Raw genomic sequence first — 57,191 nt, forward strand, 5'->3', positions numbered from 1 at the left:
GGTCGATATCCTCGGTTGTAGTAATGCAGGCCTCGAGGGCGCTGCGAGCACTTCGCCTAATGGCGTCGCGACGCTGCGCAGTATCGACTTCCAATATTTCAATGTTGTGACAAGCAACAAATGAGAGCGGGAGGCATGTCTCCATGCCTCCCGCTCTCATTATCCGAGTCACCCTAAATACGGCAGTTTTCGCCAGAAGGTCTAGCCCATGGCGTTTTCCACCGAGGCTGCCAAGGCTTCGGCCACCCGATTCACTTGATCGGAATCCTGGCCTTCCACCATCACCCGCAACAAGGGCTCGGTGCCCGAGGGGCGCAGCAGCACGCGGCCGGTGTCGCCGAGGGAGTTCTCCGCTTCGACTCGGGCCGCTTCGATGCTTGCATCCGCACGCCAATCAAAACCGGAGGGCATGCGCACGTTGATCAGCCGCTGCGGATAAAACACCAGGTCCGCGCACGCCTCAGCCAAACTCACGCCCGACTGACGTAGGGCGGACAGCACCTGCAGGGCCGAGACGATGCCATCCCCGGTGGTATGGCAATCAAGGCAGATGATGTGACCAGAGCTTTCACCACCAAGCTTCCAGCCACGCTCCTGCAACAACTCAAGCACGTAACGGTCACCAACCTTGGCGCGGTCGAACGGAACGCCAAGGCGCCCGATGGCATGCTCCAGGCCAAGGTTGCTCATCTGTGTCCCCACCACCCCCTCAAGCCGCCCCAAGCGGTGGCGTGCGGCCGCGATCACGTACAGCAGACGGTCGCCGTCATACAACACGCCTTTGGCGTCACACATGATGACCCGGTCAGCGTCACCATCGAGCGCAATGCCGAGATCGGCCGTATGCGCCAATACGGCACGCTGGAGGTGCTCCGGGCGGGTCGCGCCGACGGCATCATTGATGTTGATGCCATCCGGCTCGACGCCGACCGCAATTACCTCTGCGCCCAGTTCGTGAAAAACCTTCGGGGCGATGCCGTAGGCCGCACCGTGGGCGCAATCGAGCACGATGCGCAGCCCGCGCAGATCCAGTTCGTTCGGGAAGGTGCTCTTGCAGAACTCGATGTAGCGCCCGGCCGCATCATCGATGCGACGGGCTTTGCCGAGACGAGAGGAATCCAGACACCCCATCGGCTCATCGACGCAGGCCTCGATCTCGAGCTCGATGGCGTCGGGCAGCTTCGTGCCCCCGGCCGAGAAAAACTTGATGCCGTTGTCGAAGTAAGGGTTGTGAGATGCGGAAATCACCACGCCCGCCTGCAAGCGCAAGGCACGCGTCAGATACGCTACCGCGGGCGTGGGCAGCGGCCCGGCCAGCATCACATCGACGCCCGCGGCGGCAAAGCCGGCCTCAAGCGAGGCTTCGAGCATGTAGCCGGAGATTCGCGTGTCCTTGCCGATCAATACCGCGGGGCGCTCACCGGCGGGAAAGTGGTCACGACGTATCAGCGACAACCCCGCTGCGTAGCCGAGTCGCATCACGAAGTCCGGGGTGATCGGCGCCGTGCCGACCAGACCGCGAACGCCATCCGTACCGAAATACTTGCGCGCCATGCCTTTCCTGCCTGAATCAGTGAGCACTCATTATGACGCGGCCGTGCCCTGTGTGCACCCGGCAAGTGCCGACCACACCGCCAGGGCGTCACGCGTGGCAGCCACGTCGTGCGTGCGCACGATGCGGGCGCCCCGCTCCACCGCCAACAGCGCGGCGGCCAAGCCTGCTGGCATGCGCTCGTCCACCGGGCGCCCGGTGATCGTACCGAGCATGCTCTTGCGTGACATCCCGACCAGAACATGCAGGCCTTCGACGCGGAAGCGCTCCAGATTTCGCAACAGCTCGACATTCTGCTCCAGCGTCTTGCCGAAACCGAAGCCCGGATCAAGCACCACTCTCTGCCCCCCCACCCCTGCAGCGCGCAGCACGCTCGTGCGTTCTCCCAGAAATGCCAGCACGTCTCCGACCACATCGTCGTAGTGCGGAGCCCGCTGCATGGTGCGTGGCTCGCCCTGCATGTGCATCACACACAAAGCCGCATCGGAACCGGCAACCGCCTCCACGGCCCCGTCGGAGCGGAAAGCGTTGATGTCGTTGATCATCGCGGCTCCCGCAGCAATCGCTGCACGCATCACCACCGGCTTGACCGTATCGACCGAAACCGGCACGCCCCAGCCAGCGAGGCGCTCAACTAAAGGCATCACCCGATCCAGCTCCTCCTGCTCGGACACGGGGGCTGCCCCTGGGCGGGAAGACTCTCCGCCGATGTCGAGCAGATCGGCACCGGCCGCCACCGCGGCTTCAGCGCTGGCGAGCGCCGCATCAACGTTGCGCGCCAATCCGTCGCCAGAGAAAGAATCCGGCGTCACGTTGACGATCGCCATGATGCGGGGCCGCGACAGATCCAGGGTGAAACGCCCACACTGCAGGGCGTCGATCGAAGAGTTCACGTTCATCGAGTGTTGCTCAATTCAGGGATACAACAAAAAAAGACCGGCCAGGCCGGTCTTTTTCCTCTTATGAGAGCCGATCAGACAGGCTCTGCTGCAGCGTCCGGTGCATCACCCGGGGTATTGTCACTGGGGCGCGGCATTGACGATGCCGGTTGCTTCGGAGGACGCGGCGGACGGCCTTCCATGATGTCGTTGATCTGGTCGGCATCAATGGTTTCCCACTCCAGCAGCGTCTGCGTCATCACCTCGATCTTGTCACGGTTCTCTTCGATCAGGCGACGCGCCAGCGCGTACTGCTCGTCGATGATGCGCCGGATCTCGGTATCCACTTCCTGCATGGTGGACTCGGACACGTTACGATGCTGTGTCACCTGCCGGCCGAGGAAAATCTCGCCCTCTTCTTCGCCATACACCATCGGGCCGAGCTTGTCGGACATGCCCCACTGAGTGACCATGCGACGCGCGATATCGGTTGCGCGGGCAAAGTCATTCGAAGCACCGGTGGTCATCTGGTTCATGAAAATCTCCTCGCAGATGCGACCACCGAACAGCACGGCGATCATCTGCAGCAGACGCTCGCGATCCTGACTGTAACGATCACTCTCCGGCAACTGCATCGTCACACCCAGCGCACGACCGCGCGGAATGATGGTGACCTTGTGCACCGGATCGGTCTTGTCGAGCAGCTTCGCAACAACGGCGTGGCCGGACTCGTGATACGCGGTGTTCTTGCGCTCCTCCTCGGGCATTACCACCGAGCGACGCTCGGCCCCCATCATGATCTTGTCCTTGGCGCGCTCGAAGTCCTCCATGTCAACCAGACGCTTGCTGCCACGCGCGGCAAACAGAGCAGCCTCGTTCACCAGGTTGGCCAGATCCGCACCCGAGAAGCCCGGCGTGCCGCGTGCCAACACCTGCGGATCGACGTCCGGCGAAATGGGCACCTTGCGCATGTGCACTTTCAGGATCTGGTCGCGACCACGGATATCCGGCAACGGCACCACCACCTGACGGTCGAAACGGCCCGGGCGCAGCAGCGCGGGGTCGAGCACATCCGGACGGTTGGTTGCGGCAATCACGATCACGCCGGTCTGGCCTTCGAAACCGTCCATTTCGACCAGCAGCTGGTTCAGCGTCTGTTCGCGTTCGTCGTTGCCTCCGCCCATGCCGGCACCACGCTGGCGACCGACGGCGTCGATTTCATCGATGAAGATGATGCACGGAGCGTGCTTCTTGGCGTTCTCGAACATGTCACGCACACGTGCCGCACCGACACCGACGAACATTTCGACGAAATCAGAACCCGAGATCGAGAAGAACGGCACCTTGGCTTCCCCGGCAATCGCCTTGGCGAGCAACGTCTTGCCGGTACCCGGCGAGCCGACCATCAGCACGCCTTTCGGAATGCGGCCACCGAGCTTCTGGAACTTGGACGGATCGCGCAGGAAGTCGACCAGCTCAGCAACGTCTTCCTTGGCCTCGTCGCAACCGGCCACGTCGGCGAAGGTGATGGAGTTGGCCGACTCGTCGAGCATCTTGGCCTTGGACTTGCCGAAAGAGAACGCGCCACCGCGCCCGCCGCCCTGCATCTGACGCATGAAGAAAATCCACACGCCGATCAGCAACAGCATCGGGAACCACGACACGAAGATGCTCATCAGGAAGGACTGGTCTTCGTCCGGCTTGGCCGCCGTGATGGCGACGTTTGCACGCATCAGGTCGGACACCATCCAGATGTCCTGCACGCCCGGCGTGTAGACGGTGACGTTGCGACCATCAATGGTGGTCGCCTTGACGACGCGCCCGTCGATGCTGGCCTTGGCGATGCGGCCCGCGCGAGCTTCTTCCATGAACTGGGAGTACTCGAGGGTGGTGCTGGGCGTCGCCTGGCGTGCGTTGAACTGGTTGAACACCGTCATCAATACGATGCCGATGACCATCCAGACCGCAAGATTCTTGAACATGTTATTCAACGTCGTTTCCTTGAAGGCCCTGTGAAGGCGGCGAGATAATGACCCATTCTAGGGCCGATCGTTCCCGTGCGTAAACAAATCGGCCCGATGGTCAGGGGCAATCGGACGCCACACGGCAACTGAGCCGAAGACGCTTGAAGTGCGCAGCAAGAGTCTTCAACATGCGGGCGATTTCTTCCCATTTCAAGCCCCATGACAACAAATCGTCCGCTCGAAGGTGTTCGCGTGCTCGAACTCGGCACGCTGATCGCCGGCCCCTTCTGCACCCGCATCCTCGCCGAGTTCGGCGCGGAAGTCATCAAGGTCGAATCACCGGACGGCGGAGACCCGCTGCGCACATGGCGCAAGCTGCATGAGGGCACCTCGTTGTGGTGGTACGTGCAGGCACGCAACAAAAAGTCCGTTACCGCCAATCTCAAGCACCCGGAGGGTAAGGACTTCGTGCGCAAGTTGGCCGAGCGCGCCGATATCGTGGTGGAGAATTTCCGCCCCGGCGTGATCGAGAAGTTCGGCCTCGACTACGCTTCACTTTCGGCCACCAACCCCGGTCTGGTGATGGTGCGTCTTTCGGGCTTCGGTCAGACCGGCCCTTACCGCGAGCAGCCCGGCTTCGGCGCGGTTGGAGAGAGCATGGGTGGCCTGCGTTACATCACCGGCTTCGAAGACCGCCCACCCGTGCGCACCGGCATCTCCATCGGCGATTCCATCGCTGCGCTGTGGGCCGCCATCGGCGCCTTGATGGCGCTGCGCCACCGTGAAGTGAACGGCGGTACTGGTCAGGTGGTGGATGTCGCGCTGTACGAAGCGGTGTTCGCGATGATGGAGTCGATGGTGCCGGAGTTCGACGTGTTCGGCTTCGTGCGCGAACGTACCGGCAACATCATGCCGGGCATCACACCGTCGGCCATTCACACCACCTCCGACGGCAAGCACATACAGATCGGCGCCAACGGCGATGCGATTTTCCGCCGCTTCATGCTGGCAATCGGACGCGAAGACCTCGCGAATGACCCTCAACTCGCCGACAACGCCGGCCGCGACGCGCGGCGCGATGAACTCTACGCCGTCATCGACGCATGGTGCTCCACCCATGACGCGGAGACGGCGATGGCCATACTCAACCGCGCCGAAGTCCCCGCCACCACCGTGTATTCCGCCGCCGATATGTTCTCCGACCCGCAATTTCTCGCGCGCGAGATGCTGCAGTCGGCCAAGTTGCCGAACGGGCGCGAGTTCAAGGTGCCAGGCATCGTGCCGAAGCTATCGGACACGCCGGGCGGCATGGACTGGATCGGGCCGGAGTTGGGGGCGCACACCGACGAAGTGCTGCGCGAACTGGGTTACGCCGCGAACGACATCGAACGGCTTCGGCGCGAACAGGCCGTTTAAGCCGTTAAAAGCGGTGAAGAAGGCTCTGCATGCCAGGGTAGTCCGCGCGCGCCAGATCGAATTTGCGTGAATGGGCCGTCCAGCCGCGGCCACTTTGCAGCGCGTCGATAACCCCCGCAGCATCGGTGATCCAACTTCCACCCAGGCGCGTCACGCCCTGGGCGAACAAGGGGTCGGGCAAACCACTGGCGCCTGGCCCGATCAACACGAACTCGCTCGCCGCCTTGCAGGCGGCGCGCACTGACTCAAGCGTGTCGTTGAGCAAGACCGTGCTGGTGCACAGCACCTGCTGGCGATCAGCAAGATCGCTCGCATCAAGCGTGACTCGCCAGCCACCCCGCTCGCCCGGCTGCTCCGGCGGCAGTTCAAGAACCGTCAGATCCGCTCCTGCCGCCACGATGCGTTCGACCAGCGGCACGAACATGCCCACCATGCCGACCTTCGCTCCCGGTCCGAGCTGCAGCCCGCCAATCGAATCCGCGCTGTCGGGCGGAACGAAACCGACACGGTCAAAGAACCAACGTGTAAGGGCATTTGCCGTTGCGAAACCCAAAATGCGCTGCACCTGATCGGACGTCGCGCAGCCGGTAATCACCTGGAGCGCATCGGCACCGGCGAACCGCGACAGATCCATGCAGGCGAGTCGCTCCCGGCTATCTCCGAGATCAAGGTAGGCCAAACCGACACTTCCGTCCGCCAGTTCCACGGCGCAAAAAGCCGACTGCTTGCCGCCCCTCTCACCTGGCTGCGGCAAGTGCACCGCCCTCAGCGCGGGCAATGCCCCGCGCGCAGCCAACTCGGCGAATGCCACACGCAGATCGGCGCCGAGGCTCACGACACGCGCACCCCGGCAACTTGGCGAATGGCGGCACCCAGAGCCGCCAGCGATTGGGCGCCCGAAACCGCGAGACTGCGGTTGAGGATGAAGAACGGCACGCCCTCCACGCCTTGACTAGCCAGTTGCCCCGCCATGCGACGGACGGCTTCAGCATCTTCCGGGCTGTTGAGGTACTCAACGATCACTTCACGACGCTCACCCGCGGCGGCCGCAATGTCGGCCAGCACCTCGACATCGCCGATGTCCTTGCCTTGCTGGAAATACGCCTCGAAAAGCCCACTGACCAACGCCTGCACGCGCTCAGGGCGGGCTCCGCGACTTTGCGCGCGGTAGATCAGCCGATGCGCACGCAAGGTATTGGGACGCAGCTGGATGTCCTCGAAGGCGAACTTCAAACCGTCCGGTGTGGCCGCGTCACGCAGCTTGGCGAACAAGGCGTCCACCGCGCGGGCACTGCCGAACTTCTTCTCCAGAAACGGCCGATAGGGCTCGCCTTTGGCCGGAGTGTCGCCATTGAGAAAGTACGGCAGCCAGTGAATACGCACCGCGTGTTCGGGGTAGGCCTCGGAAAACTGCGCGACGGCGCGCATCAGACGGTCTTTGCCGATGAAGCACCACGGACAGACGAAATCCGAGACGACGTTGATATCGATTTGCATGCAATCCGCTCCGCTACTGAATGAGGCCGCGCAGGTCAGCGCCCGCCGAGAAAGCCCAGACCGAGCAGAAAGACCTCGGAGCTGCGGTCGCGAGATGCCTTGGGCTTGCGCACCTGCAGCGACTTGAAGCGCCCCTGTGCGGCTTCACGGAATTCCATGAAGCCTTGCCCCTGAAAGACCTTGACCAGAAACGAGCCACCCGGCTTCAGGTGGCCCTCGCAGAAATCCAGCGCCAGCTCCGCGAGATTGATCACGCGGGCCTGATCGACGAGCTCGATGCCCGACATGTTCGGCGCCATGTCCGACAGCACGACATCCACGGCCTGACCGTCTAGCCGGGTTTCGAGCTCGGCCAGCACCGCGTCTTCCTGGAAATCGCCCTGCAGGAAATCCACACCGGCAATCGGCTCGATCTCGAGCAGATCCAGCGCGAACACCTTGCCTTTAGTGCCGACCTTCTTCACAACTGCCTGACACCAAGAACCCGGCGCCGCGCCCAAATCCACCACCACTGCGCCGGGCTTGAGCAGCTTGTCGCGCTCATCGACCTCGAGCAGTTTGTAGGCTGCGCGCGAACGATAGCCTTCGGCCTTGGCGCGCTGCACCCAGGCGTCGTTTACGTGTTCCATCATCCAGGCTTTGCTGGTCCGGGTACGCTTCATCGGAGTAGAATGCTGCCCTTAACTGTCTGAGAAAAAAGATGATCGAGCTTACCCCGGCGAAGCGCCGCGAATTTCGTGCCGCAGCGCACCACCTGAACCCCGTCGTGACCATTGCAGGCAACGGCCTCATCCCCTCCGTGATGGAGGAAATCGACCGTTCGTTGCAGGCTCACGAACTGATCAAGGTGAAAGTCCAGGGTGCCGAACGTGAAGCTCGTGACGTGCTCATGCAGGAACTGTGTGCTCATCTCGACGCGGCGCCGATCCAGCATATCGGCAACATTCTGATCGTCTGGCGCCCGCGCCGTGAAGATACCAGCGTGAAAGCGGTCGAAAGCAAAGCCGAGCTGCGCGGCAACAAGCGTCCGTCGGTTGCCAAATCCGCTCGCGCATTTGCCGCCAACGCCCGCCGCACTGCGCTGATGCAAGCCGCTGCCGAGAAGAAACGCCTCGCCACCCGCCGCAGCCCGCGCAAGCCGGGCTGAGCGTCAGTCGAACAGTCGCCTCACCCTCACCACCAGCACTACCGCCAGCACGCTCGACAGCGCATACAACGCGCTGGAGATGCCATGCCACATCGCAAAGCGCTCACGCAGGCTGGCATCAGCCAGCATGCTGTTACGCAGTTCGGCGATGTGCGGCTGGATGCCGAGCGCCCCGACCGCGACGATCACCAGCATCGCCACCACCAGCCACACCACGCCGTGGCGGGCAGCCGCCCGGCCATGGCGCACCAAGGCAAACAACAAAACGTACGCACCAGCCACTACGGCGATCCAGTGCACGCTGGCAAACAAGTTGCCCGCGATGCTGCCGGCCAGAGCTCGTTCAGGAATCCACTGAAACAGCGTCGGCGCCACCAGGAAGCCTACCGTCCACAAGGCGCCGGCCCACAAGGTCACCAGTATCAGCAACAAGGCTTCGGCCTGCCGTGCCAGCAGGCCGCGCGCAGTGGCAGTCAAGCCATCAGATGTAGCGGACGTCGATGATTTCATACGAACGAACACCGCCCGGCGCCTGAACGTCGGCCACATCACCGGCGTACTTGCCGATCAGCGCACGCGCGATGGGCGAACTGACGGAGATCTTTCCGGCCTTCACGTCGGCTTCGTCATCGCCGACGATCTGGTACGTCACTTCGTCGCCGGCGTCGAGGTCTTCAAGATCAACCGTGGCGCCGAACACACAGCGGCCGTCGGCGTCGAGCGTAGCCGGGTCGATGATCTGAGCGGTCGAAAGCTTGGCTTCGAGCTCCTTGATGCGCCCTTCGACAAAGCCCTGACGCTCTTTCGCAGCATCGTACTCGGCGTTCTCCGACAGATCGCCGTGCGAGCGCGCTTCGGCAATCGCCGCAATGACGCTCGGGCGTTCAACGGTCTTCATGCGGTGCAACTCGTCGCGCAGCAACTCCGCGCCACGCACGGTAAGAGGCGTCTTGTTCATCAGGCGCCCCCCAGCTCGGCGTGCAGCTCTTGCAGGCTGTATACCTCCAGATCGGCGTTGTCGCGCATGCCGATGGAAGCCGCACGAGCACCTTCGATCGTGGTGTACACGGTGACCTTGGCGGCCAGCGCGCTGGTACGGATCGAACGCGAATCGACGATGGCCTGACGGCGCTCTTCCACCGTGTTGATGACCAAGCTGATCTCGTTGTTCTTGATCAAATCGACGATGTGCGGACGACCTTCGGTGACCTTGTTGATGGTCTTCACCGGCAGACCGGCCTCAGTCAGCGCCCCGGCCGTACCGCGCGTGGCGATCAGGCCAAAACCCAAACCGTGCAGCGTACGTGCCACTTCGATGGCGGCCGGACGGTCGGTCGGCTTGACGCTGATGAAAGCCGTACCCTGCTCCGGCAAGCGAATGCCTGCGCCAAGCTGCGACTTCACGAAGGCTTCGGCAAAAGTGCGGCCAACGCCCATGACTTCGCCGGTGGACTTCATTTCAGGGCCCAGAATGGTATCGACGCCCGGGAACTTCACGAAGGGGAACACCGCTTCTTTCACCGAGTAGTACGCCGGCACCACTTCGCCAGTCACACCTTGGCTGGCCAGGCTCTGCCCAGCCATGCAACGCGCTGCGATCTTGGCCAGCGGCAGGCTGCAGGCCTTGGAGACGAAAGGCACGGTGCGCGAGGCACGCGGGTTCACTTCGAGGACATACACCTTGGCGTCATCGCCTTCGCCCTGAATCGCGAACTGCACGTTCATCAGGCCGACTACGTTGAGGGCCTTGGCCATGGCTTCGGTCTGCCGGCGCAGCTCGTCCTGCAGCTCGGCCGACAGCGTGTAGGGAGGCAACGAGCACGCCGAATCGCCCGAGTGCACGCCGGCCTGTTCGATGTGTTCCATGATGCCGCCGATCATCACCTGCTCGCCGTCGGACAGCGCATCGACGTCCACCTCGGTGGCGTCATTAAGGAAGCGGTCGAGCAGCACCGGGGACTCATTCGAGACCTTCACGGCTTCGCGCATGTAACGCTCGAGGTCGCGCTGCTCATGCACGATTTCCATGGCGCGGCCGCCCAGCACGTAGCTCGGGCGCACCACCAGCGGATACCCGATTTCGGCGGCCAGACGCACGGCATCTTCCGGCGTGCGCGCAGTGCGGTTGGGCGGCTGACGCAGGCCGAGATCTTGCAGCAGTTGCTGGAAGCGCTCGCGGTCTTCGGCGGCATCGATCATGTCCGGGCTGGTTCCGATGATGGGGACGCCATTGGCCTCCATCGAGCGCGCGCGTTTGAGCGGGGTCTGGCCGCCGAACTGCACGATCACGCCTTCGGGCTTTTCGATATGCACGATCTCGAGGATGTCTTCGAGCGTGATCGGTTCGAAGTACAGACGATCGGAAGTGTCGTAGTCGGTCGATACGGTTTCCGGGTTGCAGTTGACCATGATGGTCTCGTACCCGTCTTCACGCAGCGCCAATGCGGCATGCACGCAGCAGTAATCGAACTCGATGCCTTGGCCGATACGGTTCGGGCCACCGCCCAGCACCATGATCTTGCGCTTGCCGGTCGGCCGCGCCTCGCATTCGTCCTCGTAGGTCGAATACATGTAGGCGGTCGAAGTGGCGAACTCGGCTGCGCAGGTGTCGACACGTTTGTACACCGGGCGAACGCCCAGCGCGTGACGGTGCAGACGCACGGCGGTTTCATCCGAGCCGAGCAGCTTGGCCAGGCGGCGGTCGGAGAAGCCTTTGCGCTTGAGTGCGCGCAGATCGTCGGCAACGAAGGCCTTCAGCGAACGGCCGGCAAGGGTCTTCTCGGTCAGCACGATGTCTTCGATCTGCGCGAGGAACCACGGATCGATCTTGGTCAGATTGAACACCTGCTCCAGCGTGTAGCCTTCACGAAAGGCCTGACCGACATACCAGATACGTTGTGGGCCGGGGTACACCAACTCGTGTTCGAGGTCTTCGCGGTCGGTTTCGACTTCGTCGAGGCCATACACGCCCACTTCCAGGCCACGCAGCGCTTTCTGGAAGGATTCCTGGAAGCTGCGGCCCATGGCCATGACTTCGCCAACCGATTTCATTTGCGTGGTCAGGCGATCGTTGGCGAGCGGGAATTTCTCGAAGGCGAAACGCGGAATTTTGGTGACCACGTAGTCGATGGACGGCTCGAACGAGGCCGGCGTGGCACCGCCCGTGATGTCGTTCTTGAGCTCGTCCAGCGTGTAGCCCACCGCCAGCTTGGCCGCCACCTTGGCGATCGGGAAGCCGGTGGCCTTGGAGGCCAGCGCGGAAGAACGTGACACGCGCGGGTTCATCTCGATGACGATCATGCGGCCGTCGACCGGATTGATCGCGAACTGCACGTTGGAACCACCGGTATCCACGCCGATCTCGCGCAGCACGGCGATCGAGGCGTTACGCAGTATCTGGTACTCCTTGTCGGTCAGCGTCTGCGCCGGCGCCACGGTGATCGAATCACCGGTGTGCACGCCCATCGGGTCGAGGTTTTCGATGGAGCACACGATGATGCAGTTGTCGGCGCGGTCGCGCACGACTTCCATCTCGTACTCTTTCCAGCCGATCAGCGACTCTTCGATGAGCAGTTCGTTGGTCGGGCTCGCCTCAAGACCGCGTTTGCAGATCTCTTCGAACTCTTCCATGTTGTAGGCGATGCCGCCACCCGTACCGCCCAGCGTGAAGCTGGGGCGGATGATGACCGGGAAGCCGATGCCACCCTGCACCTGCAGGGCTTCTTCCATGCTGTGGGCGATGCCGGAGCGTGCGGAGCCAAGACCGATCTTGGTCATCGCGTCCTTGAACTTGAGACGGTCTTCGGCCTTGTCGATGGCCTCGCGCGAGGCACCGATCAGTTCGCAGCCATATTTCTCGAGCACGCCATGCTTGGCGAGATCCAGCGCGCAGTTCAGTGCCGTCTGACCGCCCATGGTCGGCAACACCGCGCTCGGGCGCTCTTTGGCGATGATGCGCTCGACCACCTGCCAGGTGATCGGCTCGATGTAGGTGACGTCGGCCGTACCCGGATCTGTCATGATCGTGGCCGGGTTGGAGTTCACCAGAATGACCCGGTAGCCTTCCTCGCGCAGCGCCTTGCAGGCCTGTGCGCCGGAGTAGTCGAACTCGCATGCCTGGCCGATCACGATGGGGCCGGCACCGATGATGAGAATGCTTTGAATGTCTGTGCGCTTGGGCATCAGGAACCTCGGTATTACGATTGAACGGTGGCAGCCGAAGCTGCCACCCGATTACTTGCTGGCTTCGATCAACTTCACGAAGCGGTCGAACAGATAGGACACGTCGTGCGGGCCGGGGCTCGCCTCGGGGTGCCCCTGGAACGAAAAGGCCGGCACGTCGGTGCGCGCGATGCCCTGGTTCGATCCATCGAACAACGATGCGTGGGTGACTTTGAGGTTTGACGGCATGGTTGCCGGATCCACCGCAAAGCCGTGGTTCTGGCTGGTGATCAGCACCTGACCGGTTTCCAGATCCTTCACCGGGTGGTTGGCACCGTGGTGGCCGAACTTCATCTTCAGCGTCTTGGCGCCGGAAGCCAGCGCCAGCAACTGGTGGCCCAGGCAGATGCCGAAGGTCGGCACCTTGGCTTCGAGGATCTCGCGAATCGCCGCAATGGCGTAGTCGCACGGTTCCGGGTCACCCGGGCCGTTGGACAAGAACACGCCATCCGGATTCATCGCCAGCACCTCGGCCGCAGGCGTTTGGGCCGGCACGACGGTGAGGCGGCAGCCACGGCTGACCAGCATGCGCAGGATGTTGCGCTTGACGCCATAGTCGTAGGCCACGACGTGGAAGCGCGGGTTCGCAGGCTGGGTGTATCCCTCGCCCAGCACCCACTCACCCTCCGTCCATTCAACGGTTTCGGTGGCGGACACGACCTTGGCCAGATCCATGCCGGAAAGGCCGGGGAAGCCACGCGCCGCTGCCAGGGCAGCGTCGACATCCGGCGTCTGACCTGCTTCGGCGGTGACGATGCACCCGCCCTGAGCGCCTTTCTCGCGCAACACGCGAGTGAGCTTGCGGGTATCGATATCGGCGATCGCGACGACGTTCTCGGCCTTGAGGTAGGCATCGAGGGTCTGCTCGGAGCGGAAATTCGAGGTCAGGAGCGGCAGATCGCGGATGACCAGACCGGCAGCGTGCACGCGGTTTGCCTCCACGTCTTCCGAGTTGACGCCGGTATTGCCGATATGCGGATAGGTCAGCGTGACGATCTGACGGCAATAGCTGGGATCGGTCAGGATTTCCTGATAACCCGACATCGAGGTGTTGAACACCACCTCGCCAACCGTGGTGCCAACGGCACCGATCCCCTTGCCATGAAAGACCGTACCGTCGGCGAGGGCCAGTACAGCGGACGGAAACACAGCCACGAAAAACTCCTGATTCAGGCGATGACAGGAAGCGGCGGACGCCACCCCCATACGTGAAAAAAACGGGACAAGCCTCTCAGGCCGATCCCGCTGTCGAATTCGCCGAATTATAGCGTTTGCGCCCTATCCGCGCAAACGCCAAAGGCCGCTTTTACCGCCTGCCTCAGCGCAGCCCAAGCACGTCTTGCATGTCAAAAAGGCCGCGCTCGTGTGCCGCAAGGAAATGCGCGGCCCGCAGAGAGCCCAGCGCGTAGGGCATGCGGCTGCCGGATTTGTGCGTGATTTCAATGCGCTCGCCGATGCCGGCGAACAGCACGGTGTGATCGCCCACCACATCGCCACCGCGGATTGTCGAGAAACCGATGGTCTCGGCCTCGCGCTCGCCCGTCACGCCTTCACGGCCGTAGATGGCGCACTCGTCCAGATCACGCCCCAGCTCGCGCGCCACGATCTCGCCCATGCGCAGCGCCGTACCGGAAGGGGCATCGATCTTATGGCGATGATGCGCTTCGATAACTTCGATGTCGTAGCCGGAATCGAGAATTTTGGCGGCCACCTCAAGCAAGCGGAACACCGCATTGACACCCACCGCCATGTTGGGGGCAAATACCACCGGCACATGCTCTCCCGCCTCAGCGATCACGCGCTTGCCGTCTGCCGAGAAGCCGGTCGTGCCGATCACCATGGCCTTGCCGAGCTCGCGCGCCAGCGCCAGGTGCTCGAGGGTGCCCTCAGGGCGGGTGAAATCGATGACGCAGTCAGCCAGCGCAATGGCAGCGCGAGCGTCGTCAGTGATCTTCACGCCGGAACTCACACCCAGAAAATCGCCGGCATCGCGGCCGATGAACGCGGAATCATTTCGATCAAAAGCCGCCACCAGAGACGCCTGCGGATCATTGAGCGTAGCCTCGACCAACATGCGGCCCATGCGACCGGACGCGCCGGCAATGGCGATTCGGCGTTGAGTCATGCAATAAACCTCGGGAAAAACAAAAAGGGGCGAACCGGATCAGCGACGGCCTTCGGGGGCCGGCACCTCGACGAGGCGCGTGCGCGGTTGCCGAGTCTCGCCCTGCGAGCCATCTTCGGCCAGAACGTCACCCTCGACACTGTCAAGACGGCCGTCGACAAAGAACAAGCTCAAGGTGCGGGTCTTGGGCTCTTCCCAACCTTCCGTGAAGCGATAGACGTAATCCCAGCGGTTCTCGCGGAACATGTCGACCACCAGCGGCGTGCCCATGACGAAACGCACCTGTTCGCGCGTCATGCCCTGGCGCAGTTGCGAAACCATTTCCTGATCAACGTAATTACCCTGGCGCACGTCAATGCGGTAAGGGCTGCAGCCGGTCAGCAACAAAGCGCCGGAAAGAAACAGCACGGGGATGGTAATCGAGCGCATGAATCGCCTATTAAAGAGTCGAGGACGCGATGGCGCGCCGTTCTCATCGGAAGGCAAAAAATATATCATAGGCCGCAAGCCCGCGCTGAATCGCCACACGCCTTCAGCCCGCATACGCACATAACAGGGCTCGCCCCAGAGAGGCATACCAATGTCAGACAATTCCCAGAACCTCAAGAGCATCGGTCTGAAGGCCACCTACCCTCGCCTGCGCATTCTTGATCTGTTCCAGAACACCGAAACCCGCCACCTCACCGCCGAAGACGTCTATCGCCTGCTGATTTCAGATGGCATGGATATCGGCTTGGCAACGGTATATCGCGTGCTGACCCAGTTTGAGCAAGCCGGCTTGCTGGAGCGACACTATTTCGAAGCAGGCAAAGCCGTGTTCGAAATGCACGAAGACGGCCATCACGACCACATGGTCTGCGTGCAATGCGGCAAGGTGGAAGAATTTTTCGACGCCGAGATCGAGAACCGTCAGAACATTGTGGCCAAGAAACACAATTTCCGAATCAAGGATCACGCGCTGTATCTGTATGGCACCTGCGCAGACTGCACGGAAAAAAGCACCTGATGTGATTCGGGCTCAGTTGCACCTGAGCCCGCACCCCTTAAGCCCAGCATTCATCGTGGGCCTGCATTAAGAGAACCTATCAAGCACGTGCGCCCAGCATCTCCGACGCATGCTGAAGAGTGGTCTCGGTAATGTTCAGCCCGCCCAGCATGCGGGCAATTTCCTCAACCCGCCCCGAGCGGTCGAGCGGCGTAACGACACTCAGCACCTCTCCATCGCGCTGGCCCTTGGCAATGTTCCACTGCCAATCGGCGCATGCCGCGACCTGCGGCAAATGCGTGACGCACAGCACCTGGCGATCCTGCCCCAGACGTTGCAGCAATTGACCAACGCGCTCGGCTACGGCGCCGCCGATACCGACGTCGACCTCGTCAAAGATCAGCGTAGGCGTGGCTGCATCACGGCTCGTCATGACCTGTATGGCCAAACCGATTCGTGACAGTTCGCCCCCCGACGCCACCTTGGCCAACGGCCGACGCGGCTGACTCGGGTTGGCGGCAACCCGGAACTCCACGTCTTCCAGACCGTGCGAACCGCCCTGCTCCCGAGGCAGCAGCGCCACTTCAAAGCTGCCGCCGGCCATGGCCATCGACTGCATGGCTTCGGTGACCTCTTTGGACAGACGCTCGGCCGCGGGCTTGCGCAGCGCCGCCAACTTATTGGCCGCTACCTCCCACTTGCTGCGCGCCTGCGCTTCGGCCGCAGCAAGGCGCCCCGGATCGGCACGCTCCTCCAGCTCAAGCAGTTCGGCACGCCAGGCCGCCAGCGATTCAGGCAAGGCTTCGGGCGACACGCGATGCTTGCGCGCGATGTCGGTGATGGCCGCGATGCGTGCTTCGACTTCCTGTAGCCGTGCGGGGTCCAGATCAAGGCGCTCCTGATAGCGGCGCAAGCCATGGGCGGCCTCATCGACCTGAATCAAGGCACTGGCGATCAAGCCGCGCACCTCATCAAGCTCGGGATCAAGCGCGGACATGCTCTCGACACGAGCCGCGACATGACCGAGCATGCCGGCCACGGAGACCTCTCCGTCGGCAATCGCGCCCAATGCCTCGGCGCTGCCGTCGATCAGACTGGCTGCGTGGCCCAGGCGCCGCTGCTCGGCGTCGAGTTCGGCCCACTCTTCGGCGCGAAAACCGAGTTGATCGAGCTCTTCGATCTGCCATACAAGCAATTCGCGCTGTCGCTGAGTGGCCGCTGCGTCGGAATCGGCCGCCTCGCGCTGACGCGCGATGCGTTGCCACGCACGATGCAACTCCGCCACCTCGGCCGCCACGGGCGCAGCGCCGGCATGCGCATCAAGCAGCGCGCGCTGGGCATCGCCGCGCAACAGCGCATGGTGGGCATGCTGGCCGTGAATGTCCGCCAGCCACTCGCCCGCCTCGCGCAATTGGGTGAGCGTGACCGGCACGCCATTGATCCAGGCGCGCGAGCGCCCACCGGAGTCGACAACCCTGCGCAGCAACACCAGATCATCGTCTGCAGGCAGATCGCTCTCCGCCAGCCACGCCACCAGCGGGCTACCTTCAGGCAGATCGAACTCGGCGGCGATATCAGCCCTGTCCTGCCCGCCGCGCACGGTACTGGCGTCGCCACGGTCTCCGAGCGCGAGACCCAAAGCATCAAGCAGAATCGATTTTCCCGCGCCGGTCTCGCCGGTGAGCGTGCCGAAGCCGGCTTCGAACTCGAGCTCAAGCCGGTCGACGATGACGAAATCACGAATGATGAGGCGTCTTAGCATTGGGCAACCTAAGGTTTGCTCGGGGCTGCGCTCCAGTGGAGCTTTTCGCGCAGCATCGCAAAATAGCTGTAGCTCTCCGGATGCCACAGCCTGATGGTGCCCGGAGCGCGTGTAATCGAAAGACGATCGCCGGGACGGGCGTCGAAACGCTCATGCCCGTCGAAGAAGATGCCCGCATCGTACGGACCGAGCAGTTCGATGTCGATGCGACAGGTATCGGGCAAGGTCACCGGGCGCGCCGTCAACGCGTGGGGGGCCAGCGGTACCAGTGCGATGCAGTGCACCGTCGGGTGCAGAATCGGGCCGTTGGCCGACAAGGAATAGGCGGTCGAACCGGTCGGCGTCGAAACGATCATGCCGTCCGAACGCTGCGTGTAGACGTACTCGCCATCCACGCTGACATTGAATTCAACCAAGCGCCCGGAGTCACTCTTGTTCAGCACCACGTCGTTGAACGCGCGGTGGTGGACCATCGCCGTGCCGCCGCGCGTGACGGTGGCGTCGAGCATGAAGCGCTGCTCTTCCTTGTAACGCCCGTCAAGGATATCGGCCAAGTGCGTGACCACTTCATCACGGCTGATGTCGGTGAGAAAGCCGAGGCGCCCACGGTTTACGCCGACCAGCGGCACGCCGCTGTCGCCCAGCGTGCGTGCGGCATGCAGCATCGTGCCATCGCCCCCCAACACCACCACCAAATCACAGCATGCCGCAATGCTCGCGTAATTGCGCACTTCGCACCCCGGACAGAGTCTGGGGATCGAAGCTGCTGTACCCTCTTCCACACAGACTTCCAGCCCGCGCGACGACAGAAAGGCAGCCACTTCGAGAACCGCGTCCTCGATTCCGGGGTCTTGATATTTGCCAACGAGGGCAACGCAACGCAAGGCATTTTTCATGCGCGGATTAAACCACAATCAAACAACCGCCGTTCACGGCTCTGGACGGCCTCGACAGCCCTCCCTACGCTCCTGAATAATGCAGCCTGACCGACACGACAGCGCACCATGACACAGCCCACGCTCGACGCCCGAGCCCAGATCCTGCTGAAGACCCTGATCGAACGCTACATTGAAGAAGGTCAGCCGGTCGGATCGCGTACGCTCTCGAAGCACTCGGGGCTGGAGCTGTCTCCGGCCACCGTGCGTAACGTCATGAGCGATCTGGAAGAAATGGGCTTCATCACCAGCCCGCATACGTCCGCCGGGCGCATGCCCACGTCGCGCGGCTATCGCTTCTTCGTCGATTCACTGCTGACCGTCCAGCCGATGGAGCGCTCGCGCATCATGCAGTTGCGCGGGCAACTGCTGCCCGACCAGCCGCAGCGCCTGATCAGCTCGGCCTCGCACTTGCTGTCTAGCCTGACGCACTTCGCCGGCGTCGTGGTCAGCCCGCGCCACGAAACAGTGCGTATCCGGCAGATCGAGTTCGTGCGCATTTCCGACGCGCGCATCCTGCTCATCATCGTCACCACTGCAGGCGACGTGCAGAACCGCATCCTGCATACCAAGCGCGCCTACACGCCCTCCGAACTCACCGAAGCGGGCAACTACCTGACCGCGCATTACGGCGGGCACGCGTTCGAAGAAATGCGCTCGCGCCTGCAAGGCGAGCTGCAGCAGCTGCGCAGCGACATTTCGGAACTGATGAGCGCCACCGTCGAAGCCAGCGGAGACCTCGCCGGCTCGACCGAAAGCTATGTGCTGTCCGGCGAGACCAACCTGCTTGATGTCGAGGACCTGTCTTCGAACATGTCGCGCATTCGCGAGCTCTTCAAGCTCTTCGAGCGCAAGACCGGCTTGATCCAACTGCTCGAGATGTCGAACCGCGCCGAAGGCGTGCAGATCTTCATCGGCAACGAATCCGGCATGGAAGAGCTCGACGGCTGCAGCGTCATCACCGCCGGCTACGAAGTCGATGGCAAGGTCGTCGGCTCGGTCGGCGTCATCGGCCCCACGCGCATGGCCTACGACCGCGTCATCCCCATCGTCGACATCACGGCTCGCCTGCTTTCCAACGCGCTGTCCCAAAGCAACGACTGACATCCCGGCTGCCGCCGCCTCTCACGCATCGCAAGGATTCCTTTCATGGGCCGCTACTGGACCGAACCTGCCTACACCCACGGTGCGGCACCCAAGACCGGCGTACTCATCGCCAACTTGGGCACCCCGGAAGCACCCACCGCACCGGCGCTGCGCAAGTACCTCAAGCAATTCCTGTCCGATCCGCGCGTGGTCGAAATTCCGCGCCTCGTGTGGTGGCCCATCCTCAACGGCATCATCCTCACTGTGCGCCCCAAGAAGTCGGCCGCCAAATACGCCACGGTATGGACCGACGAAGGCTCACCGCTCAAGTTCCACACCGAAAAGCTGGCCAAGCTGTTGGCTGGCCAGTTGCTGCATAACGGCAACGGGCAGGTCATGGTGGACTGGGCCATGCGCTACGGCGAGCCGTCGATTCCAAACGCTCTCAATCGCCTGCGCGAAAAGGGCTGTACGCGCATCGTCGTGCTGCCGCTGTATCCGCAGTACGCCGCCAGCACCACCGCCAGCGTGATGGATGAAGTGGCGCGCTGCATCACGCATTGGCGCAACCAGCCGGAACTGCGCTTCGTGCGCAACTTTCATGACCACTCCGGCTATATCGCCGCTCTGGCGGCCAGCGTGCGCGACCACTGGCGCACGCACGGCGAGCCCGACAAACTGGTGATGAGCTTTCACGGCATTCCGCGCCGCTCACTCGACCTGGGCGACCCCTACCATTGCGAGTGCCACAAGACGGCGCGCCTGCTCGCCGAAGCCCTGCAGCTACCGCACGAACGTTGGCAAATCACCTTCCAGTCGCGCTTCGGCAAGGCTGAGTGGTTGCAACCCTACACCGAGCCCACGCTGCAAAAACTCGCGCGCGAGGGCGTGAAACGTGCCGACGTGATCTGCCCCGGCTTCGTGGCCGACTGCCTTGAAACGCTGGAGGAGATCGCCATGGAATGTCGCGAGGCATTCATGGAGGCCGGCGGCAGCGAATTCCACTACATACCGTGCCTGAACGAACGCCCCGACTGGGTGGCGGCGCTCGGCAACGTCGCAGAAACGCATCTCGGCAATTGGCTGACCATCGCGCCGCCCAGCGCACAAGAGCAGGAACAGGCCGCCTTGCGGGCCAAGGAGCTCGGCGCCTCGCGCTGAGGCGCGCTCAAGTTTTCCGGCGCCCGGCCGTTAATACCTCTGTCACGGGGCAGTGTGTCCGCAGAGGTGATCATGAAGATCGAAAGCGCCAAGCTCGAAATGCAGTCTTCGCACGTTCTGCACGAACGTACGTCTGCGTCGCTCACCATCATGCGCGGCGGCCAGCCTCCACGCGCCGCCTCAGAGACAAGCGCCGGGGTGGCAGATACTGCGCCGCCGCCGCGTGCAGGCGAAGAGCAGGAGCTGGATGATCCGCGCCTCACCCTTCTGCGCACGCTGGTCGAGAAACTCTTCGGCCAAAGCGTTCGCATCATGCGCATGTCGGACATCCTGCCCGCCGAGGATGGCGGCACGTACGCGCCGCCGCCCGCCGCATCCAGCAACGGCAACGGCAACGGCTTTGCGGCATCCCTTGTCAGCGAACGCGTTGAGTATGAAGCGGTGTCCTTCTCGGCCGCCGGCAGCGTGCGCACGGCCGATGGGCGCGTGATCAAGTTCGAGGTTGCTTTCGAGATGGAGCGCAGCTTCAGCGAGCGCCTCTCCATCGACATCAACGGCGGTGCCAGCCGAATGCTCAAAGACCCGCTGATGCTCGACTTCGCCGGCACCGGGGCAACCTTGTCGGACGTGCGCTTTGCCTTCGATCTCGACGCCGACGGCACCCTCGACGAAGTCCCCTTGCCCATTGGTGGGCGTGGCTTTCTGGCGTTCGATCGCAACGACAACGGGCGCATCGACGATGGCAGCGAACTGTTCGGCGCCCTCACCGGCAACGGCTTTGCCGAACTGGCGGCACTCGATGCCGACGGCAACGGCTGGATAGACGAGGCCGACCCTGCCTTCGCCAAGCTGCGCCTGTGGCAACCCGACGCCAACGGCGCCGGAAAACTCGTCACTCTTGCCGAAGCCGGCGTGGGCGCCTTGTCACTGGCCAGCATCAAGACGCCATTTGCCTTGCGCAATGCCGCCAATGAAACCTTGGGGTTGATGCGCCAGAGCGGCATCTATCTGAACGAAAACGGCAGCGTCGGCACCATCAGCCAGGTAGACCTCACAGTCTGAGCGCCTGCCGGCGCTCGCAATGCTCAGTCATCGACCAGTTGCAAGTCGGTGCTGCCCATGGCAGTGCGGTCGACGCGCGCAGCTTCCGTTCCGAGCTTGGCCGCAATCGCCCGCATGCCGTCCGCGCACCTGCGCGCCACCACCGAGGCGATGCGGTTGCGAAAGGCAGCCTGCAATTCCTCGGACGCCAAGGCGAGCGCTGCCGGGCTCACCTCAAGGTAGCTCGTGTCGCGCAGGGTGATCGCGGTATAGAGCTGGCGGCTCACCGGCGCATCCATCCACGCCATCTCGCCGAACACCTCACCCTTTCCCAGATTGTAGATGCGCTTGCCGTCGATGGACAGCTCGATCTCACCATCGACCAGCACCCCGAAGCGTTCGTCCTCGACACCTTCGCGAAAAATCGCCGAGTTGGGTGGAACAATGCGCCAAGACGATATGCGCAGCGCCTCCCACACCTCGATATCTTCGAACTCGCTCAGAAATGCCAATCGGCGCAACGCGGTGAAACGCCGCATGTCCATGCCGCGGTGGTTTTCATCGACGATGCGATAGCGGATGCCGGAAAGATCCTGCGCAAACTCGGCGCCGTTCCGGTAGCGCGAGAACAGATCTTTCTCCAGCGCCTTGAATGCCACCTTGTCCACGGCTTCGGGCAGCTCGGGATTGAGGCCGGAAGGCTTCGGCGGGTCGGCGTTGAGTATCTTGTAGACGAGCTGGGCGTGGTTGCCCGCACGAAATGGCAAGCGCCCGGTGAGCAGGTGAAAGAGCACCACTCCGAGGGAATACAGGTCAGTCTTCTGGTTCAGCGGGTAGTTCTTGATCTGCTCCGGGCTCATGTAAGCCGGCGAGCCCACGCCCAGGATGAAGGTCGAATCACTGTCCGACTTTTTGTGAAGGTTCAGCGCCAGCCCGAAGTCGGTGATCTTCACGTTGTCGTCGTCGTCGACCAGGATGTTGTCCGGCTTGATGTCGCGATGCACCACCCCGTGGCGAAACGCGTGGTCCAGGGCCATGCAGCACTTGAAGACGATGCTCATCACCCGATGCAGCGGCAGCAGGTTGTCGAACGCACAGTAACGGCTCAGGGGCTTGCCGTCGAAGTACTCCATCACCACATGCGCTTCATCCTCTTCGAAGACGACCTCGTGGATGCGGATGATGTTGGAATGCTGCAGCCGCTTGGCGACGCTGGCCTCGGCCGCCATCAATTTGCGCAGGCGCCGGATGCGCCGCGACTGCCCTTCCCCCTCGGCGCGAAAACGCACGTGCTTGATCGCCACCCCCTCCGGGTGGTCGGCACTGACGGCGCGATACACCGTCGCGGTCGCGCCTTTGCCGACCTGCTCGATGATGTCGAACCGCCCGATACGAAGAGGAATATCGCTCATGAAATCGCCACACTTGCGCCAGCGGCGCCGAAGGTCCGATTAGCATACACCGCCCGCGCGCATGGGCTTTCCCACGCGGCAACCATGAAGGGCATAAATTTTGCCTCGCCCGGCCTTGAAAACCCGAAGCGACGCCCCCAGTTGCGCCCCAGTCGACGAACAAGGGAGTTGCAACAATGCAGGATCACAACCAGAACCCGACGGACAGCAATCTTGAAGATGGCGCCCCCGCCACCGCAGAAGGCATGGAAACGAGCGGTGCAGACAGCGCGCCCAGCCTTGAAGAAGCACTGCGTGCCGCCGAGCAGAAAGCCTCCGAGCACCACGATGCCTGGTTGCGCGCCAAGGCCGAAGGCGAGAACATCCGCCGCCGCGCGCAGGAAGACATCAGCAAGGCGTCGAAGTTTGCGGCCGAGAAATTCGCCTCGGCCATGCTGCCGGTGCGTGACAGCCTCGAGGCTGCGCTGGCCACCGAAAACCAGACGCTCGAGAAGCTGCGCGAAGGCGTGGAGCTCACCCTGAAGCAGCTCAACTCCGCCTTTGAAGGCGCCGCCATCAGCGAAGAGAACCCGCTCGGCACCAAGTTCGACCCGAACAAGCATCAGGCCATCGGCGCGGTCGAATCCGATGCAGAGCCGAACACCGTGGTGATGGTGCTGCAGAAAGGCTACACGCTGCACGAGCGCGTGCTGCGCCCGGCGCTGGTGCAAGTCGCACAAGGCAAATGAACCTGTTTTCGGGGCGGGCTTGAAAGACTGCACCCCCGCCCCATATTGGCTATGACACGGTCGCACGGGGCGGCCAACGAATTGCAAGATACAAGGAAGAAATCATGGGCAAGATCATCGGTATCGACCTCGGCACCACCAACAGCTGCGTTTCCGTCATGGAAGGCGGCAAGCCGAAGGTCATCGAAAACTCGGAAGGTGCTCGTACCACGCCGTCCATCGTTGCATACGCTGAAGACGGTGAAATCCTCACCGGTGCGCCGGCCAAGCGTCAGGCTGTCACCAACCCCAAGAACACCCTGTTCGCGGTCAAGCGCTTGATCGGCCGTCGTTTTGACGAGAAGGAAGTGCAGAAGGACATCGACCTGATGCCCTACGCCATCGTCAAGGCGGACAACGGCGACGCCTGGGTTGAAGTGCGTGGTAAGAAAATCGCCCCGCCGCAGGTTTCCGCCGAAGTGCTGCGCAAGATGAAGAAGACCGCCGAAGACTACCTCGGCGAAGAAGTGACCGAAGCCGTCATCACGGTGCCGGCCTACTTCAACGACAGCCAGCGTCAGGCCACCAAAGACGCCGGCAAGATTGCCGGTCTGGAAGTGAAGCGCATCATCAACGAGCCCACCGCGGCGGCGCTGGCCTTCGGCATGGACAAGAAGCCGGGCGACTCCAAGATTGCCGTGTATGACCTTGGCGGCGGCACCTTCGACATCTCGATCATCGAGATCGCTGACATCGACGGCGAGCACCAATTCGAAGTGCTGGCCACCAACGGCGACACCTTCCTGGGTGGCGAAGACTTCGACCAGCGCATCATCGACTACATCGTCACCGAGTTCCAGAAGGAACAAGGCGTCGATCTGAAGAAAGACGTGCTGGCGCTGCAGCGCCTCAAGGAAGCCGCCGAAAAGGCCAAGATCGAGCTCTCCTCCGGCACGCAGACCGAAGTAAACCTGCCGTACATCACGGCCGATGCCTCCGGCCCGAAGCACCTTGCGGTGAAGATCACCCGCGCCAAGTTCGAAGCGCTGGTAGAAGACCTCATCGCCCGCTCCATCGAGCCGTGCCGCATCGCATTGAAAGATGCCGGTCTGAAGGTTTCGGACATCGACGACGTGATTCTGGTCGGCGGTCAGACCCGCATGCCCAAGGTCATCGACAAGGTGAAGGAGTTCTTCGGCAAGGATCCGCGCCGTGACGTAAACCCGGACGAAGCCGTGGCCGTGGGTGCCTCCATCCAGGGCGGCGTACTGCAGGGCGAAGTGAAAGACGTGCTGCTGCTCGACGTCACCCCGCTCAGTCTGGGCATCGAAACCCTGGGCGGCGTGATGACCAAGCTGATCCAGAAGAACACCACGATCCCGACCAAGGCATCGCAGACCTTCTCGACGGCCGACGACAACCAGAGCGCGGTGACCATCCACGTGCTGCAGGGCGAGCGTGAAATGGCTTCGGGCAACAAGAGCCTGGGCCAATTCAACCTGTCCGACATCCCGCCGGCGCCGCGCGGCATGCCGCAGATCGAAGTCACCTTCGACATCGACGCCAACGGCATCCTGCACGTGTCGGCCAAAGACAAGGCCACCGGCAAGGAAAACAAGATCAAGATCCAGGCCAACTCGGGTCTCTCGGATGAAGAAGTCGAACGCATGGTGCAGGACGCCGCCGCGCACGCTGAAGACGACAAGAAAGCACGTGACCTGGTCGACACGCGCAACCAGTGCGACAGCCTCATCCATTCGGTGAAGAAGGCCGTGGCCGAGCATGGCGACAAGCTCGACGAAGCCGAGAAGTCGGCCATCGAGACCGCCATCACCGAAGCCGAGGAAGCACTCAAGAGCAACGACAAGGATCAGATCGACGCCAAGAGCGCCGCACTGGCCCAGGCCAGCCAGAAGCTCGGCGAGAAGATGTACGCCGACCAGCAGGCGCAAGGTGCGGCGGCGGGCGGCGGCGCTGAAGCAGGCAATGCCGGCAATGCCGGCAAAGCCGCTGATGCCGACGTGGTCGATGCGGAGTTCACCGAGGTCAAGGACGACAAGTGATCCCTGCCCGCCCCGGGCGCAGCGTGCTGCGCCCGGACTCCGCAATCTCCTCCGGCGGATGACGTGAAGTCGGGGGTGCCACCGGACGGGCGGCACCCCCGACTTTCGGCTTTTTCACCGGACAGAAATCCAGCACATAACCAGCCATGTCAAAACGCGATTACTACGAAGTTCTGGGCGTCAATCGCGACGCGTCGGCCGACGAGATCAAGAAGGCCTACCGCAAGCTTGCGATGAAGCACCACCCCGACCGCAACCCCGACAACAAGGATGCGGCGGCCAAATTCCAGGAACTCAGCGAAGCCTACGAGGCCCTGTCGGACGAACAGAAACGAGGCACTTACGACCGCTTCGGCCATGCCGGCATGGAAGGCGCAGCCGGCGGCGGCCGTGGCTACGAAGGCTTCGGCGACGCGTTCTCCGATATCTTCGGCGACATCTTCGGTGGTGGCCGGGGTGGTGGAGGCCGCTCCAACGTCTATCGCGGCGCCGACCTGCGTTACAACCTCGAGATCACGCTCGAAGAAGCCGCGCGCGGCACCGACAAGACCATCCGCATCCCCACCGCTGAAAACTGCGGCACCTGCAACGGCTCAGGGGCAAAGCCCGGCACGCAAGCGAAAACCTGCCACACCTGCGGCGGCGCGGGGCAAGTGCGCATGCAGCAAGGCTTCTTCTCGATCCAGCAAACCTGCCCGACGTGTCATGGCACGGGCCGCGTCATCCCCGAGCCCTGCACCAACTGTGGCGGCGCCGGCCGGGTAAAGAGCCACAAGACGCTGGAGGTGAAAATCCCCGCCGGCATTGATGAAGGCATGCGCCTGCGTCACGGCGGTCACGGCGAGCCAGGCGTGAACGGCGGCCCGCCGGGTGATCTCTACGTCGAGATCCACATCCGCCAGCATTCGGTATTCGAGCGTCAGGGCGACGACCTGCACTGCGAGATGCCGATCGGCTTCACCATCGCCGCACTGGGTGGCGAGATCGAGATTCCCACCCTCGACGGCATGGCACGTCTCAAGATTCCCGCCGAAACGCAAACCGGCAAAGTCTTCCGTCTTCGCGGCAAGGGCATCCGCAACGTACGCTCACACGCTCCAGGCGACCTGATGTGCCACGTGGTGGTCGAAACGCCGGTGAAGCTCACCGAGCGTCAGAAAGAATTGCTGCGCGAGTTCGAAGGCGTTGCCGAAGGCGGCGCAGCCGAGCACAACCCCAAGGCCAAGTCGTGGATGGACAAGGTGCGCGATTTCTTCGGCACCTGAGCCAGACACATCGCCCAGCAAAAAGGCCCGCCAATCGGCGGGCCTTTTTATCGGCAGTGCGGCCTCGGCAACGCGGCCGTTCAGGCCCTCGGGTGACTGATGCTCTCGATGGCGCGCTTGACCGTCATCGGATCGTCGATGCTCTTGAACACCAGATCGCTCAAGCCCCGCCCGGTGACCCGGACGTCGCCGAAACCGAAAATGCGGCCGAACACCCCTTGATCGATCTCCACCGTCTCGATCGACGACAACTTCATTTCATCGGTCTTGCGGCTGATGATGCCGACCTTGTGAATCACCCGTTTGTTGGTCACGCCCTGCTCGGTAAAGCGCAAGACGAGCCACGCATACACGGCAAACAGCCACAGCAACGCTGCCGCCGCCAACCCCAGCACCCACTGGAAGCCGAACCATCCGGTAACGACGACTGCCGCCAAGCCGAGGGCCACCCACACGGACACCGACACCCACGAAAACCAATGTAGCCGGAAGATGGCTTCAATCCGTTCGCCAGTGGACAGGGATTCCTCGATGTACGCCATGTAGCCTCCGTGGGATGAAACTCAGGCGCGACGCCAGGTCGTGCCGCCCGCGCCGTCTTCCAGCACGATGCCCGCCGCCGTGAGCTCGTTGCGAATGCGGTCGGCCGTAGCGAAATCGCGTGCTTTCTTGGCTGCAGCCCGCTCGGCAATGCGCGCATCGATGCTGGCTTCATCCAGGCCATCTTCGACGCCGCCTTGCAGAAAGGCCTGCGGATCGCGCTCAAGCAAACCCAGCGTGCCGCCCAACGCGTGCAGCAGCGCCGCTTTGCCGGCATCGCCGCGATTGGCCTCACCCGCCAGTTCGAACAGCACCGCCACGGCTTCAGCGGTGTTGAAATCATCGTTCATCGCCGCGGCAAAACGCTGTGCCAGCGGGTCGTTCATGTCCGCTTCGCCCACCGGCGGGCAATTCTTGAGTGCGGTGTACAGACGCGTCAGCGCGCTGCGTGCGTCATCCAGATGCGCGTCGGAGTAGTTGAGCGCGCTGCGGTAATGCGCCCGTAGGATGAAGAAGCGCACCACTTCCGGGTCGTACTTCTGCAGCACCTCGCGGATAGTGAAGAAGTTGCCGAGCGACTTCGACATCTTCTCGTCATCGACGCGCACGAAGCCGTTGTGCATCCAGTAATTCACGAAGCCGTGACCGTGCGCCCCCTCGGACTGGGCGATTTCGTTCTCGTGGTGCGGAAACTGCAGATCGGCGCCCCCGCCGTGGATGTCGAAGTGGTCGCCCAACAGCTCGGAGCTCATTGCCGAGCACTCGATGTGCCAGCCCGGCCGGCCCTCGCCCCACGGCGAAGCCCACTTCACTTCGCCCGGCTCTTCCGCGCGGGCATGCTTCCACAGCACGAAATCCAGCGGGTCATTCTTGTCGCTGGCCACTTCCACGCGTTCGCCGGCGCGTAGCTCGTCCAGCGACTTGCCCGAGAGCTTGCCGTAGCCATCAAACTTGCGCACGGCGTAGCACACGTCCTGGTTGGCGGCGACATACGCCAAGCCTTTTTCTGTCAAGCGCGAAATCAGGCTCTGCATGCTCGCCACGTAGTCGGTGGCGCGGGGCTCGTGGTCGGGGCGCAGCACGCCAAGCGCGTCGGCGTCTTCATGCATGGCGGCAATGAAGCGATCCGTCAGCGCACGGATGGATTCACCGTTTTCCTGCGCACGGCGAATGATCTTGTCGTCGATGTCGGTGATGTTGCGCACATAGGTGACTTCGAAGCCGCTGGCACGCAGCCAGCGCGTCACCATGTCGAAAACCACCATGACCCGCGCGTGCCCGAGGTGACAGTAGTCGTACACCGTCATGCCGCACACGTACATGCGGACCTTGCCGGCGTCGATCGGGACGAAGTCTTCCTTCTTGCGGGTCAGGGTATTGTGGATCTGCAGCATGCCATCATCCGATTGCGGGGGCCGGCCGCAGCGGATACCGCGCCGTGCGCCACCGAGGGGGTTTTGCTAGAATCCGTGCGGTCTGCGCCACGGAAGCGCGCGATCATAGCACAGCGCCGCCCCTGGCCGAATGGCCGCCCTGCCACGCAATCAACACTGGAAGCACCGCATGCCCCGACTGCTCGCCGCCCTCTCCCTGTTCCTGCTCCTCAGCGCCGCTCACGCGGCCGACCCGGTGGTCGAGCTGCACACCAACCGCGGCGTGATCACGCTGGAGCTCTACCCCGAAAAGGCGCCGGTTTCTGTCGAGAACTTTCTGGCCTACGTGAAGAGCGGGCACTACAACGGCACGATTTTTCATCGCGTCATCGACGGCTTCATGATCCAGGGCGGCGGATTTGACCAAAAGCTGCGCCAGAAGCCCACCCTGGCCCCCATCCGCAATGAGGCCGCCAATGGCCTGCGCAACGCCATCGGCACCATCGCCATGGCGCGCACCGGCGTACCTGACTCGGCCACATCCCAATTCTTCATCAACCTTGCCGACAACACCGGGCTCAACCACCCGGAGCCGGATGGGCACGGCTATGCCGTGTTCGGCAAAGTCATCGCCGGCATGGACGTTGTAAGCGCCATCGGCAAAAGCCCCGTACGCCGCGCTGGTGCGCATCAGCACCTGCCGGTCGACACCGTCATCGTAGAGCGCGCCGCCATCAAGACACCGGCCGCAACCCACTGATCCAGGAGCCATCATGAACGTCAAACTGCACACCAACCACGGCGTCATCACCCTTGAACTCGACGCCGAAAAAGCCCCGGCCACGGTCGAGAACTTCATCGCCTACGTGAAAGCCGGTCATTACGACAACACCATTTTCCATCGCGTCATCGGCAACTTCATGATCCAGGGCGGCGGCTTCGAGCCTGGCATGAACCAGAAGCCCACGCGTGAGGCCATCCAGAACGAAGCTGGCAACGGCCTCAAGAACGAAGTCGGCACCATCGCCATGGCCCGCACCCAGGCCCCGCATTCGGCCACGGCCCAGTTCTTCATCAACGTCGCCGACAACGCCTTCCTGAACTACCGCTCGCCCGACATGCAAGGCTTCGGCTACTGCGTGTTCGGTCGCGTCACCGACGGCATGGATATCGTCGAGAAAATCAAGAAGGTGCCGACCGGCAACAGCGGCTTCCACCAGGACGTGCCGAAAGAAGACGTCGTGATCGAACGCGCCGAAATCGTCTGATCACGCACGCCCGGTGAAAGCCCTCTTCATCTCCGACCTGCACCTGCGGGAAGAGCAACCCGAAACGCTGCGCGCATTCGATGCCCTGCTCACGGGGCCTGCGCGCGAAGTCGACGAGCTATACATACTCGGTGACCTGTTCGAGTACTGGGCCGGCGACGATGACGACACGCCACTGGCCCGCCACGTCGCCGGCGCTCTGCGCAAGGTGGCCAATGCAGGCGTCCAGGTGTTCTTTCTGGCCGGCAACCGCGACTTCCTGCTGGGCGAGCAGTACGCCGCGCAGTGCGGCCTGACGCTGCTCGACGAGCCCACCGAGATCGACCTCGACGGCCACCGCGTGTTGCTCTCGCACGGCGATACGCTGTGCACTGACGACACGGCCTATCAGCAGTACCGTACGATGGTACGAGACCCCGCTTGGCAGGCGGGTTTTCTGGCCAAACCGCTGGCCGAACGCCGCGCCTTCATCGAGCAGCTGCGCCAACGCAGCCGGCAAGAAACCAGCACCAAGTCGATGCAGATCATGGACGTCAATGCCTCGGCCGTTGAAACCCTGCTGCGCGACCACGGCTGCCCCACCTTGATCCACGGCCACACCCACCGCCCGGCTCGCCATGTGCATGAGGTAGACGGGCGTGAATGCGTGCGTTGGGTGTTGTCCGACTGGCACGACGATGCGCCTTGGCTGTTGTGGGACGGTGAAGGCTTCCTTACTGGACGCTCTGGATAGAGATGAAATGCAAAAAGGCCGCCCGCGGGCGGCCTTTTTGCATTTCATCAATCCGATTCACTTCGCGAAGCTGCGCCCCAAGTCAGCTTGGATGTCTTCAACAGACTCAAGCCCTACTGCAACGCGCAACAACCCCTCACCGATACCCGCGGCAGCCCGAGCTTCTGCAGAAATACGCCCGTGCGTAGTGGTGGCCGGGTGGGTGATGGTAGTACGCGTGTCGCCCAGATTGGCAGTGATCGACAGCATCCTTGTGGCATCCACGACTTTCCAGGCCGCTTCGCGACCGCCTTTGACGTCGAAACTGACGATGGCTCCGCCGCTGCCGCTTTGCTGGCGCATGGCGAGCGCATGTTGCGGGTGCGAGGCCAAGCCGGGGTAATACACCCGCTCGACCCACGGTTGGGCTTCCAGCCATGTGGCGAGCTTGAGGGCGGCGGCAGACTGGGCTTCCAGACGCAAGCGCAGAGTCTCCAGCCCCTTGAGGATCACCCAGGCATTGAACGGCGAGATGGACGGGCCAGCCGTACGCACGAATTTCAGCACCTCGTCGATGACCGGCTTGCTGCCGACCACGGCGCCACCGAGCACCCTGCCCTGACCATCCAGATACTTGGTGGCAGAGTGAATGACGACATCCGCACCAAGTTCGAGCGGGCGCTGCAGGGCTGGTGTGCAGAAGCAGTTATCGACCGCGAGCAGCGCGCCTGCCTCGTGGGCAATGGCGGCAATCGCGGAAACATCGACTACCTGCGTCAGCGGGTTGGACGGCGTCTCGACGAAAAACAGCTTGGTCGAAGCACGCACCGCCTTGCGGTAGGCGTCCAGATCGGTCGCCGACACCAGCGTGGTCTCGATGCCGAAACGCGCCAGGATGTTGCCGAACAACTGCTGGGTGGCGCCGAACAGCCCCGTCGAGGCGATCACGTGATCGCCCGCCTTGAGCAAGCCCATCACCAGCGACAGGATGGCCGACATGCCGGACGACGTAGCGATGCAGGCCTCTCCGCCTTCGAGCGCGGCAAGGCGATCCTGCATCATCGTGACGGTCGGGTTGGTGAAGCGGGCATACACCATGCCCTCCTGCTCACCCGAAAAACGCGCGGCGGCTTCCGCCGCGCTGCCGAACACGAAGCTGGAGGTGAGATACAGCGCCTCGCTGTGCTCCCCGAACTGGCTGCGCGTGGTGCCGGCCCGTACGGAAAGCGTGTCGAAATCGAAGTCGTTCATCAGTTGCTAGAGGTTGCCGCGGATCAGTTGTCCTGATGGCCCACGAGGTTGAGATCAAGCTGCATGTCATCGTCGTCGTTGGCACGGCTCTCGCCACGCTGATTCTCGACACCGAAGAGGTATTCAGGGGTGATGTCGCCGGTGACGTAGCAGCCATCGAAACACGAGGTCTCGAACGCCGAAATAGCCGGGTTGAGCGCCGTCACCGAGGCCTTGAGGTCTTCGAGATCCTGATAGATCAGGCCATCGGCGCCGATTTCGCGGCGGATTTCGTCTTCATCACGATCGGATGCGATCAACTCATTGCGCGACGGCATGTCGATGCCGTACACGTTGGCGTAGCGCACCGGCGGCGCGGCCGAAGCCATGTACACCTTGCGGGCACCCGCCTCGCGCGCCATCGTGACGATCTCGCGGCTGGTCGTGCCGCGCACGATGGAGTCATCCACCAGCAGCACGTTCTTGCCGGCGAATTCCTGCGGAATGGTGTTGAGCTTCTGGCGCACCGATTTACGGCGTACCGACTGCCCCGGCATGATGAAGGTGCGACCGATGTAGCGGTTCTTCACGAAACCTTCGCGATACGGCAGACCCAGCTGGCTGGCCATTTCCATGGCTGACGGGCGGCTGGAATCGGGAATCGGAATGACCACGTCGATCTCGATGTTCGGATGCATGCGGCGCAGTTTCTGAGCGAGGAATTCACCCATTTTCACGCGCGACTCGTACACCGAGATGCCGTCGATGATCGAGTCCGGGCGCGCGAGGTAGACGAACTCGAACATGCACGGTGCCTGCACCGTGTGCTGGGCCGTCTGACGGCTCTTGAAGTTGCCGTCGAGGTCGATCAGCACGGCTTCGCCCGGCGCAACGTCACGCACCATGCGGTAGCCGGTGACGTCGACCGCCACGGACTCGGAAGCCACCATCCATTCAGTGCCTTCGGCCACGTCGTTGCGGCCCACCACCAGCGGGCGGATGCCGTGCGGGTCACGGAAGGCCAGCAGACCGTAGCCGGAGATCATCACCACCGCGGCATAGGCACCACGGCAACGGCGGTGCACGTTGGCGACCGCACGGAAGACGGCTTCGTCGTCGAGCTTGAAACCGTTGGCCGCGGCCTGCAGTTCGTGCGCCAGCACGTTCAGCAGCACCTCGGAATCCGAATTGGTGTTGATGTGACGCAGATCCGACAGGAACAGCTCGCGCTTGAGCTCTTCGGCGTTGGTCAGGTTGCCGTTATGGGCCAGCAGCAGACCGAACGGCGAATTGACGTAAAACGGCTGCGCCTCGGCCGGGTTACAGGCCGAGCCGGCGGTCGGGTAGCGCACATGGCCGATACCCCAATCGCCCACGAGGTTGCGCATGTTGCGCGTGCGGAATGCATCGCGCACCAGGCCAGGCCCCTTGTGCATGAAAAACTTGCCACCGTCGGAGGTGGCGATACCCGCCGCATCCTGCCCGCGGTGCTGCAGCACCAACAGACCGTCATACAGCAGCTGATTGACCGGGGACTTAGCGACAACCCCTATGATTCCGCACATGGAGCAAACACCTATCTGAACCGAATTCTCTCGGCGACTACATCCGGCAACCATGGCTTGGAAGCCACGACGGCCGTCTCGAGTGGCGGAGCGAACAGCGAATTGACCCACCAGGGCTCCTGCGCCATTCCCAACATGCCACCCACCAACACCAGCACAAAAGCGATTGCCAGACCTCTGGCAATGCCGAAAACCGTTCCGAACATGCGATCAGCAGGCCCCAGCCCGGCCGCGCGCAACAACTCACGCAACAAGAATCGCAACACCGCGGCGAGCAACAGCACGCCGATGAAGATCAATGCAAAGGCGGCCAACTGACGCCAGGCGGGCTCGACGATCACCCCCTCGAGCATCACCGCGACTTCCGAGGCATACAGCCACGCGGCGCCCAGCGCGACGATCCACGCCAGCAGCGCAATGACTTCGCTCACCAGCCCCCGCCACAGACCTACGAATGCCGAAAGCGCGACGATGGCGAGCAACACATAATCAAAAACGGTCATCGGCGATTCAGCGCGTGGTCACCACACCATCGAGCGATGCCGCACGCAGACGCGTGATCACGGCTTCGGCGTCTGCGCGCGCAGCAAACGGCCCCAAGCGGACGCGGCTCACACCGCCATTCGTTTCGATGAATGCCTTGAAGCCTCGTGCGGCAAGTTCGGACTGGCGCGCCTGCGCTTTTGCCAGATCACTGAACGCACCGACCTGAACCAGAAACTTTGTGGAGTCGGCCGCTGCAGCCTGCGGCGGCGGAGAAGCACGCCCTTCGAGAATCGCGCGGGCGCGCTGCGCCTCGGCACTTTCCTGTTGTGCAGGAGCCGGCTGTGCCACGGGCGGTTTGGCGGTCGGAGCGGGTTCGGGCTGCGGTTTGGGTGCAGGCTCTGGCTTGGGCGCCGCAGGAGCCTCCGGGATCACCGGCCGCCCTGCCTGTTCGGCTTCGGGCGCAGCGGGCGTGGACTCGACCAATGCAGCGGGAGAATCGGGGATGGGCTCGGCGATAGGGTCACGCGAGGCAATCGGCCGCGCATCGACCGTACGCTCGGGGAGAGTGACCTGGATGTCAGGCACGGCCACGATGGGCTCATCGTCCATCACCATCGGCAGCACGAAGGCCGCAATCAGTGCGAGCGCGGCAGCGCCAACCAGACGGCGACGGGAGCGTTTCTTGAGTTCGAGGTTGTCGTTATCAGACACGCGGAACACCCGCCTCAGGGCACTCGATTACGGCCATGACACCGGATACGGTCATGAAGGAGCCGAAGACCGTAATTCTATCATTCTCTCCGGCAGTTTTCCGCACTGCACGATACGCATCGGCCGGACTGTCGAAACAGCGGATGTCCCCCGTTACGCCCACCGCACGAATGCGCTCGGCCAACGCTTCGGCGGACAAGCCCCGCGGGCCTTCGAGGCTGGCCAGACACCAATGCTCGACGCGCTCACGCATGCGCTCGACCACCCCTTCCACATCCTTGTCGGCATACATGCCCAATACCGCCCAGGTTTCCGGAAAAAAGCCCATGGCGAACAAGTTCTCGGACAACACCCCGGCCGCTTGAACGTTGTGCGCGACGTCGAGCACTACTGCCGGACGCCCCGGCAACACCTGAAAGCGCCCCGGCAGTTCGACGTGCATGAAGCCCTCCCGCACCGCCTGCATGGCAACCGGCAGGCGATCGCGCAGGCAGTCCAGAGCCAGCATCACCGCCGCGGCGTTGAGCAACTGATTGGCCCCACGTAACGCCGGATAGCCCAGACCGCCGCGTCGAACACGCGCCGTATCACCAGCACCAGTGGATCGATCCTGCCGCCACCAGGCCCACTGCTGCCGATCTCCATCGAAACCGAAATCACGACTGCTGACCCACAGATCGGCACCGATGGCCTGGGCGTGCTCAAGCAGTGACTGCGGCGGTTGCGGATCTGCGCAGATGGCCGGGCGCTCGGCGCGGAAAATACCGGCCTTCTCATGACCGATCTTCTCCCGCGTATCACCCAGGAAATCCTGATGATCCATGGCCACACTGGTGACAATTGAGCAATCCGGATCAATGACGTTCACAGCGTCCAGCCGCCCCCCCAGACCAACCTCCAGAATCGCCACTTCCACGGTTTCGCGGCACAGCAGCCACCACGCCGCCAGCGTGCCGTGCTCGAAGTACGTGAGCGGCACCTCGCCACGCGCAAGCTCCACGGCATTGAAGGCCTCGACCAGCGCGGCGTCGTCAGCCTCACAGCCGTTCACACGCACCCGCTCGTTGTAGCGCAGCAAATGGGGGGATGAATACACGCCGGTGCGGTAGCCCGCGGCGCGCAGGATGGATTCGAGCATGGCGCAGGTTGAGCCTTTGCCGTTGGTACCGCCGACAGTAATGACGACGCCGCGATACTGCAGGTTCATGGCCTGCAATACCGCGGCTACGCGCTCGAGTCCGAGCTGAATGGTCTGGGCGTGGCGCGCTTCGAGCAGCGCCAGCCAGCCGCCAAGTGAGGCGGGATGAGTCATGCTGCCTGCCTGTTGCTCAAGCCTCCAACGCCGCTTGGCGCGTGAGCAAGGCGAGCACGCGAGCCAACGTGTCGCGCATTTCGCGGCGGTCGACGATCATGTCGATCGCACCCTTTTCGACGAGAAATTCGGAGCGCTGGAAGCCCTCCGGCAACGTCTCACGCACGGTCTGCTCAATGACGCGCGGGCCGGCAAAACCGATCAGCGCGCCCGGCTCGGCAATCACGATATCGCCCATGAAGGCAAAACTGGCCGACACGCCGCCCATGGTCGGATCAGTGAGCACCGTGATGAACGGCAGACGGCGACGCGACAAGCGCGTAAGACCGGCATTGGTCTTGGCCATCTGCATCAACGAAAACAGGCTTTCCTGCATGCGCGCACCGCCGCTGGAGGTGACGCAGATGAACGGAGCACGCAACTCTTCGGCTGCGCGCACGCCACGCATGAAGCGCTCACCCACCACCGAGCCCATCGACCCGCCCATGAACTCGAATTCGAAGCAGGCCACGACCACGGGCTGGCCGTGGATGGTGCCACGCATGACGACCATCGCATCGTCCTCGCCGGTATCGCGCGTGGCGGACGAAAGGCGCTCGGTGTACTTGCGCGAATCCTTGAACTTCAGCGGATCGACCGGCACCACCGAAGCGCCGACTTCGACGCGGCCTTCTGCGTCGAGCAGCTTGTCGAGGCGCGCGCGCGCGCGGATGCGCTGGTGATGGCCACACTTCGGGCACACCGAATGGTTGCTGTCGAGGTCAGCGCGATACAGCACCGCCTCGCACGCAGAGCACTTGCTCCACAAGCCTTCGGGGATGGATTTCTTGGAAGCACCGCCTTGGTTGATGCGAGGCGGGAGAAGTTTGGTCAACCAGCTCATTGCGCTACCTTTTCAAGTTCATCGAGCGCGTCGCGCAAGCCGCGCACCAGCGTGGTCACACGCTTGGCGACTTCTTCGACGGGACTGTTTTCAATCTCTTCAATGATGCGACTGCCCACCACCACGGCATCGGCGAACTCGCCGACACGCTTGGCAGACTGGGCGTCACGAATACCGAAACCGACACCGATGGGCAGTCCCACGCAGTCGCGAATCTGCGCGACACGGTCACGCACCTCGTCAAAATTGACCGAGCCAACACCGGTCACGCCTTTCAGCGAAACATAATAGATATAGCCGCTTCCGGCTTCCGCAACGTCGCTGAAGCGCTGCTCGGACGACGTGGGCGCCAGCAGGAAGATCGGATCAAGCCCGGCCGCACGCACGGTGTGTGCGAACTCGCGGCACTCTTCCGGCGGATAGTCCACAACCAGCACGCCATCGACTTCGGCTGCCTTGGCACGCTCGACGAAGGTCGGCACGCCCATGGCCTCGATCGGGTTGGCGTAGCCCATCAGCACCACCGGAGTGGCGCTGTCGCTCTTGCGGAATTCCTGCACGGCTTCAATGACCTTGCGCAAGCTCATGCCCTTTGCCAGAGCACGCTCGGAGGCGCGCTGGATGGTCGGGCCATCGGCCATCGGATCAGAGAACGGAACCCCGAGCTCGATGACATCCGCACCGCCCGCCACCAAGGCGTGCATCAACGGCACGGTCAGTTCGGGCGCAGGATCGCCTGCGGTGATGAAGGGCACCAGCGCGCGCCGGCCTTGTTTCTTCAATTCATTGAATACGTTCTGGATTCTGGACATAGTCAGGAAAAATGAACGGGCCGCAAGCGGCCCGAAGAGATCAGAGGGTGATGCCCGAGCGGTCGGCAACGGTGTGCATGTCCTTGTCACCACGGCCGGACAGATTGACCAGCAGAATCTTGTCGGAATCAAGCGTGGGCGCGAGCTTCATGGCGTAGGCGATGGCGTGGGAGCTCTCCAGCGCGGGAATGATGCCCTCGATACGGCACAGCGTATGGAAGGCTTCCAGCGCTTCGGCATCGGTAACTCCGACATACTCCGCACGCTCGATGTCCTTGAGCCACGCATGCTCCGGCCCCACGCCAGGGTAATCCAGGCCGGCCGAAATCGAATGCGTTTCGATGATCTGACCGTCTTCATCCTGCAGCAGATAGGTGCGGTTGCCATGCAGCACACCGGGGCGACCTGCGGTCAGACTGGCAGAGTGAAGACCCGTATCCAAGCCCTCGCCTGCAGCTTCGACGCCAACCAGACGGGTGGCGGGCACGTCGATATACGGGTGGAAGATGCCCATCGCGTTCGAGCCACCGCCCACGCAGGCAATCACGTAATCCGGGTGGCGACCGGTGAGCTCGGGCACCTGCGTGAGGCACTCACGACCGATGATCGACTGGAAATCGCGCACCAGCATGGGATACGGGTGCGGCCCGGCCACCGTGCCGATGATGTAGAAGGTGTTCTCGACGTTGGTCACCCAGTCGCGCATGGCTTCGTTCAACGCGTCTTTCAGGGTGCGCGAGCCGGATTCGACCGGCACGACGGTCGCGCCCAGCAGCTTCATGCGATAGACGTTGGCGGCCTGACGTTTGACGTCTTCGGAGCCCATGTACACCACGCACTCCATGCCGTAACGCGCGGCAACCGTAGCCGTGGCCACGCCGTGCTGCCCGGCGCCGGTTTCGGCAATCACGCGCGGCTTGCCCATGCGGCGCGCCAGCATGGCCTGACCGATGCAGTTGTTCACCTTGTGCGCGCCGGTATGGTTGAGGTCTTCGCGCTTGAGGTAAATACGCGCGCCGCCGCACTTCTGCGTCAGACGCTCAGCGAAATACACCGGGCTGGGGCGGCCTACGTAATGCTTGAGCTCATACTCGAACTCGGCAATGAACGCGGGGTCATTGCGGCTCTCTTCATAGGCCTGACGCAGTTCGGCAATGGCCGGAATCAGGGTTTCGGAGACAAAGGCACCACCGTACGGGCCGAAATGACCGTTGGTGTCCGGAAACGAATAAGGGCTGTCAGCCATCTGCATTACGCACTCCTGCAATGAACGCCGCGATGCGCGCCGCGCTCTTGATACCTTTTTCAAGTTCCACACCGCTCGACACATCGACTGCCCACGGGCGAATGCGACGCACGGCCTCACCCACGTTGTCGGCATCCAGCCCGCCCGACAGAATCAGGCGACGCCGATCCATCGAATCGGGAATCAGCGACCAGTCGAACCGGTGCCCCGTGCCGCCATACGCGTCGGAAAAGGCGTCCAACAAAATACCCGAGGCACCACCATGTGAAGATGCGAATTCTAGCAGATCGAACCCCGCCCTAACCCGCGCCGCCTTGAGCCACGGACGGCCGAAACGAGCGCACTCCGGCTCGCTCTCGTCGCCGTGAAACTGCAGCGCATGCAGCCGGACACGTACCAGGACGTCGTTCACGAAGGACTCTTCCGCATTCACGAACAGACCGACGACATCCACGAAGGGCGGCACACGGGCCGCCAGCTCTGCGGCTGTAGCCGGGTCGACGAAACGCGGGCTGGGCGGATAGAAGACAAGCCCTATGGCGTCGGCGCCTGCGTCTACCGCGGCATCTACATCTTCAGGGCGGGTCAGGCCGCAGATTTTGATTCGGGTACGGGACATTCAGAGGACGGGGAAACGAGGCACAGCGATGATACGCCCATCGCCGGGCAGCGGCCATCTGTCGGGGTAGTCCACACCGCATAGATATAGCCCCCCCGCTGGGAACGTCGGCGCTCCGACGCTGCGATCCTTGGCCTCAAGCAATTCGGCGATCCATTCTGCCGGCTTCGCGCCCTTCCCCACCATCACCAGAGCGCCGACCAGATTGCGCACCATGTGATGCAGGAAGCCGTTGGCGTGAAAGTCGAACAGCAGGTACTCACCGTCTGCATGCACTTTGGCCTCGTGCATGAGACGCACAGGGGTCTTGCCTTGGCATCCGGTGGCACGGAACGACGTGAAATCGTGCCAGCCGATGAGCGACTGGGCAGCCAAGTTCATCAAGTCGGCATCGAGTGGAAGGTGAAACCAGCCAACCCGCCCTGCCAGCAGAGCCGGTCGCGTGCGCGAGACGTGCAGCACGTAGCGGTAACGCCTCGCCATTGCCGAAAAGCGCGAATGAAAGGTGTCGTCCACGGGCTGCGCCCAACGCACCGAGATCGGCACCCGCAGATGTGTATTGACGCCCCTCACCCACGCATTGTCGGGCCGCCTGGCAGTGCAATCGAAATGCGCAACCTGCGCCGTGGCATGCACACCGGTATCGGTGCGCCCTGCGCAGTGAAGGCGAATCTGCTCTCCCGCAATCGAAGAGAGCGCCCTCTCGAGATGATCCTGGACGGTGCGCCCATGCCGCTGACTCTGCCAGCCCTCAAAGGCATCTCCGGCGTACTCGACGCCCAATGCAATTCTCACTGCAGACTCCACCACAAACCAATCAGCGCCACCAACACGAGCAGGCAGATCGCGAAGCGGTCACGCCCGCGCAAGGGCTCACGCTCGATTTCGATGGCATCGTGCAGATCATTGCTGTCGTCACGAATCCATTCCTGCCATTTCGGCGGTTTCTCCGCCTCGACGAACCGCAGCACCAGCAGCGTCCTGACCGCGATTCGATCTGCCGACAAACCAAGCGCCGCAAACGGACGCAACAGGGCATGAATGGCACTGATCAGCCGCTGCGGCGGCAAACGCTCCAGCATCAGAGAAACCAGCAACACGACAACCACCACCCGTGCCGCGTGCTCGTACGCAAGCAACACGCCTTCTCTGGATGGGCTCAGGCGGGGCCAGTCGATCAGCAAGGCCTCGCCTGGCGTGAAGCCGGCAAACAGGATGACAATCGCGAGGACGATGAAGCGTACGCGCCTCACCAAGCGGGCGCTTCGCGCGGGGGCATACGCTGCACCCAGCGCCGCGCTTGCACACAAGGCAACCGTTAGTGGGCCGACATCGAGAAACTGAAGGCCCGCCACGACGACGAGCCAGAGGAAAACCAGAAGTCCGGAGTGCATGAAAACGATTCAGCCGGCCGTGCGCAAGTCTCGCGCACGGCCGGCTGTGAATACCTTCTGAATCACGCGAGGCGGTCAAGCATACGCTGAGCTTCCTGCTTCTGCTCGGCGCTACCGTCTTTCACCACCTCATCGAGCAATTCTCGCGCGCCCTCGCGGTCGCCCATTTCATCGTAAGCGCGAGCCAGTTCGAGTTTGGTATCCATTTCACGCTGCACGTCTTCCGCATCGAACTGCGGCACGACTGCAGGCTCGCCATCAACCTCTGCCGGCGGGGCCTCGGCTGCGGGGAGCTCGGGCGCTGAGACTTGGTCCATGCCACCCGGCAGGTCAAGATCAAGATCGATCGACGTGAGGTCTAGCCCTTCGGGCGTATCCGACTTCTCGGGCGCCGGCGGCGAGAGGTCGAGGTCGAAATCGAGCAGATTGGCGTCGAACTCGGTGCGCTCAAGATCCATCACCGTCTCTTCTTCGAGCGGCGGCTCATCCACCGACGACAGGGTTTGATCGCGCGGCGGCTCGGCAGCGGGCTCGACGACAGCCCCGGATGCCGGCACATCGCTGCCCAGATCGAGATCAAAACTCAAGACGTTCTCGTCGTCTGCAACGGGCGTCTCATCGGCTTCCGTTTCTGCCGCGGGGGGCATGTCGACCGGCTCATCCGGCACAGCGACCGGCGGCTCACCCAGATCGAAATCCAGCGCAGCGAGCTCGACTTCAGCGGCGTCCTCTGCCTCGGCAGCAGGCTCCGCCGCCTCGCTGATTTCGGAGCCCAGATCGGGCAATTCGAGTTCGCTTTCGTCCAGGCCCACGTGTGTGGCTTCGAGTTGCTGGTTGCTCTGCCCGGCTGCAACCGCCGCGGCTCCAGCCGCAACAGCGCCGGCCATCAACCCACCGCCTTTACCGCCCGGCCCGTAAAGCGGATTCTCGGGGTCGAGCTTGCGGCCCATCGAAGCAGCCTTGTTCCAATCGCTGCCTTCCCCACCGGTGCGCGAGTACAAATCGGTGGCGATCACCTCGAACTGACGGCGGTCGTTGCGCTGCACGTACACTTCCAGCAACTTCAGATAGATGGCATGACGCGAAGCATCCACCTTGAGGGCATCAAGCAGGATTTCCTCGGCCTGGGCGTCGCGCCCGTAGGCGAGATACACATCGGCCTCGGCAACCGGATCGACCCCTTCATCCGCGTCGATGGCCGACAGACCGGTCTGACTGAAGTCGGTGTCCATCACGCTGGTGCTGCTGTCGGTATCGACACTCTCGCCGCCCGGCTGACTCACCACCGACGAGGGCTCATTCGGCTCCTCCGGCTCGGGCACGAAGACGGCCATAGCCGCTTCTTCGCGACGGCGGCGGGCAATGCGGATACCCAGCAGAGCCAGCAAGCCGATCAACGCAGCCACGAGTGCCAACATCAGCGGGTTGGCCATCAGCGAATCGAGCATGCTCGGTTGCGGAGGAGCCGCCGGCACTGCCGCCGGACGGGGCTTGGCCACCGGCTCTGCAGCCGGTTGAGGCTGAGCCGCGGGCTCGGCCGCCGGCGGCGGCGGCGAAATAGCCGCAGGCGCGTCGGCGGCCGGCGCTGCATCGCCTTGGCCGCGTGTCATCGAATCGCGAAGCTCGCTGATGCCCTGACGATCTGCAACAGTCTGTTCAAGCTCGGCCAGGCGGGCACGCATTTCTTCCATTTCGCGCATCAATGCCACTACATCTTCTTCCGGCAGGGTCGCGGTACGGGACCCGTCCGCAGCGCTGGCAACCGGTGCCGCGACAACGGCCGTGCCCTCGCCCGGCGAAGGCAATGCGCCCGACACCTGGACTTGATCAGTCGGGGCGTCCGTACGCACGATTTCCTCGGCACGCGGCTCGACGCGGCCTGCACTCTCGCGTGTTGCAGCACGCTCGGGGGTCGGGGCACGCCCCGCCACGTTGGAGGCGACGCGATTGCGATAGGCCTCGAATTCTGAAGCTTGCGCAAGGACCTCGCGACGGGCTTGATCGGCCGGGATCGCGGTGATGGTTGCCTGATCAGGAATGCGCAGTGAGGCTCCAGCCTGCAAACGATTGATGTTGCCGCCGGCAAAGGCTTCCGGGTTCTCGCGCAACAAGGCCAGCAGCATCTGCTCAAGCTCGGCGCCGGGAGGCAGACGATCGACCGCGATGCGGTGCAGGGTTTCGCCACGACGCACCACATGCCGCCCGCCCACCGGGGCTACCGCAGAGGCAGGCCGGGTGGCCGCTCGCGCCGGGGCCGGGCTCGCAGCACTGCGACTGGGCGCCGCGGCAACCGGAGCCGGCCTCATGTCGACCGGGTCGAGCAGGAAGGTGTACTCACGCAACAGGCTGCCGGCCGCCCAACGCAACTCCACCAGCACGTCCATAAACGGCTCATTGACCACACGGGAGCTGCTGAGACGAATGACTGAACGCGAGCCGCGGCGCTCGATGTTCATTTCGAGATCCGTCATCAAAGGCGAATACTCGAGATTGGCGCGCGAAAATGCTTCGGGAGATGGCACTCGGGCAGACATGCCATCAAGCTCTTGCGGGGTGGCGTGCAGTTCTATTTCAGCCCTCAGAGGCTGCCCCAGCGCGCTGAAGACGTTAATTCCACCCAGCCCTGCTGCATTCGTGTGGAAAGGCAGAGCCGTTGCGATGGCGGCCGCAACAACCGTCAGCTTGAGCGATTTTTTCATAGCGATCGTGGTGTGAAGCACCCGGTAGGAGTGAAGACGGCCAGGGGGCGGAACCCGCGCAAATGCCCGTGATTACGGCATGTCCAGCGCAATCTAGCATCTTCTTTAGGTTGGCGCAGCAACTTGCGCTTCCCATTGGCATTTTGGGTGAAAAATGCCACGCGGAAACCACACTACCCCATAAAAAAAACGGCCCGGCAAACACTTTGCCGGGCCGTTTTTCGAATGACTGAATCAGCGCTCGAGAAGAATGCCGAGCATGCGTCGCAGCGGCTCTGCAGCGCCCCACAACAATTGATCACCGACGGTGAACGCACCCAGATACTCGGGGCCCATCGCCATCTTGTGCAGACGCCCGACGGGCACGGACAGCGTACCGGTGACCGCTGCCGGGGTGAGCTCACGCTCGGTGGCTTCGCGCTCGTTGGGTACGACTTTCACCCATTGGTTGGCACTTGCGATGATGTCGCTGACTTCGTCGAGCGGCACATCTTTCTTGAGCTTGATGGTCAATGCCTGCGAATGGCAACGCATGGCGCCGATGCGCACGCACAGTCCGTCGATCGGCACACTGCCTGCACTGCGGAACGGCGCACGACCGAGGATCTTGTTGCACTCGGCACCGCCCTTCCACTCCTCTTTCGACTGGCCGTGCTCCACCGGCACGTCAATCCAAGGAATCAGGCTGCCAGCCAGGGCGACGCCACGGAAATTCTGCACCGGGAAATCGGCCGAGCGCATCGTCTGGGCGACTTTGCGGTCGATGTCGAGAATCGCAGAGCGCGGGTCGGCCAATTCGTCAGCCACAGAATCACGCAAGGCACCCATCTGCGACAGCAGATCACGCATGTTCTGCGCGCCAGCGCCCGAGGCGGCCTGATAGGTCATGGCCGAAATCCACTCCACCAGATCGTGGCGCAGCAAGCCGCCCAGGCCCATCAGCATCAACGATACGGTGCAGTTGCCGCCGATCCAGTTGCGACCACCCTTGGCCAGCGCGCTGTCGATCACGTCGCGGTTGACGGGGTCAAGGACGATCACGGCATCGTCAGCCATGCGCAAGGCGCTCGCCGCGTCGATCCAGTGACCGTTCCAGCCGCTCGCACGCAGTTTGGGGAAGACTTCCTTGGTGTAGTCGCCACCCTGGCAGGTGATCACGATGTCGCATGCGGCCAGCGCTTCGATGTTCATGGCGTCCTGCAACGGCAGCGACACCTCTTTGCCACCGAACACCGGAGCTTTGCCTCCAGCATTCGATGTCGAGAAATACACCGGCTCGATGCGGGCGAAATCGCCCTCTTCTTCCATGCGTTGCATCAGCACGGAACCGACCATGCCACGCCAACCGACCAGACCAACCTTGTTCATTTCAAATCCCCAACTTCAACGTGATTCCAGAGCCCTCTTTCAAAGAGCAGCGAGTACTGCGTCGCCCATTTCACGGGTGCCGACACGCGTCATGCCCGGCTCGTGGATATCGCCCGTGCGATAGCCCTTCGCCAGCACCGTCTTGACGGCTTTCTCGATACGCTGCGCCGGCTCCTCAAGGGAAAAGGTGTAGCGCAGCATCATGGCAGCCGAAAGAATGGTTGCCAGCGGGTTCGCCAGGCCCTTGCCGGCGATATCGGGCGCCGAGCCGTGCGACGGCTCGTACATGCCTTTGCTGTTCTCGTCGAGCGAAGCCGACGGCAGCATGCCGATCGAGCCGGTGAGCATGGCCGCTTCGTCAGACAGGATGTCGCCGAACATGTTGCCGGTGACGATCACGTCAAACTGCTTCGGGTTGCGCACGAGCTGCATGGCGGCGTTGTCGACCAGCATGTGCGAGAGCTCGACGTCCGGGTATTCGGCGGCGATCTCGATCATCACGTCGCGCCACAGCTGCGAGGTCTCTAGCACGTTCATCTTGTCGACCGAGCACAGACGCTTCTTGCGCTTGCGCGCGGCCTCGAAAGCAACGCGACCGATGCGGCGGATCTCGCTCTCGGAGTAATGCATGGTGTTGAAGCCATAACGCTCGCCGTTGCGCATTTCGATGGCGCGCGGCTGGCCGAAGTAGATGTCGCCGGTCAGTTCGCGAACGATCATGATGTCCAGCCCGGAAACGATGTCCGGCTTGAGCGACGAGGCGTTGGCCAGCTCCGGATACAGGATCGCCGGGCGGAAGTTGGCGAACAGGTTCAGGTCTTTGCGGATGCGCAGCAGACCGCGCTCGGGGCGCTGCTCACGCGGGTTGTTATCCCACTTCGGGCCGCCGACGGCGCCGAGCAGAATCGCATCGGCTTCTTTGACGAGCTTCTGCGAAGCTTCGGGCAGCGGATCACCCGTGGCATCGACGGCGCAACCGCCAACGTCTGCCTCTTCGAATTCCATCTTCAGATCGAGCGCTTTGAGCACGCGAACGGCTTCCGCCATGATCTCGGGGCCGATACCGTCGCCCGGGGCAATACAGATCTTCATGTAGCAAACTCTCCAGTCATCCTGGCCGCACTGGCTCAGGAAAAATAATACGGATGCTCGGCGCGGCGATTTGCCTCGAACGCCTTGATTTCTTCAGCGTGACGCAGGGTCAGCCCGATGTCGTCCCAGCCGTTGAGCAGACATTCCTTGCGGAAGGCATCGACCTCGAACGAGATCACTGCGCCATCCGGGCGGGTGATCGTCTGCGTGGCAAGATCCACCGTCAGGCGGTAGCCCGGGGTGGCCTCGCATTGCGCAAACAATTCGTCCAGCGTAGCGGCCGGCAGCACGATGGGCAGCAGGCCGTTCTTGAAGCTGTTGTTGAAGAAGATGTCGGCGAAGCTCGGCGCCATGATCACGCGAAAGCCGTAATCCTCCAGCGCCCACGGCGCATGCTCCCTCGAGCTGCCACAGCCGAAGTTGTCGCGAGCGAGCAGCACCTGCGCGCCCTGATAGCGCGGCTGATTCAGCACGAAATCCGGATTCACCGGGCGCGAGCTGCAATCCTGACCAGGCTGCCCCACGTCGAGATAACGCCACTCGTCGAACAGGTTCGGGCCGAAGCCGCTGCGCTTGATCGACTTCAGGAATTGCTTGGGAATGATTGCGTCGGTGTCGACGTTGGCACGGTCGAGCGGAACGACCAGGCCATCAAGCGTATTGAATGGTTTCATTACTTCGCTACCTTCTGGATGGCCTCACCATCCTTTTCGATGTCCTTGCCGAGGCCATGTACCGTGATTCAGCCGGACAGAACCAAACCGGCCAGCAATACCAACAATAAACTGCTGATCCGAATGCTCATCGGATTGACTCGCCTGGTCAGTGACTCTGGCGAACGTCGACAAAATGGCCATTCACGGCAGCCGCAGCTGCCATGGCCGGACTGACCAGATGCGTGCGACCGCCGGCGCCCTGACGCCCTTCGAAGTTGCGGTTCGAAGTCGAGGCACAGCGCTCACCCGGCTCCAGGCGGTCTGCGTTCATCGCCAGGCACATCGAGCAACCCGGCTCGCGCCACTCGAAGCCGGCTTCGATGAAGATGCGATCCAGCCCTTCTTCCTCAGCCTGGCGCTTGACCAGACCGGAGCCCGGCACGATCAACACGCGACGCACGTTGTCGGCTTTTGTGCGTCCTTTCACCACAGCAGCGGCTTCACGCAGATCTTCGATGCGCGAATTCGTACAGGAGCCGATGAACACCTGATCGACCTGAATATCCGTCATCGGCGTATTCGGTGCGAGCCCCATGTACTTGAGGGCGCGCTCGGTGCTTTCACGGCGCACGGGGTCGTTGATCTGCGCGGGATCCGGCACACGACCACCGATGGTGGTGACCATCTCAGGCGATGTACCCCAGGTGACCTGCGGCTCGATCTGGCTGGCATCGAGCTCGACCACGCGATCAAACGCCGCACCTTCGTCAGAATGAAGGGTGCGCCAATACGCCACAGCCTTGTCCCAATCGGCGCCAGTGGGCGCAAACTTGCGACCACGCACGTACTCGACGGTGTTCTCGTCGACAGCCACCATGCCTGCACGTGCACCAGCCTCGATGGCCATGTTGCAGATGGTCATGCGCCCTTCCATCGACAGGGCACGGATGGCGCTGCCACCGAATTCGATGGCGTAGCCCGTGCCACCCGCAGTGCCGATCTTGCCGATGATGGCGAGCACGATGTCCTTGGCGGTCACGCCCACGGGCAAATCGCCGTCGACGCGCACCAGCATGCTCTTGGACTTCTTCTGCAGCAGACACTGCGTGGCCATGACGTGCTCGACCTCGGACGTGCCGATGCCGTGCGCCAGGCAGCCGAAGGCGCCGTGCGTCGAGGTATGCGAATCACCGCACACCACGGTCATGCCCGGCAGCGTGGCGCCGTTCTCCGGCCCGATCACGTGCACGATGCCCTGACGCTCATCCTTGAACGGAAAATACGCCAGCGCACCGATTTCACGGATGTTGGCATCCAGCGTCTCGACCTGCTGACGCGAGACCGGGTCGAGAATGCCCTGATCCCAGTGGTCGGTCGGCGTGTTGTGGTCAGCCGTGGCCACGATCGAATGGATACGCCAAGGCTTGCGGTTCGCCAGCTTGAGGCCCTCGAAGGCTTGCGGGCTGGTGACCTCGTGCACGAGGTGGCGATCGATGTAGATCAGCGCCGTCCCGTCGGCTTCCTGCCGCACAAGATGGGCGTCCCACAATTTGTCGTACAAGGTGCGCGCGTTCATGCAACTCGTTCCAGGGAAAAAGTTCTTGATTATTTCACAGCAGGCCGGGGCTGAACAGTTTGCCCAGCCTCAACGCCGAGCAGCCCGGTATAGCGGCATCACCCTTTCGCTCGCCACTGCAAGCTCACGCTGACGCTCGGCATGACCTGGGTGGGTGGACAACCACTGCGGAGGAGCACCCGCCGAACGGCTCGCCATTTTGTTCCACAGCGTCACAGCGGCACGCGGGTCGTAGCCTGCGCGAGCAGCGAGCTCCACGCCGATCTGGTCGGCTTCGGTTTCATGCAGGCGCGAATGGGGCAATTCGAAGGTGACATTGGCCACCTTGCCCATCAGATCCTGCCCGGCGGCACCGGCGCCAAGCACCGCGCCCACCACCGAGACGCCAAAGCCGGTTGCCATGGAGCGAGAAACGCGCTCACGCGCATGCTCGCGCAGCGCGTGAGCAATCTCGTGGCCCATGACCGCAGCAATTTCATCGTCGGTCAGTTCGAGCTTGTCGATCAGCCCCGAGTAAATGGCCATCTTGCCGCCGGCCATGCACCAAGCGTTGAGCTCGTCAGACTGAATGACGTTGATTTCCCACGGCCATTTGAGGGCGTCCTGACGAAATGCCGACACCTGGGGCACCAGACGATTGGTGATGCGGCGCACCCGCTCGGTTTGGGCTGCGTTGCGATTCAATACGCCCTTCTGACGGGCTTGAGCAATGACTTCCTGATACTGCTTGGCCGAGACCTGCTCGATCTCTTCCGCTGACACCATCATCATCTGCGAGCGACTCACGCCGATCTCACCGCCGCCGGTGGTCTGCACCGTCTGGCACCCCACCGTCACCCCGAGCACCGTTGCCAGCGCAAGACAATTTCTTTGCACGACGTTCATCATTTCTCCTCAAATTCACGCTCTGCACCATGCCAACCGAGCAGCAGCCATATCAGACCAACAAAAGCGAAAACCGATCCCAACGTAAACGTCCAGCCTGCACCCACGGCATCCCAGCTGAAGCCCCCGAGCAGCCCACCAAGCATGCCGCCCGCACCGAACGACAGGCTGCCGTACAGGGCCTGTCCGTGCGCTTGCAGCCGCCCCGGAAACCATCGGTTGATCATGGCGATCGCCGCCGCATGATAAGCACCGAAGGTCACCCCGTGCAGCAATTGCGCCACCAGCAATAGCAAAAGACTACCGCCACCCCACCCGATCATCAGGAAACGCAGCACTGCGGCAGCCAGTGAGACCATCAGGATCATGCGCATGCCGAAGCGCTTTGCCAGACCCGGCATCACCAGAAACAAGCCGATTTCGGCGATCACGCCGAGCGCCCACATCCAGCCGATCAGACTCTTGCTGTAGCCCAAATCAGCGAGGTGAATCGAGTAAAAAACGTAAAGCGCGCCGTGTGCCGCCGCCATGAAAAAGCATGCGCCGAGCAAGGCACACACCTCGGGGCGACGCAAGGTCTCGCTCAAACGCGCGCCACCGCGCGCAACGCTTCGGCCTGCGGCCTCCGGCAACGCGAACGAGCACACAACGATGCCGCCGAGCACCAGCGCGATGATCGGCAGCACGACATCGATCTCGAGGTAATCGAGCAATGCACCCAGCCCGACCACGGTAACGATGAACCCGACCGAACCCCACAGGCGAATGCGCCCATAGCGATGCCCGAGCGCCCCCAGATGGCTGAACGTGAGGCTCTCCACCAACGGCAGCGCGGCACTCCAGAAAAAGGCCATGAAGGCCATCGCGACGAACATGCCGGCAAAGTCGGTCGTCACGAAAAACAACATGAATCCGGCTAGGCTGGCCAGCGCGGACAAGCGTACGATGGGCACGCGCAGGCCGGTGCGTTCGGCCAGCCATCCCCACAAGTTGGGCGCCAGCACCCGCATCACTTGCATCAGCGACATCAGCACGGCGATGTCGGTGGCGGAGTATTCAAGCGAGCGCAGATACAGCGTGAAATACGGCGTGAAGGCGCCGACAAAGCCGAAATAGCAGAAGTAATACGCAGACAACCGCCAGTAAGGAAGCATCAGCCGTGCAGCGCCCCGCGCCCTCGCGCGAAGCGCTCAGCCCTCGGTCGGCGCGGGAGGCGTTTGCTGCCCTTGCGGCGCCAACCGCGGCACGACCGGCGTGGACGTACGCACGTCGGCGCATTGCGCACGGTGTCTCAACGCATGGTCCATCAACACCAGGGCCAGCATGGCTTCGGCGATTGGCGTGGCACGGATGCCTACGCAAGGGTCGTGCCGGCCGTGGGTGTTCACGATCACCGGTTTGCCCTTCTTGTCGATCGAACGACGGTCGAGACGAATGCTGGAGGTCGGCTTGATCGCCATGCTGACGAGAATGTCCTGCCCCGTCGACAAGCCTCCGAGCACGCCACCGGCGTTGTTCGACAGAAAGCCCTCTGGCGTCATTTCATCGCCATGCTCGGTGCCGCGCTGTGCAACGCTGGCAAAACCCGCTCCGATCTCGACGCCTTTGACCGCATTGATGTTCATCATCGCGTAGGCGATGTCGGCATCGAGGCGGTCATACACGGGCTCACCCCAGCCGACCGGCAGCCCGGTGGCAACCACATTGATGCGAGCACCGATGGAGTCACCGGACTTGCGCAGATCGTCCATGAAGGACTCGAGCTGCGGAACGATCTCGCCATTCGGCGCGAAGAAGGGATTGCGATCAACCTCGCCCCACGAGGCGAACGGAATGTCGACCGGCCCCAGAGCCGCCATGTAGCCACGAATCACGATCCCGTGCTGCTCACGCAACCACTTCTTGGCGATGGCGCCAGCAGCGACACGCACCGCCGTCTCGCGCGCGGACGAGCGGCCACCACCGCGATGGTCGCGAATGCCGTACTTTTGCCAGTAGCCGTAATCAGCGTGGCCGGGACGGAAGGTGTCGGCGATGTTGCCGTAGTCCTTGGAGCGCTGGTCCTGGTTGCGGATCAGCAAGGCAATGGGGGTGCCGGTGGTCAGCCCCTCGAACACGCCCGACAGAATCTCGACTTCGTCCGGCTCACGGCGTTGTGTGACATGGCGCGATGTGCCGGGCTTGCGACGATCCAACTCATGCTGGATGTCTTCCACCGAGATCGCCAGCCCCGGCGGGCAGCCGTCGACCACACAACCGATAGCCGGCCCGTGGGATTCGCCGAAGGAAGTGAAGCAGAAAAGTTTGCCTTGGGTATTGCCAGACATTGGGAACTCGCGCGCAGGCCGTCAAACCGAGGGCGCTGATTCTAACACGCCGACGCACACCCCTCAGTTGGCCGAGTCGCGCAACTGCCGCCGCAGAATCTTGCCCACATTGGTCTTGGGCAATTCGTCACGAAACTCGATATGGCGAGGCACCTTGTAGCCAGTCAGCTGCTCGCGACAGTACGCCATGAGCTCGGCCTCACCCAGGCCGGCATCACGCCGCACGACGAATATCTTCACGACCTCACCACTGCGCTCATCGGGCACACCCACCGCTGCCACCTCAAGCACGCCGGCGTGGCTCGCGACGACATCCTCGACTTCGTTGGGCACCACGTTGAAACCGGAGACGATGATGAGATCCTTCTTGCGGTCGACGATCGTCAGGTAGCCGCGTTCGTCGATTGTGGCGATATCACCGGTACGGAAATAGCCGTCGGAAGTGAACGAATCCCGCGTCTCCTCCTCACGGTTCCAATACGCCTTCATCACCTGCGGGCCGCGCACGCAAAGCTCGCCGGGCTGGCCGGGCGGGAGCTCTTCACCCGCATCGTCGCGAATCGACACGTCCGTAGACGGCAAGGGCAAGCCGATGGAATGCGTGTATTCATGGAGGTCCAGAGGGTTGATGCTCACCGCGGGTGAAGTCTCGGTCAGGCCGTAGGCTTCTATCAACGTCACCCCGGTCACGCTCTTCCAGCGCTCGGCCACCTTGCGTTGCACCGCCATCCCGCCCCCCAGAGTGATCTTCAGGGCAGAAAAATCCAGTCGCGGGAAATCGGGGTTGTTCAACAAGGCGTTGAACAATGTATTCACGCCGGTAATCGCGGTGAAGCGGTGCTTGCCGAGCTCCTTGACGAAGCCCGGGATATCGCGCGGATTGGTAATCAGCAGATTCGTCGCACCGATGCTGGCATAGGTGAGACAGTTCGCCGTCAGAGAGAAGATGTGATAAAGCGGCAGTGCAGTGACGATGAGCTCTTCGCCGTCACGCACCCACGGCCGAATCCAGGTACGGGCCTGCGTCAGATTCGAAACGATGTTGCGATGCGTCAGCACCGCGCCCTTGGCCCGCCCCGTCGTCCCTCCCGTGTACTGCAGGAAAGCAACATCGTCGGCCGAAGGCTCGATACGCTTGAACGCTCCCTCGCGCCCTTTGCTGAGCGCCTCGCGAAAACGGATGTGACCGGGCAGCGACCACGACGGCACCATCTTGCGAACGTGACGCACCACGAGGTCGACCAACGCGCCCTTCACGAGGCCGAGCATATCGCCGAGGCTGGTCACCAGCACATGCTTCACAGGAACGGCGGAGCGCACCTTGGCGACGGTATGCGCGAAATTCTCGAGCACCACCAGCGCTGCTGCGCTGGAATCCGTCAACTGATGCTCGAGTTCGCGAGCGGTGTACAGCGGATTGACGTTGACCACCACGCACCCTGCGCGCAACACCCCGAACAAGGCGATCGGATACTGCAGCACATTCGGCATCATCAGCGCCACACGGGCGCCCGGCTCGAGCTTCAGCGTTTCCCGCAGGTAGGTCGCAAACGCAGCAGACAGTTGATCGAGCTCGGCATAACTCAACGCCTTACCCATGTTGAGATAGGCAGGCCGCTCGGCAAAGCGCGCCACGGCTTGCTCAAACACCTCGACCACCGAGGCGTGTTCAAGTGACCCCACCTCCGCCGGCACATCGGGCGGGTAACTGTTCAGCCAGATCCTCTCCATCCGCACCTCTCGCCTGCAAGCCTGCTAACGCAGGCTTGCGTGGATCAGCGCTCGAGCTGGTCGAGCTTGTCCTTCACCGCGGCCCACTCATCAGCGTCGGGCAACGAATCCTTGCGTTCCACGATGGGCTTCCACTCTTTAGCGAGCTCTGCGTTGAGCTCGATGAAATGCTGCTGATCGGCCGGTACGTCATCTTCGGCAAAGATCGCTTCGACCGGGCACTCTGCGACACACAGCGTGCAATCGATGCACTCATCCGGATCGATCACCAGAAAGTTCGGCCCCTCGCGGAAGCAATCAACCGGGCATACATCCACGCAGTCCGTGTACTTGCAGCGAACACAGGCTTCCGTCACAACATAAGTCATAAAATTTCGTCTCCACGAATATCAGCGGGCGGCGATACACACTGCACAAATGCCGCTCAACGGCCGACAATATAGCCGACCACCGCGGGTTTTTGCTACGCGCGCTCGGAGCGCACCTCGGAAAACCTTGACGCGGATTCAGCCTTGGCATAAGTTTCGACTTCAGCCGGAGCTTTCCTGCTCCGCTCAGCGCTGGTTTCGCAGGCGCCCTTCCATCGGCTTCCACAGAATCCTTTCGCATCACCCGCGATCAGACCCCTCACGAGGAATCATGAGCGAGCATATTCAGCACGTTACTGACAGCAGTTTTGATACCGAAGTCCTGCAAGAAAATCTTCCTGTTCTGGTTGATTACTGGGCCGAATGGTGCGGCCCTTGCAAAATGATCGCCCCGATTCTTGATGACGTTGCTCAGGAATACGCTGGCCGACTGAAGGTTGCCAAGGTGAACATCGACGATAACCCCGACACCCCCGCCCGTTTCGGCATTCGCGGCATTCCTACGCTCATGCTGTTCAAGGGTGGCAACGTCGAAGCCACGAAAGTCGGGGCACTTTCGAAGTCCCAGCTCACCGCATTCATCGACAGCAATCTCTGAGAAGACATTTCCGGCCAGCGGATCCCGCTGGCCGTCCTCCCGCCCGACTGCAAATCACCGGATCGCGCTTCGCCTCCATGCAGCGGGCTAAAACCCACCCCTGAAACACTCACCTACGCGCACCCGCGCACATACCCACCATGCATCTATCGGAGCTCAAAGCCCTCCACGTCAGCCAATTGCTTGAAATGGCCAATTCGAATGGAATCGAAGGCGCCAACCGGCTGAAGAAACAGGAACTCGTTTTTGCCCTGCTGAAGAATCGCGCCAAGAAAGGCGAACCGATTTACGGCGACGGCGCACTGGAAGTGCTGCCTGACGGCTTTGGCTTCCTGCGCTCGCCCGATACCTCGTATCTCGCCGGCACCGACGACATCTACGTATCGCCTTCGCAGATCCGCCGCTTCAACCTGCACACCGGCGACACCATTGAAGGTGAAATCCGCACGCCCAAAGACGGCGAGCGCTATTTCGCGATGGTCAAGCTCGACAAGATCAATGGCGAGCCGCCCGAGAACTGCAAGCACAAGATCCTCTTCGAGAACCTGACTCCGTTGCATCCGAACGAGTGCTTCAAGCTCGAACGTGACATGCGCGGCGAAGAGAACATCACCGGACGCATCATCGACATGATCGCCCCCATCGGCAAAGGCCAACGCGGCTTGCTGGTGGCCCCGCCGAAAAGCGGCAAGACCGTCATGCTGCAGCACATCGCCCACGCCTTGATCACCAACCACCCGGAAGTCGTGGTCATCGTCCTGCTGATCGACGAGCGCCCCGAAGAAGTGACCGAAATGCAGCGCTCAGTGCGCGGCGAGGTAGTTGCCTCGACCTTCGATGAGCCGGCTTCACGCCACGTGCAAGTGGCCGAAATGGTCATCGAAAAGGCCAAGCGCCTGACCGAACATAAAAAGGATGTGGTGATCCTGCTGGATTCACTCACCCGCCTCGCGCGCGCTTACAACACCGTGGTGCCAGCCTCCGGCAAGGTCCTCACCGGCGGCGTGGACGCCAATGCCCTGCAAAAGCCCAAACGCTTTTTCGGCGCTGCTCGCAACATCGAGGAAGGCGGCAGCCTGACCATCATCGCCACCGCTCTGATCGACACCGGCAGCCGCATGGATGACGTGATCTACGAAGAGTTCAAGGGCACCGGCAACATGGAGCTGCACCTTGAACGTCGCATGGCCGAAAAACGTGTGTATCCGGCCATCAACGTGAACCGCTCCGGCACGCGTCGTGAAGAACTTCTCATGAAGCCGGAAATTCTTCAGAAGGTCTGGGTCTTGCGTAAGCTGCTTTACGGCATGGATGACATGGATGCAATGGAATTCCTGCTCGACAAGGTCAAAGCGACCAAGAGCAACGGTGAATTCTTCGATGCGATGCGCCGCGGGTAATTTCCCTCGTCCGTAGCCGCTTCAAGACAGCAACAGGTGGCGCGATGACCCGTATTCAATGGCTCAGAAACCAGTCGGGCTTTTTCATGGCCATGACCACTCTGGGCATCATCGCGCTGCTCGCATTGTCCTTCTGGCTACTCTTCAACGTAGTCCGACCCGCCCCTCCGCTAACCGTCACGATGATGACCGGGCCACTCGGTGGTGGGTATCAAATGTTCGGCGAGCAATACCGCGATGCCTTGGCTCGCGAGGGTATCTAGCTCGTCCTCATCCCCTCCAGCGGCGCCATCGAAAACCTGCGTGCGCTCAAGACGGAGGAAGTCGATCTCGCCTTTTTGCAGAGCGGCGTTGCCTACGAGCCCGACTCCCCGGACCTGGTTTCCTTGGGCAGCATGTACTTCGAACCAGTCTGGATTTTTCATCGCCTTGCTCAACCGCTGACACGCCTTACCCAGATCGACGGGCACTCAGCCGCCATCGGTGAGCCTGGCAGCAGCACTCAGCTTCTTGCCCTCCAGATGCTGTCGAGCAGTGGTGTCGCCCTGAACAGCCCCGGCTTGAAAGCCGTCGGGGACAATGACGCAGCCGATGCGCTGCTTCAAGGCAGCATCGACATGGCTTTCATCATCTCTGGAGCCGACTCGCCTGTCGTCAAACGGCTGCTGGAAAGCCCTCAGATACGCATCGCCGAACTGCGTCACGCTGCGGCCTACACCAAACGTATTCCTCACCTCGATACGGCTGTTCTACCGGAAGGCACCCTTGATCTTGTAAACATCAGCCCCCCGCAAGACGTCGAACTGCTGGGGGCCACCGCGACTTTGGTCGCCAAATCAGACCTCCACCCGGCCATCATCAGCCTGCTGATCCAGAGTGCGCGCGAGATCCATGGGACTCCCGGCTTGTTTCAACGCTCAGGGGAATATCCGAGGCTGACCGGCCTTGACCTGCCACCCAGTGCAGTGGCCCAACGCGTGTACGAAAGCGGCCCTCCCTTCCTGCAACGCTACCTCCCGTTCTGGCTCGCCATTTTGGTCGACCGCTTGCTGATCGCGCTGCTCCCGCTCATTGCGCTCATGATCCCACTTATGCGCCTGTTGCCGATCGTGTACTCGTGGCG

General features: G+C 62.6%; 55 protein-coding genes (1 of these 55 only partly in view). 16 read left to right on the top strand and 39 right to left on the bottom strand.

Translation table 11 applies throughout. The features are described 5' to 3' along the window. Positions 1-201: 201 nt before the first annotated feature. The 3 genes from glmM to ftsH all read right to left on the bottom strand — a co-directional run bounded on the left by glmM (position 202) and on the right by ftsH (position 4,421). Positions 202-1,554, bottom strand: a complete 1,353-nt coding sequence (gene glmM, locus AC6H0W_RS11425; RefSeq protein ID WP_497577278.1) for a phosphoglucosamine mutase — start codon at positions 1,552-1,554, stop codon at positions 202-204. A gap of 30 nt (positions 1,555-1,584) precedes the next feature. Next, complete coding sequence (gene folP, locus AC6H0W_RS11430) at positions 1,585-2,433, bottom strand: dihydropteroate synthase (protein ID WP_497577355.1); 849 nt, start codon at positions 2,431-2,433, stop codon at positions 1,585-1,587. A 92-nt stretch (positions 2,434-2,525) separates the two neighbouring features. Beyond that, complete coding sequence (ftsH, locus tag AC6H0W_RS11435) at positions 2,526-4,421, bottom strand: ATP-dependent zinc metalloprotease FtsH (RefSeq protein WP_497577279.1); 1,896 nt, start codon at positions 4,419-4,421, stop codon at positions 2,526-2,528. Positions 4,422-4,613: 192 nt separating this feature from the next. On the opposite strand from ftsH, the gene AC6H0W_RS11440 reads away from it, so the two are divergent. Beyond that, a complete protein-coding gene (locus AC6H0W_RS11440) occupies positions 4,614-5,810 on the top strand; it encodes a CaiB/BaiF CoA transferase family protein (RefSeq protein WP_497577280.1) in 1,197 nt (398 codons plus the stop codon). Between the two features lie 4 nt (positions 5,811-5,814). On the opposite strand, the gene AC6H0W_RS11445 is transcribed toward AC6H0W_RS11440, so the two are convergent. The 3 genes from AC6H0W_RS11445 to AC6H0W_RS11455 are packed head-to-tail and all read right to left on the bottom strand — an operon-like array spanning position 5,815 to position 7,969. Then, a complete protein-coding gene (locus tag AC6H0W_RS11445; RefSeq protein ID WP_497577281.1) occupies positions 5,815-6,645 on the bottom strand; it encodes a Rossmann-like domain-containing protein in 831 nt (276 codons plus the stop codon). After that, positions 6,642-7,307, bottom strand: coding sequence for a DsbA family oxidoreductase (locus tag AC6H0W_RS11450; protein WP_497577282.1), 666 nt, complete (start codon positions 7,305-7,307; stop codon positions 6,642-6,644). The genes AC6H0W_RS11445 and AC6H0W_RS11450 overlap by 4 nt, the downstream gene beginning before the upstream one ends. Before the next feature lie 35 nt (positions 7,308-7,342). Next, complete coding sequence (locus AC6H0W_RS11455; protein ID WP_497577283.1) at positions 7,343-7,969, bottom strand: RlmE family RNA methyltransferase; 627 nt, start codon at positions 7,967-7,969, stop codon at positions 7,343-7,345. A gap of 38 nt (positions 7,970-8,007) precedes the next feature. On the opposite strand from AC6H0W_RS11455, the gene AC6H0W_RS11460 reads away from it, so the two are divergent. Next, complete coding sequence (locus tag AC6H0W_RS11460; RefSeq protein WP_497577284.1) at positions 8,008-8,454, top strand: YhbY family RNA-binding protein; 447 nt, start codon at positions 8,008-8,010, stop codon at positions 8,452-8,454. Positions 8,455-8,457: 3 nt separating this feature from the next. On the opposite strand, the gene AC6H0W_RS11465 is transcribed toward AC6H0W_RS11460, so the two are convergent. The 6 genes from AC6H0W_RS11465 to AC6H0W_RS11490 all read right to left on the bottom strand — a co-directional run bounded on the left by AC6H0W_RS11465 (position 8,458) and on the right by AC6H0W_RS11490 (position 15,229). Beyond that, positions 8,458-8,931: a DUF4149 domain-containing protein gene (locus AC6H0W_RS11465; protein ID WP_497577285.1), complete on the bottom strand. Its 474-nt coding sequence runs from the start codon at positions 8,929-8,931 to the stop codon at positions 8,458-8,460. 4 nt (positions 8,932-8,935) lie between these two features. Beyond that, complete coding sequence (greA, locus tag AC6H0W_RS11470; protein ID WP_497577286.1) at positions 8,936-9,412, bottom strand: transcription elongation factor GreA; 477 nt, start codon at positions 9,410-9,412, stop codon at positions 8,936-8,938. Beyond that, positions 9,412-12,636: a carbamoyl-phosphate synthase large subunit gene (carB, locus tag AC6H0W_RS11475; protein ID WP_497577287.1), complete on the bottom strand. Its 3,225-nt coding sequence runs from the start codon at positions 12,634-12,636 to the stop codon at positions 9,412-9,414. Before carB ends, greA begins: the two co-directional genes overlap by 1 nt. 51 nt (positions 12,637-12,687) lie before the next feature. Next, a complete protein-coding gene (carA, locus tag AC6H0W_RS11480; protein ID WP_497577288.1) occupies positions 12,688-13,830 on the bottom strand; it encodes a glutamine-hydrolyzing carbamoyl-phosphate synthase small subunit in 1,143 nt (380 codons plus the stop codon). A gap of 163 nt (positions 13,831-13,993) precedes the next feature. Continuing rightward, entirely contained in the window at positions 13,994-14,800 is an 807-nt protein-coding gene (dapB, locus tag AC6H0W_RS11485) for a 4-hydroxy-tetrahydrodipicolinate reductase (RefSeq protein ID WP_497577289.1), read from the bottom strand. A 39-nt stretch (positions 14,801-14,839) separates the two neighbouring features. Continuing rightward, on the bottom strand, positions 14,840-15,229 hold the full coding sequence (locus tag AC6H0W_RS11490) for an outer membrane protein assembly factor BamE (RefSeq protein WP_497577290.1): 390 nt from the start codon (positions 15,227-15,229) through the stop codon (positions 14,840-14,842). A 151-nt stretch (positions 15,230-15,380) separates the two neighbouring features. Here AC6H0W_RS11490 and fur point away from each other — a divergent pair, with 151 nt between their 5' ends. Beyond that, positions 15,381-15,806 (top strand): ferric iron uptake transcriptional regulator, encoded by a 426-nt coding sequence (gene fur / locus AC6H0W_RS11495; protein ID WP_497577291.1) that lies wholly within the window; start codon positions 15,381-15,383, stop codon positions 15,804-15,806. Positions 15,807-15,885: 79 nt separating this feature from the next. Here the strand turns inward: fur and recN are convergent, their stop codons facing one another. Both recN and AC6H0W_RS11505 read right to left on the bottom strand, forming a co-directional pair. Then, positions 15,886-17,547 (bottom strand): DNA repair protein RecN, encoded by a 1,662-nt coding sequence (gene recN, locus AC6H0W_RS11500; RefSeq protein ID WP_497577292.1) that lies wholly within the window; start codon positions 17,545-17,547, stop codon positions 15,886-15,888. A gap of 8 nt (positions 17,548-17,555) precedes the next feature. Continuing rightward, on the bottom strand, positions 17,556-18,443 hold the full coding sequence (locus AC6H0W_RS11505) for an NAD(+)/NADH kinase (protein ID WP_497577293.1): 888 nt from the start codon (positions 18,441-18,443) through the stop codon (positions 17,556-17,558). Between the two features lie 108 nt (positions 18,444-18,551). On the opposite strand from AC6H0W_RS11505, the gene hrcA reads away from it, so the two are divergent. The 3 genes from hrcA to AC6H0W_RS11520 all read left to right on the top strand — a co-directional run bounded on the left by hrcA (position 18,552) and on the right by AC6H0W_RS11520 (position 21,791). Then, on the top strand, positions 18,552-19,586 hold the full coding sequence (gene hrcA, locus AC6H0W_RS11510) for a heat-inducible transcriptional repressor HrcA (RefSeq protein WP_497577294.1): 1,035 nt from the start codon (positions 18,552-18,554) through the stop codon (positions 19,584-19,586). A 45-nt stretch (positions 19,587-19,631) separates the two neighbouring features. Further along, positions 19,632-20,729, top strand: a complete 1,098-nt coding sequence (hemH, locus tag AC6H0W_RS11515; protein ID WP_497577295.1) for a ferrochelatase — start codon at positions 19,632-19,634, stop codon at positions 20,727-20,729. A 72-nt stretch (positions 20,730-20,801) separates the two neighbouring features. Then, on the top strand, positions 20,802-21,791 hold the full coding sequence (locus AC6H0W_RS11520; protein WP_497577296.1) for an SPM autocatalytic domain-containing protein: 990 nt from the start codon (positions 20,802-20,804) through the stop codon (positions 21,789-21,791). A 23-nt stretch (positions 21,792-21,814) separates the two neighbouring features. On the opposite strand, the gene AC6H0W_RS11525 is transcribed toward AC6H0W_RS11520, so the two are convergent. Beyond that, positions 21,815-23,182, bottom strand: coding sequence for a protein kinase domain-containing protein (locus AC6H0W_RS11525; protein WP_497577297.1), 1,368 nt, complete (start codon positions 23,180-23,182; stop codon positions 21,815-21,817). Between the two features lie 176 nt (positions 23,183-23,358). On the opposite strand from AC6H0W_RS11525, the gene grpE reads away from it, so the two are divergent. The 3 genes from grpE to dnaJ all read left to right on the top strand — a co-directional run bounded on the left by grpE (position 23,359) and on the right by dnaJ (position 27,217). Beyond that, the gene (grpE, locus tag AC6H0W_RS11530; RefSeq protein ID WP_497577298.1) at positions 23,359-23,910 is read left to right on the top strand and encodes a nucleotide exchange factor GrpE; all 552 of its coding nucleotides are present in this window, start codon (positions 23,359-23,361) and stop codon (positions 23,908-23,910) included. Between the two features lie 104 nt (positions 23,911-24,014). Then, a complete protein-coding gene (dnaK, locus tag AC6H0W_RS11535; RefSeq protein ID WP_497577299.1) occupies positions 24,015-25,952 on the top strand; it encodes a molecular chaperone DnaK in 1,938 nt (645 codons plus the stop codon). Positions 25,953-26,098: 146 nt separating this feature from the next. Continuing rightward, a complete protein-coding gene (gene dnaJ / locus AC6H0W_RS11540) occupies positions 26,099-27,217 on the top strand; it encodes a molecular chaperone DnaJ (protein WP_497577300.1) in 1,119 nt (372 codons plus the stop codon). Positions 27,218-27,297: 80 nt separating this feature from the next. On the opposite strand, the gene AC6H0W_RS11545 is transcribed toward dnaJ, so the two are convergent. Both AC6H0W_RS11545 and cysS read right to left on the bottom strand, forming a co-directional pair. After that, on the bottom strand, positions 27,298-27,759 hold the full coding sequence (locus tag AC6H0W_RS11545) for a PH domain-containing protein (RefSeq protein ID WP_497577301.1): 462 nt from the start codon (positions 27,757-27,759) through the stop codon (positions 27,298-27,300). Between the two features lie 21 nt (positions 27,760-27,780). Further along, complete coding sequence (cysS, locus tag AC6H0W_RS11550) at positions 27,781-29,151, bottom strand: cysteine--tRNA ligase (protein WP_497577302.1); 1,371 nt, start codon at positions 29,149-29,151, stop codon at positions 27,781-27,783. Between the two features lie 169 nt (positions 29,152-29,320). Here cysS and AC6H0W_RS11555 point away from each other — a divergent pair, with 169 nt between their 5' ends. Genes AC6H0W_RS11555 through AC6H0W_RS11565 form a run of 3 tightly spaced genes read left to right on the top strand, consistent with a single transcriptional unit; the run spans position 29,321 to position 31,131 of the window. Further along, positions 29,321-29,890, top strand: a complete 570-nt coding sequence (locus AC6H0W_RS11555; protein ID WP_497577303.1) for a peptidylprolyl isomerase — start codon at positions 29,321-29,323, stop codon at positions 29,888-29,890. 13 nt (positions 29,891-29,903) lie between these two features. Continuing rightward, a complete protein-coding gene (locus AC6H0W_RS11560; protein ID WP_497577304.1) occupies positions 29,904-30,398 on the top strand; it encodes a peptidylprolyl isomerase in 495 nt (164 codons plus the stop codon). Between the two features lie 13 nt (positions 30,399-30,411). Next, a complete protein-coding gene (locus tag AC6H0W_RS11565; RefSeq protein ID WP_497577305.1) occupies positions 30,412-31,131 on the top strand; it encodes a UDP-2,3-diacylglucosamine diphosphatase in 720 nt (239 codons plus the stop codon). 57 nt (positions 31,132-31,188) lie between these two features. Here AC6H0W_RS11565 and AC6H0W_RS11570 read toward each other — a convergent pair whose 3' ends face one another. The 22 genes from AC6H0W_RS11570 to fdxA all read right to left on the bottom strand — a co-directional run bounded on the left by AC6H0W_RS11570 (position 31,189) and on the right by fdxA (position 54,070). Then, positions 31,189-32,361, bottom strand: coding sequence for an O-succinylhomoserine sulfhydrylase (locus AC6H0W_RS11570; protein ID WP_497577306.1), 1,173 nt, complete (start codon positions 32,359-32,361; stop codon positions 31,189-31,191). Between the two features lie 23 nt (positions 32,362-32,384). Beyond that, positions 32,385-33,905 carry an amidophosphoribosyltransferase gene (gene purF, locus AC6H0W_RS11575; protein ID WP_497577307.1) on the bottom strand — a complete coding sequence of 507 codons (1,521 nt, stop codon included), beginning with the start codon at positions 33,903-33,905 and terminating at the stop codon, positions 32,385-32,387. Positions 33,906-33,916: 11 nt separating this feature from the next. Next, positions 33,917-34,408 carry a CvpA family protein gene (locus AC6H0W_RS11580; protein WP_497577308.1) on the bottom strand — a complete coding sequence of 164 codons (492 nt, stop codon included), beginning with the start codon at positions 34,406-34,408 and terminating at the stop codon, positions 33,917-33,919. 7 nt (positions 34,409-34,415) lie between these two features. Continuing rightward, complete coding sequence (locus AC6H0W_RS11585) at positions 34,416-35,102, bottom strand: SPOR domain-containing protein (protein ID WP_497577309.1); 687 nt, start codon at positions 35,100-35,102, stop codon at positions 34,416-34,418. Then, positions 35,095-36,414, bottom strand: coding sequence for a bifunctional tetrahydrofolate synthase/dihydrofolate synthase (folC, locus tag AC6H0W_RS11590; RefSeq protein WP_497577310.1), 1,320 nt, complete (start codon positions 36,412-36,414; stop codon positions 35,095-35,097). The genes AC6H0W_RS11585 and folC overlap by 8 nt, the downstream gene beginning before the upstream one ends. Positions 36,415-36,430: 16 nt before the next feature. Beyond that, positions 36,431-37,297 (bottom strand): acetyl-CoA carboxylase, carboxyltransferase subunit beta, encoded by an 867-nt coding sequence (gene accD / locus AC6H0W_RS11595; RefSeq protein ID WP_497577311.1) that lies wholly within the window; start codon positions 37,295-37,297, stop codon positions 36,431-36,433. Continuing rightward, positions 37,294-38,109, bottom strand: coding sequence for a tryptophan synthase subunit alpha (trpA, locus tag AC6H0W_RS11600; RefSeq protein ID WP_497577312.1), 816 nt, complete (start codon positions 38,107-38,109; stop codon positions 37,294-37,296). Before trpA ends, accD begins: the two co-directional genes overlap by 4 nt. Before the next feature lie 40 nt (positions 38,110-38,149). Continuing rightward, positions 38,150-39,361 (bottom strand): tryptophan synthase subunit beta, encoded by a 1,212-nt coding sequence (gene trpB / locus AC6H0W_RS11605; RefSeq protein ID WP_497577313.1) that lies wholly within the window; start codon positions 39,359-39,361, stop codon positions 38,150-38,152. After that, complete coding sequence (locus AC6H0W_RS11610) at positions 39,348-39,974, bottom strand: phosphoribosylanthranilate isomerase (protein ID WP_497577314.1); 627 nt, start codon at positions 39,972-39,974, stop codon at positions 39,348-39,350. Before AC6H0W_RS11610 ends, trpB begins: the two co-directional genes overlap by 14 nt. Beyond that, entirely contained in the window at positions 39,975-40,769 is a 795-nt protein-coding gene (gene truA, locus AC6H0W_RS11615; RefSeq protein WP_497577315.1) for a tRNA pseudouridine(38-40) synthase TruA, read from the bottom strand. Further along, positions 40,766-41,368, bottom strand: coding sequence for a CbiQ family ECF transporter T component (locus AC6H0W_RS11620; RefSeq protein WP_497577316.1), 603 nt, complete (start codon positions 41,366-41,368; stop codon positions 40,766-40,768). Before AC6H0W_RS11620 ends, truA begins: the two co-directional genes overlap by 4 nt. A 62-nt stretch (positions 41,369-41,430) precedes the next feature. Further along, positions 41,431-44,067 carry a motility hub landmark protein FimV gene (locus AC6H0W_RS11625; protein ID WP_497577317.1) on the bottom strand — a complete coding sequence of 879 codons (2,637 nt, stop codon included), beginning with the start codon at positions 44,065-44,067 and terminating at the stop codon, positions 41,431-41,433. 234 nt (positions 44,068-44,301) lie between these two features. Further along, positions 44,302-45,435 (bottom strand): aspartate-semialdehyde dehydrogenase, encoded by a 1,134-nt coding sequence (gene asd / locus AC6H0W_RS11630; protein WP_497577318.1) that lies wholly within the window; start codon positions 45,433-45,435, stop codon positions 44,302-44,304. A 39-nt stretch (positions 45,436-45,474) separates the two neighbouring features. Beyond that, positions 45,475-46,527: a 3-isopropylmalate dehydrogenase gene (gene leuB / locus AC6H0W_RS11635; RefSeq protein WP_497577319.1), complete on the bottom strand. Its 1,053-nt coding sequence runs from the start codon at positions 46,525-46,527 to the stop codon at positions 45,475-45,477. Between the two features lie 35 nt (positions 46,528-46,562). Beyond that, on the bottom strand, positions 46,563-47,201 hold the full coding sequence (leuD, locus tag AC6H0W_RS11640; RefSeq protein WP_497577320.1) for a 3-isopropylmalate dehydratase small subunit: 639 nt from the start codon (positions 47,199-47,201) through the stop codon (positions 46,563-46,565). After that, a complete protein-coding gene (locus AC6H0W_RS11645) occupies positions 47,201-47,269 on the bottom strand; it encodes an entericidin A/B family lipoprotein (RefSeq protein ID WP_497577356.1) in 69 nt (22 codons plus the stop codon). The genes leuD and AC6H0W_RS11645 overlap by 1 nt, the downstream gene beginning before the upstream one ends. 80 nt (positions 47,270-47,349) lie before the next feature. Then, positions 47,350-48,759, bottom strand: a complete 1,410-nt coding sequence (gene leuC, locus AC6H0W_RS11650; protein WP_497577321.1) for a 3-isopropylmalate dehydratase large subunit — start codon at positions 48,757-48,759, stop codon at positions 47,350-47,352. Positions 48,760-48,828: 69 nt separating this feature from the next. Then, entirely contained in the window at positions 48,829-49,644 is an 816-nt protein-coding gene (locus tag AC6H0W_RS11655) for a M48 family metallopeptidase (protein ID WP_497577322.1), read from the bottom strand. Next, positions 49,644-50,798, bottom strand: coding sequence for an MFS transporter (locus AC6H0W_RS11660; RefSeq protein ID WP_497577323.1), 1,155 nt, complete (start codon positions 50,796-50,798; stop codon positions 49,644-49,646). Before AC6H0W_RS11660 ends, AC6H0W_RS11655 begins: the two co-directional genes overlap by 1 nt. 36 nt (positions 50,799-50,834) lie before the next feature. Further along, positions 50,835-51,971 (bottom strand): chorismate synthase, encoded by a 1,137-nt coding sequence (gene aroC / locus AC6H0W_RS11665; protein WP_497577324.1) that lies wholly within the window; start codon positions 51,969-51,971, stop codon positions 50,835-50,837. Positions 51,972-52,034: 63 nt separating this feature from the next. After that, positions 52,035-53,702 carry an AMP-binding protein gene (locus AC6H0W_RS11670; RefSeq protein WP_497577325.1) on the bottom strand — a complete coding sequence of 556 codons (1,668 nt, stop codon included), beginning with the start codon at positions 53,700-53,702 and terminating at the stop codon, positions 52,035-52,037. A 44-nt stretch (positions 53,703-53,746) separates the two neighbouring features. After that, positions 53,747-54,070, bottom strand: a complete 324-nt coding sequence (fdxA, locus tag AC6H0W_RS11675) for a ferredoxin FdxA (RefSeq protein WP_497577326.1) — start codon at positions 54,068-54,070, stop codon at positions 53,747-53,749. Between the two features lie 271 nt (positions 54,071-54,341). Between fdxA and trxA the strand changes: the two genes are divergently transcribed. From trxA to AC6H0W_RS11695, 4 genes are all read left to right on the top strand, one after another. Next, positions 54,342-54,668, top strand: a complete 327-nt coding sequence (trxA, locus tag AC6H0W_RS11680) for a thioredoxin TrxA (RefSeq protein ID WP_497577327.1) — start codon at positions 54,342-54,344, stop codon at positions 54,666-54,668. A gap of 140 nt (positions 54,669-54,808) precedes the next feature. Continuing rightward, positions 54,809-56,068, top strand: a complete 1,260-nt coding sequence (rho, locus tag AC6H0W_RS11685; RefSeq protein WP_497577328.1) for a transcription termination factor Rho — start codon at positions 54,809-54,811, stop codon at positions 56,066-56,068. A 44-nt stretch (positions 56,069-56,112) separates the two neighbouring features. Continuing rightward, complete coding sequence (locus AC6H0W_RS11690) at positions 56,113-56,331, top strand: hypothetical protein (protein ID WP_497577329.1); 219 nt, start codon at positions 56,113-56,115, stop codon at positions 56,329-56,331. Between the two features lie 27 nt (positions 56,332-56,358). Next, positions 56,359-57,191: the 5' portion of a TAXI family TRAP transporter solute-binding subunit gene (locus AC6H0W_RS11695; protein ID WP_497577357.1), read on the top strand. Its footprint extends 91 nt past the window's final position; 833 of the gene's 924 nt are visible here — the first part of the coding sequence; it begins with the start codon at positions 56,359-56,361; the stop codon falls past the right edge of the window.

Source organism: Pseudazoarcus sp. NS20 (assembly GCF_059703745.1).

What these genes read in the sequence shown, in the direction of transcription:
- glmM (WP_497577278.1), bottom strand. Translation starts at nt 1,554, where the DNA reads ATGGCGCGCAAGTATTTCGGTACGGATGGCGTTCGCGGTCTGGTCGGC.
- AC6H0W_RS11440 (WP_497577280.1), top strand. Translation starts at nt 4,614, where the DNA reads ATGACAACAAATCGTCCGCTCGAAGGTGTTCGCGTGCTCGAACTCGGC.
- AC6H0W_RS11450 (WP_497577282.1), bottom strand. Translation starts at nt 7,307, where the DNA reads ATGCAAATCGATATCAACGTCGTCTCGGATTTCGTCTGTCCGTGGTGC.
- AC6H0W_RS11455 (WP_497577283.1), bottom strand. Translation starts at nt 7,969, where the DNA reads ATGAAGCGTACCCGGACCAGCAAAGCCTGGATGATGGAACACGTAAAC.
- AC6H0W_RS11460 (WP_497577284.1), top strand. Translation starts at nt 8,008, where the DNA reads ATGATCGAGCTTACCCCGGCGAAGCGCCGCGAATTTCGTGCCGCAGCG.
- greA (WP_497577286.1), bottom strand. Translation starts at nt 9,412, where the DNA reads ATGAACAAGACGCCTCTTACCGTGCGTGGCGCGGAGTTGCTGCGCGAC.
- carB (WP_497577287.1), bottom strand. Translation starts at nt 12,636, where the DNA reads ATGCCCAAGCGCACAGACATTCAAAGCATTCTCATCATCGGTGCCGGC.
- dapB (WP_497577289.1), bottom strand. Translation starts at nt 14,800, where the DNA reads ATGACTCAACGCCGAATCGCCATTGCCGGCGCGTCCGGTCGCATGGGC.
- AC6H0W_RS11490 (WP_497577290.1), bottom strand. Translation starts at nt 15,229, where the DNA reads ATGCGCTCGATTACCATCCCCGTGCTGTTTCTTTCCGGCGCTTTGTTG.
- fur (WP_497577291.1), top strand. Translation starts at nt 15,381, where the DNA reads ATGTCAGACAATTCCCAGAACCTCAAGAGCATCGGTCTGAAGGCCACC.
- recN (WP_497577292.1), bottom strand. Translation starts at nt 17,547, where the DNA reads ATGCTAAGACGCCTCATCATTCGTGATTTCGTCATCGTCGACCGGCTT.
- AC6H0W_RS11505 (WP_497577293.1), bottom strand. Translation starts at nt 18,443, where the DNA reads ATGAAAAATGCCTTGCGTTGCGTTGCCCTCGTTGGCAAATATCAAGAC.
- hrcA (WP_497577294.1), top strand. Translation starts at nt 18,552, where the DNA reads ATGACACAGCCCACGCTCGACGCCCGAGCCCAGATCCTGCTGAAGACC.
- hemH (WP_497577295.1), top strand. Translation starts at nt 19,632, where the DNA reads ATGGGCCGCTACTGGACCGAACCTGCCTACACCCACGGTGCGGCACCC.
- AC6H0W_RS11520 (WP_497577296.1), top strand. Translation starts at nt 20,802, where the DNA reads ATGAAGATCGAAAGCGCCAAGCTCGAAATGCAGTCTTCGCACGTTCTG.
- AC6H0W_RS11525 (WP_497577297.1), bottom strand. Translation starts at nt 23,182, where the DNA reads ATGAGCGATATTCCTCTTCGTATCGGGCGGTTCGACATCATCGAGCAG.
- grpE (WP_497577298.1), top strand. Translation starts at nt 23,359, where the DNA reads ATGCAGGATCACAACCAGAACCCGACGGACAGCAATCTTGAAGATGGC.
- dnaK (WP_497577299.1), top strand. Translation starts at nt 24,015, where the DNA reads ATGGGCAAGATCATCGGTATCGACCTCGGCACCACCAACAGCTGCGTT.
- dnaJ (WP_497577300.1), top strand. Translation starts at nt 26,099, where the DNA reads ATGTCAAAACGCGATTACTACGAAGTTCTGGGCGTCAATCGCGACGCG.
- AC6H0W_RS11545 (WP_497577301.1), bottom strand. Translation starts at nt 27,759, where the DNA reads ATGGCGTACATCGAGGAATCCCTGTCCACTGGCGAACGGATTGAAGCC.
- cysS (WP_497577302.1), bottom strand. Translation starts at nt 29,151, where the DNA reads ATGCTGCAGATCCACAATACCCTGACCCGCAAGAAGGAAGACTTCGTC.
- AC6H0W_RS11555 (WP_497577303.1), top strand. Translation starts at nt 29,321, where the DNA reads ATGCCCCGACTGCTCGCCGCCCTCTCCCTGTTCCTGCTCCTCAGCGCC.
- AC6H0W_RS11560 (WP_497577304.1), top strand. Translation starts at nt 29,904, where the DNA reads ATGAACGTCAAACTGCACACCAACCACGGCGTCATCACCCTTGAACTC.
- AC6H0W_RS11570 (WP_497577306.1), bottom strand. Translation starts at nt 32,361, where the DNA reads ATGAACGACTTCGATTTCGACACGCTTTCCGTACGGGCCGGCACCACG.
- purF (WP_497577307.1), bottom strand. Translation starts at nt 33,905, where the DNA reads ATGTGCGGAATCATAGGGGTTGTCGCTAAGTCCCCGGTCAATCAGCTG.
- AC6H0W_RS11580 (WP_497577308.1), bottom strand. Translation starts at nt 34,408, where the DNA reads ATGACCGTTTTTGATTATGTGTTGCTCGCCATCGTCGCGCTTTCGGCA.
- folC (WP_497577310.1), bottom strand. Translation starts at nt 36,414, where the DNA reads ATGACTCATCCCGCCTCACTTGGCGGCTGGCTGGCGCTGCTCGAAGCG.
- accD (WP_497577311.1), bottom strand. Translation starts at nt 37,297, where the DNA reads ATGAGCTGGTTGACCAAACTTCTCCCGCCTCGCATCAACCAAGGCGGT.
- trpA (WP_497577312.1), bottom strand. Translation starts at nt 38,109, where the DNA reads ATGTCCAGAATCCAGAACGTATTCAATGAATTGAAGAAACAAGGCCGG.
- trpB (WP_497577313.1), bottom strand. Translation starts at nt 39,361, where the DNA reads ATGCAGATGGCTGACAGCCCTTATTCGTTTCCGGACACCAACGGTCAT.
- AC6H0W_RS11610 (WP_497577314.1), bottom strand. Translation starts at nt 39,974, where the DNA reads ATGTCCCGTACCCGAATCAAAATCTGCGGCCTGACCCGCCCTGAAGAT.
- AC6H0W_RS11620 (WP_497577316.1), bottom strand. Translation starts at nt 41,368, where the DNA reads ATGCACTCCGGACTTCTGGTTTTCCTCTGGCTCGTCGTCGTGGCGGGC.
- AC6H0W_RS11625 (WP_497577317.1), bottom strand. Translation starts at nt 44,067, where the DNA reads ATGAAAAAATCGCTCAAGCTGACGGTTGTTGCGGCCGCCATCGCAACG.
- asd (WP_497577318.1), bottom strand. Translation starts at nt 45,435, where the DNA reads ATGAACAAGGTTGGTCTGGTCGGTTGGCGTGGCATGGTCGGTTCCGTG.
- leuB (WP_497577319.1), bottom strand. Translation starts at nt 46,527, where the DNA reads ATGAAGATCTGTATTGCCCCGGGCGACGGTATCGGCCCCGAGATCATG.
- leuD (WP_497577320.1), bottom strand. Translation starts at nt 47,201, where the DNA reads ATGAAACCATTCAATACGCTTGATGGCCTGGTCGTTCCGCTCGACCGT.
- leuC (WP_497577321.1), bottom strand. Translation starts at nt 48,759, where the DNA reads ATGAACGCGCGCACCTTGTACGACAAATTGTGGGACGCCCATCTTGTG.
- AC6H0W_RS11655 (WP_497577322.1), bottom strand. Translation starts at nt 49,644, where the DNA reads ATGAACGTCGTGCAAAGAAATTGTCTTGCGCTGGCAACGGTGCTCGGG.
- AC6H0W_RS11660 (WP_497577323.1), bottom strand. Translation starts at nt 50,798, where the DNA reads ATGCTTCCTTACTGGCGGTTGTCTGCGTATTACTTCTGCTATTTCGGC.
- aroC (WP_497577324.1), bottom strand. Translation starts at nt 51,971, where the DNA reads ATGTCTGGCAATACCCAAGGCAAACTTTTCTGCTTCACTTCCTTCGGC.
- AC6H0W_RS11670 (WP_497577325.1), bottom strand. Translation starts at nt 53,702, where the DNA reads ATGGAGAGGATCTGGCTGAACAGTTACCCGCCCGATGTGCCGGCGGAG.
- fdxA (WP_497577326.1), bottom strand. Translation starts at nt 54,070, where the DNA reads ATGACTTATGTTGTGACGGAAGCCTGTGTTCGCTGCAAGTACACGGAC.
- trxA (WP_497577327.1), top strand. Translation starts at nt 54,342, where the DNA reads ATGAGCGAGCATATTCAGCACGTTACTGACAGCAGTTTTGATACCGAA.
- rho (WP_497577328.1), top strand. Translation starts at nt 54,809, where the DNA reads ATGCATCTATCGGAGCTCAAAGCCCTCCACGTCAGCCAATTGCTTGAA.
- AC6H0W_RS11690 (WP_497577329.1), top strand. Translation starts at nt 56,113, where the DNA reads ATGACCCGTATTCAATGGCTCAGAAACCAGTCGGGCTTTTTCATGGCC.